Source organism: Lysobacter niastensis (assembly GCF_015453285.1).
GTDB lineage: Bacteria > Pseudomonadota > Gammaproteobacteria > Xanthomonadales > Xanthomonadaceae > Lysobacter_J > Lysobacter_J niastensis.
In genome coordinates, this window is record NZ_JADLZT010000002.1 from 398,054 (window position 1) to 454,234 (window position 56,181).

53 protein-coding genes, 1 tRNA gene and 1 pseudogene (2 of these 55 only partly in view) are annotated in these 56,181 nt (G+C 68.6%); 19 read left to right on the forward strand and 36 right to left on the reverse strand.

The genetic code is table 11. The annotated features are described in order from the left end of the window. Window positions 1-84: the start of a UPF0149 family protein gene (locus IU514_RS04535; protein WP_194929884.1), read on the reverse strand. 621 nt of this gene lie to the left of the window's left edge; the window shows 84 of its 705 coding nt (coding positions 1-84); its start codon is at window positions 82-84; the stop codon falls past the left edge of the window. Window positions 85-186: 102 nt separating this feature from the next. Between IU514_RS04535 and IU514_RS04540 the strand changes: the two genes are divergently transcribed. Next, window positions 187-570 (forward strand): YchJ family protein, encoded by a 384-nt coding sequence (locus IU514_RS04540; protein WP_194929885.1) that lies wholly within the window; start codon window positions 187-189, stop codon window positions 568-570. Between the two features lie 87 nt (window positions 571-657). On the opposite strand, the gene IU514_RS04545 is transcribed toward IU514_RS04540, so the two are convergent. The 5 genes from IU514_RS04545 to queF all read right to left on the reverse strand — a co-directional run bounded on the left by IU514_RS04545 (window position 658) and on the right by queF (window position 3,291). Then, window positions 658-1,146 (reverse strand): hypothetical protein, encoded by a 489-nt coding sequence (locus IU514_RS04545; protein WP_194929886.1) that lies wholly within the window; start codon window positions 1,144-1,146, stop codon window positions 658-660. A 70-nt stretch (window positions 1,147-1,216) separates the two neighbouring features. Then, entirely contained in the window at window positions 1,217-1,525 is a 309-nt protein-coding gene (locus tag IU514_RS04550; RefSeq protein ID WP_194929887.1) for a LysM peptidoglycan-binding domain-containing protein, read from the reverse strand. A 136-nt stretch (window positions 1,526-1,661) separates the two neighbouring features. Further along, window positions 1,662-2,018: a gamma-glutamylcyclotransferase family protein gene (locus tag IU514_RS04555; protein WP_194929888.1), complete on the reverse strand. Its 357-nt coding sequence runs from the start codon at window positions 2,016-2,018 to the stop codon at window positions 1,662-1,664. Window positions 2,019-2,023: 5 nt separating this feature from the next. Continuing rightward, window positions 2,024-2,440, reverse strand: a complete 417-nt coding sequence (locus IU514_RS04560; protein WP_194929889.1) for a hypothetical protein — start codon at window positions 2,438-2,440, stop codon at window positions 2,024-2,026. Window positions 2,441-2,466: 26 nt separating this feature from the next. Further along, entirely contained in the window at window positions 2,467-3,291 is an 825-nt protein-coding gene (gene queF / locus IU514_RS04565; protein ID WP_194929890.1) for an NADPH-dependent 7-cyano-7-deazaguanine reductase QueF, read from the reverse strand. A gap of 132 nt (window positions 3,292-3,423) precedes the next feature. On the opposite strand from queF, the gene IU514_RS04570 reads away from it, so the two are divergent. Further along, a complete protein-coding gene (locus tag IU514_RS04570) occupies window positions 3,424-4,065 on the forward strand; it encodes a glutathione S-transferase family protein (RefSeq protein WP_194929891.1) in 642 nt (213 codons plus the stop codon). Between the two features lie 33 nt (window positions 4,066-4,098). Here the strand turns inward: IU514_RS04570 and IU514_RS04575 are convergent, their stop codons facing one another. From IU514_RS04575 to IU514_RS04590, 4 genes are all read right to left on the reverse strand, one after another. Beyond that, window positions 4,099-4,458: a hypothetical protein gene (locus IU514_RS04575; protein ID WP_194929892.1), complete on the reverse strand. Its 360-nt coding sequence runs from the start codon at window positions 4,456-4,458 to the stop codon at window positions 4,099-4,101. 66 nt (window positions 4,459-4,524) lie between these two features. Next, window positions 4,525-5,847 (reverse strand): M20 family metallopeptidase, encoded by a 1,323-nt coding sequence (locus IU514_RS04580; protein ID WP_194929893.1) that lies wholly within the window; start codon window positions 5,845-5,847, stop codon window positions 4,525-4,527. Between the two features lie 103 nt (window positions 5,848-5,950). After that, the gene (locus tag IU514_RS04585) at window positions 5,951-6,310 is read right to left on the reverse strand and encodes an MmcQ/YjbR family DNA-binding protein (protein WP_194929894.1); all 360 of its coding nucleotides are present in this window, start codon (window positions 6,308-6,310) and stop codon (window positions 5,951-5,953) included. 31 nt (window positions 6,311-6,341) lie between these two features. Then, a complete protein-coding gene (locus IU514_RS04590) occupies window positions 6,342-6,788 on the reverse strand; it encodes a hypothetical protein (protein WP_194929895.1) in 447 nt (148 codons plus the stop codon). 148 nt (window positions 6,789-6,936) lie between these two features. On the opposite strand from IU514_RS04590, the gene IU514_RS04595 reads away from it, so the two are divergent. Further along, entirely contained in the window at window positions 6,937-8,280 is a 1,344-nt protein-coding gene (locus IU514_RS04595) for an APC family permease (RefSeq protein ID WP_194929896.1), read from the forward strand. 10 nt (window positions 8,281-8,290) lie between these two features. On the opposite strand, the gene IU514_RS04600 is transcribed toward IU514_RS04595, so the two are convergent. The 6 genes from IU514_RS04600 to IU514_RS04625 form a co-directional block, all read right to left on the reverse strand. Next, entirely contained in the window at window positions 8,291-8,803 is a 513-nt protein-coding gene (locus IU514_RS04600; RefSeq protein ID WP_194929897.1) for a DUF5625 family protein, read from the reverse strand. After that, window positions 8,800-9,888, reverse strand: coding sequence for a cell division protein ZapE (gene zapE / locus IU514_RS04605; protein ID WP_194930000.1), 1,089 nt, complete (start codon window positions 9,886-9,888; stop codon window positions 8,800-8,802). The genes IU514_RS04600 and zapE overlap by 4 nt, the downstream gene beginning before the upstream one ends. 32 nt (window positions 9,889-9,920) lie before the next feature. Then, window positions 9,921-10,619, reverse strand: a complete 699-nt coding sequence (locus IU514_RS04610; protein ID WP_194929898.1) for an alpha/beta hydrolase — start codon at window positions 10,617-10,619, stop codon at window positions 9,921-9,923. Between the two features lie 88 nt (window positions 10,620-10,707). Beyond that, window positions 10,708-12,408, reverse strand: coding sequence for an ExeM/NucH family extracellular endonuclease (locus IU514_RS04615; RefSeq protein ID WP_194929899.1), 1,701 nt, complete (start codon window positions 12,406-12,408; stop codon window positions 10,708-10,710). A 173-nt stretch (window positions 12,409-12,581) separates the two neighbouring features. Continuing rightward, the gene (locus tag IU514_RS04620) at window positions 12,582-13,097 is read right to left on the reverse strand and encodes a c-type cytochrome (RefSeq protein WP_194929900.1); all 516 of its coding nucleotides are present in this window, start codon (window positions 13,095-13,097) and stop codon (window positions 12,582-12,584) included. A 133-nt stretch (window positions 13,098-13,230) separates the two neighbouring features. Continuing rightward, window positions 13,231-13,307 (reverse strand) — tRNA-Arg (locus tag IU514_RS04625). Between the two features lie 124 nt (window positions 13,308-13,431). Between IU514_RS04625 and ubiA the strand changes: the two genes are divergently transcribed. After that, window positions 13,432-14,337, forward strand: a complete 906-nt coding sequence (gene ubiA / locus IU514_RS04630) for a 4-hydroxybenzoate octaprenyltransferase (protein ID WP_194929901.1) — start codon at window positions 13,432-13,434, stop codon at window positions 14,335-14,337. A 10-nt stretch (window positions 14,338-14,347) separates the two neighbouring features. On the opposite strand, the gene IU514_RS04635 is transcribed toward ubiA, so the two are convergent. Beyond that, the gene (locus tag IU514_RS04635; RefSeq protein ID WP_194929902.1) at window positions 14,348-14,899 is read right to left on the reverse strand and encodes an HdeD family acid-resistance protein; all 552 of its coding nucleotides are present in this window, start codon (window positions 14,897-14,899) and stop codon (window positions 14,348-14,350) included. A 170-nt stretch (window positions 14,900-15,069) separates the two neighbouring features. On the opposite strand from IU514_RS04635, the gene IU514_RS04640 reads away from it, so the two are divergent. Further along, complete coding sequence (locus IU514_RS04640) at window positions 15,070-15,579, forward strand: Rid family hydrolase (protein WP_194929903.1); 510 nt, start codon at window positions 15,070-15,072, stop codon at window positions 15,577-15,579. A gap of 2 nt (window positions 15,580-15,581) precedes the next feature. On the opposite strand, the gene IU514_RS04645 is transcribed toward IU514_RS04640, so the two are convergent. Continuing rightward, a complete protein-coding gene (locus tag IU514_RS04645) occupies window positions 15,582-16,310 on the reverse strand; it encodes a ComF family protein (RefSeq protein ID WP_228760475.1) in 729 nt (242 codons plus the stop codon). Between the two features lie 49 nt (window positions 16,311-16,359). On the opposite strand from IU514_RS04645, the gene bioB reads away from it, so the two are divergent. The 7 genes and pseudogenes from bioB (at window position 16,360) to IU514_RS04680 (ending at window position 22,602) form a co-directional block, all read left to right on the forward strand. Beyond that, on the forward strand, window positions 16,360-17,454 hold the full coding sequence (gene bioB, locus IU514_RS04650) for a biotin synthase BioB (RefSeq protein WP_194929904.1): 1,095 nt from the start codon (window positions 16,360-16,362) through the stop codon (window positions 17,452-17,454). 3 nt (window positions 17,455-17,457) lie between these two features. After that, window positions 17,458-18,705 carry an 8-amino-7-oxononanoate synthase gene (bioF, locus tag IU514_RS04655; RefSeq protein WP_194929905.1) on the forward strand — a complete coding sequence of 416 codons (1,248 nt, stop codon included), beginning with the start codon at window positions 17,458-17,460 and terminating at the stop codon, window positions 18,703-18,705. Then, window positions 18,702-19,112, forward strand: a complete 411-nt coding sequence (locus IU514_RS04660; protein ID WP_194929906.1) for an ACT domain-containing protein — start codon at window positions 18,702-18,704, stop codon at window positions 19,110-19,112. Before bioF ends, IU514_RS04660 begins: the two co-directional genes overlap by 4 nt. A 21-nt stretch (window positions 19,113-19,133) precedes the next feature. After that, window positions 19,134-19,910 (forward strand): annotated as a pseudogene (bioH, locus tag IU514_RS04665) (pimeloyl-ACP methyl ester esterase BioH); the annotation flags it as partial. A gap of 110 nt (window positions 19,911-20,020) precedes the next feature. After that, window positions 20,021-20,941: a malonyl-ACP O-methyltransferase BioC gene (bioC, locus tag IU514_RS04670; protein WP_194929908.1), complete on the forward strand. Its 921-nt coding sequence runs from the start codon at window positions 20,021-20,023 to the stop codon at window positions 20,939-20,941. Next, window positions 20,938-21,930 (forward strand): multidrug resistance efflux transporter family protein, encoded by a 993-nt coding sequence (locus tag IU514_RS04675; RefSeq protein WP_194929909.1) that lies wholly within the window; start codon window positions 20,938-20,940, stop codon window positions 21,928-21,930. The genes bioC and IU514_RS04675 overlap by 4 nt, the downstream gene beginning before the upstream one ends. 66 nt (window positions 21,931-21,996) lie before the next feature. Next, a complete protein-coding gene (locus tag IU514_RS04680; protein WP_194929910.1) occupies window positions 21,997-22,602 on the forward strand; it encodes a hypothetical protein in 606 nt (201 codons plus the stop codon). A 4-nt stretch (window positions 22,603-22,606) separates the two neighbouring features. Here IU514_RS04680 and IU514_RS04685 read toward each other — a convergent pair whose 3' ends face one another. The 5 genes from IU514_RS04685 to IU514_RS04705 form a co-directional block, all read right to left on the reverse strand. Continuing rightward, window positions 22,607-24,088 carry an ArnT family glycosyltransferase gene (locus tag IU514_RS04685; RefSeq protein WP_194929911.1) on the reverse strand — a complete coding sequence of 494 codons (1,482 nt, stop codon included), beginning with the start codon at window positions 24,086-24,088 and terminating at the stop codon, window positions 22,607-22,609. A 112-nt stretch (window positions 24,089-24,200) separates the two neighbouring features. Further along, window positions 24,201-24,626, reverse strand: a complete 426-nt coding sequence (locus IU514_RS04690; protein WP_194929912.1) for a ketosteroid isomerase-related protein — start codon at window positions 24,624-24,626, stop codon at window positions 24,201-24,203. A gap of 112 nt (window positions 24,627-24,738) precedes the next feature. After that, window positions 24,739-25,488: an MHYT domain-containing protein gene (locus IU514_RS04695; protein WP_194929913.1), complete on the reverse strand. Its 750-nt coding sequence runs from the start codon at window positions 25,486-25,488 to the stop codon at window positions 24,739-24,741. 42 nt (window positions 25,489-25,530) lie between these two features. Next, window positions 25,531-26,334: a hypothetical protein gene (locus IU514_RS04700; protein WP_194929914.1), complete on the reverse strand. Its 804-nt coding sequence runs from the start codon at window positions 26,332-26,334 to the stop codon at window positions 25,531-25,533. Window positions 26,335-26,440: 106 nt separating this feature from the next. Further along, a complete protein-coding gene (locus IU514_RS04705) occupies window positions 26,441-27,409 on the reverse strand; it encodes a pyridoxal-phosphate dependent enzyme (RefSeq protein WP_194930002.1) in 969 nt (322 codons plus the stop codon). Window positions 27,410-27,588: 179 nt separating this feature from the next. Here IU514_RS04705 and IU514_RS04710 point away from each other — a divergent pair, with 179 nt between their 5' ends. Beyond that, window positions 27,589-28,179, forward strand: coding sequence for a hypothetical protein (locus IU514_RS04710; RefSeq protein WP_194929915.1), 591 nt, complete (start codon window positions 27,589-27,591; stop codon window positions 28,177-28,179). Window positions 28,180-28,601: 422 nt separating this feature from the next. Here the strand turns inward: IU514_RS04710 and IU514_RS04715 are convergent, their stop codons facing one another. The 5 genes from IU514_RS04715 to IU514_RS04735 all read right to left on the reverse strand — a co-directional run bounded on the left by IU514_RS04715 (window position 28,602) and on the right by IU514_RS04735 (window position 33,713). Further along, complete coding sequence (locus tag IU514_RS04715) at window positions 28,602-29,555, reverse strand: Csu type fimbrial protein (RefSeq protein ID WP_194929916.1); 954 nt, start codon at window positions 29,553-29,555, stop codon at window positions 28,602-28,604. Continuing rightward, entirely contained in the window at window positions 29,552-31,903 is a 2,352-nt protein-coding gene (locus IU514_RS04720; RefSeq protein ID WP_194929917.1) for a fimbria/pilus outer membrane usher protein, read from the reverse strand. The genes IU514_RS04715 and IU514_RS04720 overlap by 4 nt, the downstream gene beginning before the upstream one ends. Then, complete coding sequence (locus tag IU514_RS04725; RefSeq protein WP_194929918.1) at window positions 31,887-32,609, reverse strand: fimbrial biogenesis chaperone; 723 nt, start codon at window positions 32,607-32,609, stop codon at window positions 31,887-31,889. The genes IU514_RS04720 and IU514_RS04725 overlap by 17 nt, the downstream gene beginning before the upstream one ends. A 1-nt stretch (window position 32,610) precedes the next feature. Beyond that, window positions 32,611-33,099 carry a Csu type fimbrial protein gene (locus IU514_RS04730; RefSeq protein WP_194929919.1) on the reverse strand — a complete coding sequence of 163 codons (489 nt, stop codon included), beginning with the start codon at window positions 33,097-33,099 and terminating at the stop codon, window positions 32,611-32,613. A 131-nt stretch (window positions 33,100-33,230) separates the two neighbouring features. After that, window positions 33,231-33,713: a spore coat protein U domain-containing protein gene (locus IU514_RS04735; RefSeq protein ID WP_194929920.1), complete on the reverse strand. Its 483-nt coding sequence runs from the start codon at window positions 33,711-33,713 to the stop codon at window positions 33,231-33,233. Window positions 33,714-34,094: 381 nt separating this feature from the next. On the opposite strand from IU514_RS04735, the gene mnmG reads away from it, so the two are divergent. The 3 genes from mnmG (at window position 34,095) to IU514_RS04750 (ending at window position 37,824) form a co-directional block, all read left to right on the forward strand. Then, window positions 34,095-35,999, forward strand: a complete 1,905-nt coding sequence (mnmG, locus tag IU514_RS04740; protein ID WP_194929921.1) for a tRNA uridine-5-carboxymethylaminomethyl(34) synthesis enzyme MnmG — start codon at window positions 34,095-34,097, stop codon at window positions 35,997-35,999. 104 nt (window positions 36,000-36,103) lie between these two features. Next, complete coding sequence (locus IU514_RS04745) at window positions 36,104-37,387, forward strand: sialidase family protein (protein ID WP_194929922.1); 1,284 nt, start codon at window positions 36,104-36,106, stop codon at window positions 37,385-37,387. Beyond that, window positions 37,384-37,824 (forward strand): GFA family protein, encoded by a 441-nt coding sequence (locus IU514_RS04750; RefSeq protein WP_194929923.1) that lies wholly within the window; start codon window positions 37,384-37,386, stop codon window positions 37,822-37,824. Before IU514_RS04745 ends, IU514_RS04750 begins: the two co-directional genes overlap by 4 nt. A gap of 4 nt (window positions 37,825-37,828) precedes the next feature. Here the strand turns inward: IU514_RS04750 and IU514_RS04755 are convergent, their stop codons facing one another. The 4 genes from IU514_RS04755 to IU514_RS04770 all read right to left on the reverse strand — a co-directional run bounded on the left by IU514_RS04755 (window position 37,829) and on the right by IU514_RS04770 (window position 44,847). Continuing rightward, on the reverse strand, window positions 37,829-38,347 hold the full coding sequence (locus tag IU514_RS04755) for a GNAT family N-acetyltransferase (protein ID WP_194929924.1): 519 nt from the start codon (window positions 38,345-38,347) through the stop codon (window positions 37,829-37,831). 98 nt (window positions 38,348-38,445) lie between these two features. After that, entirely contained in the window at window positions 38,446-39,192 is a 747-nt protein-coding gene (locus IU514_RS04760) for a VOC family protein (RefSeq protein WP_194929925.1), read from the reverse strand. A gap of 14 nt (window positions 39,193-39,206) precedes the next feature. Next, the gene (locus IU514_RS04765; RefSeq protein ID WP_194929926.1) at window positions 39,207-43,052 is read right to left on the reverse strand and encodes a translocation/assembly module TamB domain-containing protein; all 3,846 of its coding nucleotides are present in this window, start codon (window positions 43,050-43,052) and stop codon (window positions 39,207-39,209) included. 7 nt (window positions 43,053-43,059) lie between these two features. Then, a complete protein-coding gene (locus IU514_RS04770; protein WP_194930003.1) occupies window positions 43,060-44,847 on the reverse strand; it encodes an autotransporter assembly complex protein TamA in 1,788 nt (595 codons plus the stop codon). A 189-nt stretch (window positions 44,848-45,036) separates the two neighbouring features. Here IU514_RS04770 and IU514_RS04775 point away from each other — a divergent pair, with 189 nt between their 5' ends. Further along, a complete protein-coding gene (locus tag IU514_RS04775; protein ID WP_386760556.1) occupies window positions 45,037-47,781 on the forward strand; it encodes a TonB-dependent receptor plug domain-containing protein in 2,745 nt (914 codons plus the stop codon). Between the two features lie 97 nt (window positions 47,782-47,878). On the opposite strand, the gene IU514_RS04780 is transcribed toward IU514_RS04775, so the two are convergent. From IU514_RS04780 to glyQ, 3 genes are read right to left on the reverse strand one after another with little or no spacing between them, the layout of a single operon-like run. After that, entirely contained in the window at window positions 47,879-49,444 is a 1,566-nt protein-coding gene (locus IU514_RS04780; protein ID WP_194930004.1) for a tetratricopeptide repeat-containing sulfotransferase family protein, read from the reverse strand. Continuing rightward, a complete protein-coding gene (gene glyS, locus IU514_RS04785; protein WP_194930005.1) occupies window positions 49,441-51,537 on the reverse strand; it encodes a glycine--tRNA ligase subunit beta in 2,097 nt (698 codons plus the stop codon). The genes IU514_RS04780 and glyS overlap by 4 nt, the downstream gene beginning before the upstream one ends. A gap of 29 nt (window positions 51,538-51,566) precedes the next feature. Beyond that, the gene (gene glyQ, locus IU514_RS04790) at window positions 51,567-52,493 is read right to left on the reverse strand and encodes a glycine--tRNA ligase subunit alpha (protein WP_194929928.1); all 927 of its coding nucleotides are present in this window, start codon (window positions 52,491-52,493) and stop codon (window positions 51,567-51,569) included. A 106-nt stretch (window positions 52,494-52,599) separates the two neighbouring features. Here glyQ and IU514_RS04795 point away from each other — a divergent pair, with 106 nt between their 5' ends. Then, entirely contained in the window at window positions 52,600-53,355 is a 756-nt protein-coding gene (locus tag IU514_RS04795) for a glutamine amidotransferase (RefSeq protein ID WP_324187779.1), read from the forward strand. A 47-nt stretch (window positions 53,356-53,402) separates the two neighbouring features. Beyond that, window positions 53,403-54,251: a BPSS1780 family membrane protein gene (locus IU514_RS04800; protein WP_194929929.1), complete on the forward strand. Its 849-nt coding sequence runs from the start codon at window positions 53,403-53,405 to the stop codon at window positions 54,249-54,251. 349 nt (window positions 54,252-54,600) lie between these two features. On the opposite strand, the gene polA is transcribed toward IU514_RS04800, so the two are convergent. Then, on the reverse strand, window positions 54,601-56,181 hold the 3' portion of the coding sequence (gene polA / locus IU514_RS04805; protein ID WP_194929930.1) for a DNA polymerase I. The gene runs 1,209 nt beyond the window's last position; the window shows 1,581 of its 2,790 coding nt (coding positions 1,210-2,790); its start codon lies off the right edge, out of view; the stop codon is at window positions 54,601-54,603.

The following is a 56,181-nucleotide window of genomic DNA, read 5'->3' on the forward strand; positions in this document are numbered from 1 at the left end:
GCCCTTGAACGGCACCGCACGCTGTTCGAGCAGTTCGGCCAGTTGTTCGATCTGCTTGTCGTCGAGGTAGGCGGGGGCTTTCATGCGGGGGCAACCGGTATCGCGGGGGCGGACATGGTAGTCGCAGAGGCGTGCTCTCGCCGAGAATCCACCCCCGACCCCGGTTCATCCGACGCCCGCATCGCCATGCCCGCCTGTCCCTGCCGCCCCGATCGTCCCTACGCCGCGTGCTGCGGGCGACTGCATGCGGGAGCCCAGGCGGAGACCGCGGAAGCGCTGATGCGTTCGCGCTACAGCGCCTATGTGCTGGGCCATCGCGACTACCTGCTGGCCACCTGGCACCCGGACACGCGGCCGGCCGACCTTGACCTGGGCGATACCGCGGCTACGCGCTGGCTCGGGCTGGACGTGAAGCGGCACGCCGTCACTGGACCGGACAGCGCGATCGTCGAGTTCGTCGCGCGCTACCGCATCGGCGGCGCGCATGCCGTGCGCCTGCACGAGCTCAGCCGTTTCGTGCGCGAGGATGGCCGCTGGTACTACGTCGACGGCGATTTCCCGAAGCGCTGACGGTCCGCCAAAAAAAGGGCGCGGTCATGACCGCGCCCAGACTTGCCCGCCCCTGCGGCGGAGAGAGATCCGAATCGTGGGGAAGTATTACTTCACCTCGAACTCGGTGGTCTGTGCCGGCGTGCCGTTCAACGCGACTTCGGCCTTGTACTTGCCAGCCGGCCACGGGTTGGAGTTCGAGAACTCGATGTTGGTGGTCTCGGCACCGGTGGTATTGAGCATCTGCTTCTGCTCGCCGGCGGTCTGGCCGTCCTGGTAGGTCAGCCTGGCGGCGACCTCGACGTTGCTGGCGGTGCCGTCGGTGCCGATCGAGACGATGATCTTGTCGCTCGGCTTGAACATCGTCGTCGGCATCGCGATCTTCTTGTCGGCGCCGGCGGCCGTGCCGAGCGTGACCGAGCTGACGGTCGCCATCGCCGGAGCCGGAGCCGGCGGCATCGGAGCCGGTTCGACCGGCGCGGGCGCCGGGGCCGGCGTGATCGCTACGGGTTCTTCCTTCTTCTTGCAGCCCACCACCGCCAGCGAGGCGATCAGCGCCGTGGCCAGGGCGTAACGGGTACGGTTGCGAATCAACATGGGGATCTCTCCTTGAAACCTGTTGCAGTGTCAGGAACGTGCCGTGCCTGGAGGCCGCGTTGCGGCGAGGTCACGACTGGATGTTGGGAATCTTCAGGACCTGGCCCGGCTTGATCTTGTCCGGGTCGTCGAGCTGGTCGCGGTTGGCCTCGAAGATCGCGTTCCACTGGCTGGCCTTGCCATAGAACTGCTTGGCGATGTGCGACAGCGTGTCGCCCTTCTCCACGGTGTACGTCTGCTCGGCAGGCGCGACTTTCTCCGCGGTGGTGTCGACGCTCGCGGTAACGCCGGAGAAGTCGGCCTTCTCGACCTTTTCCGCGGTGGTGTCGACCTTGCTGGTTACGCCGGAAAAATCGGCTTTCTTGTCCGGTGTGGTCATGGGGTGGGTGCTCCTTGCCGTGATGGCGAGGGGCAACATGGCACGCTGGTTGTTAAGGAAGCATTGCGGCCGTGTGATTAATCACACAACCATTTCGCCGCGATTCAACGCACCGAAAGCAGCTTCCGTTTTGCGGTTACGCAGCGGGATCCGCGCCCCGATCTGCGCCGCTCAGACGATAGACATAAGCGTCCACCGTCGTGCCGTTGTTGCGCCTGGCAAGCGTCAGGACGCGCGTGTATCCCTCGCCTTCGAACTCGTCGATGCGGGCCCAGTAGTGGGACAGGCTGTCCGCGCTGAAGAGCAAGCCCGGTATCTCGTCGCCGTGCTCATCCAGGACGATGCCGGGATAGCCCATCACCGCACCCCAGCCCTCCTGGTACAACCGGCCCCTCACCGTCGCAGGCTCCCAGGTGCCCGGGATGTCGGCGAGAACATGTGCATTGGGCTGGCCGGGAGCCAGCGTTCCATAAACGAAGAGACGGTTCGTCATCGACGTCAGGCCGGGCCGCGAAGCGTCTTCGCGCTCCGGCGCCCAAGCAGAGCCGAGAGCACCGCCCAGGCCAGCACGACGAATACGCCCGCAACCACGCCAAGGCTGATCGCGAGCCAGACGGCGCCGCGATCGCCACCGAAGTTGAGCGCCAGGTTTCCCGCGAGGGCGATGGATACCGGAAGCCACGCGGCGGCGGCGAAGAGTGTCGCCAGCGAGACGGTGTGCAGCATCGTGCCTCGTGCGCTGAGTCCGAAGGCCGCTGCGGCCGCAGCGCACAGACCCAGCGCGGCCAGCGCGTTGCCGAGTGGAAGGCCGCCCGGCAGCAACGTCTCCAGGTAGGGCATGCCGGAGACCAGCGAAAGCATCGCCAGCGTGGCGATGGCCAGGAGCGCTGCGACGATCGTCTTCGGCAGGGTCACGGTGGCGACGACGTGGTGTGGCAGGGCTACTGGCGCTCGTCGCGACCGGCGACGGGCCTTGGCGTGCCCGGCGTCGCCCGCCACGGGTTGATGTCGAGGCCGCCACGCCGGGTGTAGCGCGCTTCCACCGACAGCTGCTGCGGGCGTGCGCGTTCCGCCAGGTCGTTGTAGATGCGTTCCACGCACTGCTCGTGGAACTCGGCGTGGTCGCGGAACGACACCAGGTAACGGAGCAGGCCGGCGCGGTCGAGCTTCGGGCCGCGGTAGGCGATAACGACGCGCGCCCAGTCGGGCTGGCCCGTGACCGGGCAGTTCGACTTCAGCAGCGCGCTGGTCAGCGTTTCGCTGACGATCTGGTCGCGGTTGGCAGCGATGTGTCCGGCGTTCGGCGGACCGTAGTCCTCGATGTCCACGTCGAGACTGTCGATGCAGTCCAGCACCGCATTGCCGTCCGCGCTTTCGTCGATCGGCGGCAGGCCGAACGCGACGTCCACTGCGGCTCCCGCTGCGCGCGTCAGGTCTTCGGCGATGCGCGAGCGCACCGCTTCCTCGCTGTCGAAGCGCGTGGCGTTGAACGAGTTGAGGTAGAGCTTCAGCGATTTCGACTCGACGAGGTTCGGCGAGGTCGCCGGCACCGACAGCGTCGCGGTCGCGGTGCGCGGCTTGCCGCGACCGTCGAGCCAGCTCAGTTCGTAGGCATGCCAGCGGTCGATGCCGGTGAAAGGCAGCGAGTCGTCGTCGACGCCGATGTGCGAGCGGCCGAGCGCGCGCGGGATCGGGAACAGCAGGGCGGCGTCGTACTCGCGCGGGTAGTCGACGTGGCGGCCGAGGGGGAGGTCCTGGTGGGTCATGCGGCGATTTTAACCGCCCCCGGCGTGCAGGCCGGGCATGCGCCGCCGGTCGCTGCCGCGCTGCAAGGATCGGATATCGCCACCACGCCCGCCACGGGACACTGGCGCCCGGCTTCCCGATCGCCCTCCCCCATGATCACCCTGTACGACTACCTGCCCTCGCAGAACGCCTGGAAAGTGCGCCAGCTGCTGCACCACCTGCAGATCCCGCACGACACCCGCTTCGTCAGCATCTTCGAAGGCGAGGGTCGCGCGCCGGCCTACCGCGCCATCAGCCCCACCGGCACGGTGCCGGCGATCGTGCTGGACGACGGCCGCGCGCTGTCCGAGTCGAACGCGATCCTGATGTACCTGGCCGACGGCACGCGCTACCTGCCCGCCGACGCCTACGGCCGCGCCAAGGTCTGGCAGTGGCTGTCGTTCGAGCAGGAGCGCATCGAAAGCCAGATCGGCGCACTGCGCCACTGGACACTGACCGGCAAGCTGCCGCGCCGCGCGCCCGTATTGGTCGAGGCCAAGCGCGCGGCCGGCTTGAACTCACTGGGGATTCTCGACGCCGAACTGTCGACGCGTGATTTCATCGCCGGCGATGAATACACCGTCGCCGACATCGCGGTGTTCGCCTACGCCAGCCTTGCCGGCGAGGCCGGCTTCGAACTGGCGCCTTATCCGAACTTCCGCGAATGGATCGATCGGGTGCGTGCGCAGCCCGGGTACCTGGCGCAGATGCACCCGTACTCGATCGATCCGCACTCGGTGAAGGAGCTGGGTTGAGGCCTGCAGGACGCCGCCCTCGAAAAAATCCGGTCAGGAAGTGCGTACCAGGATGCAAGCCGCGAGCAAGGCGAAACTGAGAAACAGGTAGCTGTAAACGGCGGGGTACTCACCCAGTCCCGGGACGTTATCCGACCAGCGTGCGTGCGGCGGTGCGGGATAGGCATCGAGAATCCGCCGGTTGACGACATAGATGGACACGCCGCACGCAGCAAGGAGCGACATGTAGAGCCAATTTGGAACGAACAAAGCCAGCCCTAGTGACAAGCTGAAGAGATTGAGCAACTCGAACATGGTGAGCGCGGCGCAGGCGCCCCATTGGTCCGATCCCTCGGGCGTCATGCGGCGATGCCAGCTGCGGAAAGACAGCGCGAACCTTGTGTAGATGTGCATGCTCACCGGCTCCACGGCAACGTTGCCGTCCGGGCAGGCTGCCAGCCTGCCCGGATCGCGAATACCTCAGCGCTGCGTCACCGCCGCCGCCGGCGCCCCGTGCAGGTAATCCAGCGTCACCTGCAACAGCGCTCGCAGGCCCACGTCGAGCGACGACTCGTCGAGCGCGAACTTCGGCGAGTGGTTGCTCGGCGCGGTGACCGGGTCGATGCCCGGCGCGGTGGCGCCGACGAAGAAGAACATCGACGGCACTTCCTTCGCGTAGAAGGAGAAGTCCTCCGCGCCCATCTGCAGCGGCGGCTCGATCACGTTGTCGGTGCCGACCACCGCCTGCAGGCTCGGCAGCATGCGCGCGGTCAGATCGGGATTGTTGTAGGTGACCGGATTGCCGTCGCGGTCGGGCACGCTGGCATCGGCGGTGGCGCCGTTGGCGAGGCTGACGTGCTCGGCGACGTTCTTCAGGTCGGCGAAGATCTTCTGCCGCATGCCTTCGTCGAAGGTGCGGATGGTACCGACCAGCTCGACCTCTTCGGGAATGATGTTGTAGCGGATGCCGCCCTTGATGGCGCCGAAGCTGACCACCGCCGGCAGCTTGGCGATGTCGGTGCGGCGGCTGACGATGTTCTGCGAGCTTTCGATCAGTTCCGCCGCGGTGACGATCGGATCGACACCGCCCCACGGACGCGAGCCGTGCGTCTGCCGGCCCTTCACCTTGATCGTGAACTTGTCGGAGGCCGCCATCAGCGGGCCCTGGCGCACGCCGATCTGGCCCGCCTGCAGCGTCGAGAACACGTGCAGGCCGAACACCGCGTCGGGCTTGAAGTCCTTGAACAGGCCCTGCTTCAACATCAGCGACGCGCCGCCTTCCTCGCCGTCGGGCGCGCCTTCTTCGGAAGGCTGGAACACCAGCATCACCGAGCCCGGCAGGTCGGCTTTCATCTTGACCAGCGCCTGGGCGATGCCGAGCAGGATGCCGGTGTGCGCGTCGTGGCCGCAGGCGTGCATGACACCGACGGTGTCGCCGCGGAACGTGGTGGTGACCTTGGACGCGAACGGCAGGTCGACCTGTTCGGTCACCGGCAGCGCATCCATGTCGGCGCGCAGCGCGACCTTCGGACCCGGCTTGCCACCCGGGATGATCGCGACCACGCCGTGGTTGGCGATGCCGGTGAGCGGCTTCAGGCCCATCGCACGCAGTTGCTTGGCCACTTCGGCAGCCGTGCGCGTCTCGCGGTTGGACAGTTCCGGATGCTCGTGGAAATCGCGCCGCCACTGCACGACGTTCTGCCTGACCGCGCTCGCGGCGGCGGCGACTTCGGGCCGCTCGCCCGCTTGGGCGCACGGCGCCAGCAGGGTGGCGATCAGGGCAGGCAGGATCAGACGGCGCATCGGCAATGAACTCCCCAGGTGATGGGGCGATGCTAAGGGCAAATGCCGAGTCGCGGTGCTGGCGCCAGATACCGCAAAGCGATGCCGCCATGCCAGGCGCTCGTCATTCCGCGCCGATCCTCGTCCGCATGGCCCGGCTCAGCTTGCCGAGCGCGTGCCGATACGACCAATCCACCAGTTCGCGCAGGTAGTCCTCGGGCACGCGGCGCACGTCCACCACCGTCACCCAGTGCCAGCGCCCCATCCAGCGCGCCGGCTTGATGCCGGGCTGGTCGGTCAGTTCGACAAAGCGCTCGGGCGTCACCCGGATGCTGAAGCGCCAGCGCTCCGGCTCGCTGGTCTTGAAGTAGGCGAAAGTCTTGCCGCCGACCTGGTACATCAGCACGTTCTGCGGCTCGCCCAGCTCGCGGCGAAGGGCGCCGCGGAAGCGGCTGCAGAACGTCTTGAGTTGCCTGGTGTCCATGCGTCAGTGCGGCCGTGGCCGGGCGCTGGCCCTACTTCCCCTCAAGGGCTGCATTCAGCGTGGTCTGGTCGAAATGCCTCGTCAGGCCCTCCAGGCCGGCCGCGACGGAGGGCGCGGCGAACATTTCCTGCGAAGCGACCTGGCCGAGCAGGTTGAATGCATTACCGATGGCGCCGGAGCCTTCGTACCTGTAGGCGTCGCGCAACTGGCTGCGGCACGACTCCGTCATCAACCGCATGTACAAGCCCGCGGTCTCCTTGCTCAGTGCCTCACGCTTCGAGGCCGGCATCGAGACGAACGGAGCGATGTCCTCGTTCAACGAAATCGCCGAGAAGATCCACTTCACCAGCAGGGCCTTGTCCTCTGGCGTAGTCGCGGCGACGAGGCATTTGCTGAGGTCATCGCCATAAGGTCCCGCGCTGGCGACTCCCGGAAGCAGCGCCAGCGACACCAGGCCTGCGGCCCATCCCTTCTTCATCCCCTGCTCCCGTCCCTTTTGCGAGTTCGAAGCGTAACGCGGCTACGCGACCATGTGGCCGCGGCATGTCGTGATGCCGCCCCGGACTTGGACACTGCCGTGCCAGCATGCGACCCTGCCCCGGCCCATTGCACGCGCCACGGAATCGATGAACGACGCCACCCCGCCCTCGCCCGCCCAGCCACTGCAGGGAGATGCCGCGCTGGTGCGCGCGCTGGGGCCGTTCCAGCTCGGCGCATCGATCATCAACATCATCGTCGGCGCCGGCATCTTCATGCTGCCGGCGCTGCTGTCCTCGCGCCTGGGCGCGGCCGCGCCGCTGGCCTTCGTCGCCGGTGCCATCGCGATCGTGCCGATCGCGTTGTGCTTCGCCGCGGTCGGTAGCCGAGCCGCCACCACCGGCGGCCCGTACACCTATGCGGCCGCCGCGTTCGGTCCGTTCGCGGGCTTCATCACCGGTGCGCTGATGTGGATCTGCAACGTCGCCTCCAGCGCCGGTGTCGCGGCGGCGCTGACCAGCCAGGTCGCGCATGCCTTTCCCGCGTTTGCAGAGCCGGTGCCGCGCAGCGCGCTGATCCTGGCGGTCTATGGCGCGCTGCTGGCGCTCAACGCGTTCGGCGTGAAGCTCGGCGCGCGCATGATCGTACTGCTGGCGACACTGAAGCTGACGCCGCTGTTTCTGCTCGCGTCGCTGGGCCTGTTCTTCGTCGACTGGTCACAGGTGAGCTTCGCGCTTGGCGGCATCCCGTCGTGGAGCGCGCTGGGCTCGTCGCTGGTGCTGGTGGTGTTCGCCTACTCCGGCATGGAGACCGCGCTGGTGCCCTCCGGCGAGGTGCGCGACCCGGCCAAGCATGTGCCGCGCGCGACCATGAGCGCGATCGTCATCGTCGTGCTGCTCTACATCGGCATCCAGGTGGTTTGCCAGGGCACGCTGGGCCAGGCGTTGCCCGGCAGCACCGCGCCGATCGCCGATGCCGCCGGTTCGCTGTGGACGCCGGGACGCACGCTGCTGCTGGTCACCGCCTGCGTGTCGATGCTGGGTTTCCTGATGGGCAACCTGTTCTCGTCCTCGCGCCTGCTGTTCGCACTCGGCCGCGACGGTTGCCTGCCGAGCGCGATCGGCCAGGTCGATGCGAAGCACCGCGTGCCGCGCCTGGGCCTGCTCGCGCACGCCGGCATCGCCGCCATCCTCGCGCTGGGCGGCAGCTTCGAAACGCTGGCGCTGATTTCCGGCGGCGCGATCTGCCTGGTGTTCGCCGCGGTGTCGCTGGCGGCGTGGCGTGCGCAGCGCCTGGACCTGCGCGGACACGGCGAGCCGCTGGTGTTGCCAGGCGGTCCGCTGGTGCCGGGGTTGGCGGCGCTGACGATGGCCGCGATCCTGACCACGCTGACGTCCAAGGAATGGCTGGCGATCGCGGTATCGCTGAGCGCGCTGGTGGTGATCTACGCGGTGCTCGCGGCCAGGCGCGGGCGCATCGCGCGCGCGTCGTGACGCAGACGCGCTACTTGCCTCTGTAAGCCTCGCGCACGATCACGCGCGCCGGAATCTCGCGCAGTTGCGGTGACGCGTCGAGCACGCGGATGTCGTAGGTGTACAGCCCCGGCGACAGCGGCAGGCGTGTCAGTTCGGCGTGAAGCGCACGCGCGCCCCACGAGGTCAGCACCGGACGCGGCACATCGCGATGGCGCAGCAGGCGCGAACCGTTCTCGCGGATCTCGTTGATCGTCACGCGTACGGTTGCTTCCGCGCCCGGCGATTTGCCGCCGCCGGCCAACGTCCAGGCCCGGCTGCGTTGTGCCTGGCCATCGAATGGATAGAGCAGCTCGATGGAGTAGATGTCCTGCTCGCGCACGGCGAAGCGGCCATGCGCGCGATGCCCCGGCTTGAGCTCGATGGGCTGCTCGAGTGGCGGCACCGGCGTACCGCTCGTGCATGCGCCGATGGCGACCAGACCCGCGATCGCCATCACGCGTGCTGCTCGCCCCATTGTCAGCGCGGGCCGCATCGGCTTCATCCGCGATGCTCCAGCGCCAGGTATTCGGCCGATTGCATTTCGATCAGGCGCGAGGCGGTGCGCTCGAATGCGTGTGCGAGTTTGTTGCCCGTGTACAGCGCCGGCGGCGCGGCCGCGGCGGTGCAGACCAGGTTGACGTGGCGGTCGTAGAGCTCGTCGATCAGGTGCACGAAGCGGCGTGCCGGATCGTCGTTGAGGCCGTCGAACAGCGGAATGCCGCCCACCAGCACGGTGTGGCACTCGGTGGCGATCTCGATGTAGTCGCTGGCCGCGCGCGGGCCTTCGCACAAAGCGGAGAAGTCGAACCAGGCATGGCCTTCGGCCAGCGCGCGCACCGGGATCTCGCGGCCGTCGATCACCAGCGGGCCCTGCTCGTGCGGACAGGTCGCGGTCAATCCGTGCCAGCGTTCGCCCAGCCATGCATCGGAGTTCGCATCGAGCGGCGTGCGGTAGACCGGCGAGCGCGTCAGCGCGCGCAACCGGTAATCCTGTGCGCTGTCGAGGTACAGCACGCGGCAATGCTTCTCGATCTGCGCGATCGCCGGGAGGAAGCGTTCGCGCTGCAGACCGTCCTTGTAGAGGTTCTTCGGCTCGGTGTTGGACGTCGTGACCAGCGCCACGCCCTCGGCGAACAGATGCTCGAGCAGGCGGCCGAGCAGCATCGCGTCGCCGATGTCGTTGACGAAGAACTCGTCCAGCACCAGCACGCGCAGCTTGCGGCCCCACTCGCGCGCGATCGTCACCAGCGGATCGCGCTCGCCGGCATGCATGCGCAGCTGCGCATGCACTTCGCGCATGAAACGGTGGAAGTGCGTGCGGCGCTTCTGCGCGAAGGGCAACGCGTCGTAGAACAGGTCGATCAGGAAGGTCTTGCCGCGCCCCACGCCGCCCCACAGGTACAGGCCGGGCGGTACCTCGTTCTTCTTGCCGAGCAGGCCGTCCAGCCAGCCGCGTCGCGGCGGCTCGAGCAAGGCTGCGTGGATGCGGTCGAGTTCGCGCAGAGCGGGATGCTGCGCGCGGTCGTCGTTCCAGTCGCCACTGGCGACGCCCGCGGCGTAGGCCGCAGACGGCGCCTGCTGGTTCAATGCAGGCTCGCGCAGCGCCGCGTTCGATGCGTTCATGCGGGATCGGTGGCTTGCGGAATGACCGGCGGCAGGTAATTGCGGACGCCGCATTTGATCGCGCCGCGCAGGTCGATCAGACGGCGATGGAAGAAATGGCTGGTGTCGGGCATGCGAACCAGCTCAGGCGGCTGGCGCCGCTGCTTGAGGCTGTCGATCCAGGCGTACACGGCCTGCGGATCAACGATCTCGTCGGCATCGCCCTGGATGATCAGCCACGGGCAATCCGGCGTGGCGAGCGTGCTGAAATCCCAGTTGCGGCCGGCGGCCGGCGGCGCGATCGAGATCAGCATGCCGGGCTTGAGCTCGGCCGCGCATTTGATGGTGATGTACGAGCCGAAACTGAAGCCGGCCAGCCACAGCTGCGCATCAGGACGTTGCTGGCGCACCCACGCCACGACGGCGCGCAGGTCGTCGGCCTCGCCTTCGCCATGATCGAAGCTGCCGCTCGATGCACCGGTGCCGCGGAAGTTGAAGCGCACCGTGGCGATGCCACTCTCTCGCAGCGCGCGCGCCGCCATCGTCACGACCTTGTTGTGCATCGTGCCGCCGTCGGTGGGCAACGGATGGCAGACGACGGCGACCACCGGGCGCGGCGGTGCTTCGGGCGCTTCGACGATCGCCTCCAGCGCGCCGGCCGGGCCGTCGAGCATCAGCGTCGTGGTGGCATCGGTCGGGAAGGCGGGTTGCATCATCGCGAACATGATACGGGCAGTCGCATTCAGGTCCCGTAATCCTGCGCTTCATCCAGCGCTTCAAATTGGGCTTTCAAAGAGTGTCACCTCAACGGTGCATGTCGAAGCCGAGCAGCAGCGGGTCGTGATCGGAACTGCGCCACGGGCCGTCGCCGCCGTCGCGGTAGCCCGAGGTCTCCGGTTCGTCGGCATTGCTGTGCCACTCCGCCGCGCCGCGCAGCCGGGCCGACAGCGACGGGCTGAGCAGGGCGTGGTCCAGGCGGCCGATCCGTCCGTCGTAGACATAGCTGTAGGGGGAGGCGACTCCCGCCACGGCGAAGGCGTCTCGCCAGCCGGCATCGGCCAGCGTGCGCACCGGCGATTCCTGTGCGTAGGCGTTCAGATCGCCGACGATGATCGCCAGATCGCTTCCGGATTTCGTCGGATCGCTCTTCAGCCAGGCATCCAGCCGGCGCGCCGATTCGGTGCGCGTGGCGTTCCAGCAGGCGGCGCCGTCGTGCTGGTCGCGGTCGGCCCCTTCGGCACCGCTGCATCCCTTGGACTTGAAGTGGTTGGCCGCCACGACGAAGGCCGGGCCAGAAGCGCGGCCGCGCTGCAGCGGCACGAACGCCTGCGCCATCGGCACCCGGCTGTGCGGACCGAACGGGCCGCCTTCCAGCGTGGCGGGCTTGCCCTGCGGCCGTACGCGGCCAGCGCGGTAGATCAGGCCGACACGGATCGGGTTGTCGCCCGGCCCCTGCCCGGCATTCACCGGGCGCCAGTCGCCGCCATCGGCGTTGAGCGCCGAGACCAGCGAGGCCAGGCTGGATTCGGGACCGTAACCGTCGTTCTCCAGCTCCATCAGTGCGACAACGTCGGCATCGAGTCCACGCAGCGTCGCGACATGCTTGGCCAGCTGCGCCGCCAACTCGGCCGGGCTGCGCGCGCCGCGCGGGGTCGGGAAGCCGCCGCCGTGACCATCGCCGTTGAACAGGTTTTCGAGATTGAGCGCGGCCACGCGCAGGTTGCCTTCGACCTGCGGAGGCTGCGGACGGCTTGCGGGCAGCAACTCCGGCGTGACGCTCAGATGCAGGCCGCGACCTGCGTCCGACTCGTCGAGCACGCCGGCCACGCGCTGCAACCGGCTGCCGGTGCGCGCATGGCTCATCGCGGCCGGCCAAACATCCGGAGTCGCCTGCAGCCACACCTGGCGTCGGCCGTTGTCGGACTCGACGGCGCGCCATTGGGCGCTGCCGGGTGCGGTGCGCTCGGACGCCTGCCACGGACGTTCCCCTAGGCTGGCGAGGACCCGGCCTCGGCGCTCGAGTTCATGGCTGCCGTCGAGGTTCAGCGGTTCGGTGAACCTCACCGACATGCCCTCGTAGCGTTCCCAGTCGGCGGGAGTGCCGGTCAGGTCGACGACCGCGGCCGTGCCCTGCCCCAGCTCGCGAACCTGCGGATGCAGCAGCGCGGTGCGCGTGCCGCCGCCTGCGGGTTGTTCGGCGACCTCGCCGCTGACCTGCACGCGATCGCCCGGAGTGACTGCCGACAACCCTTGCGGATCGTCTACCCACAGCGCGTCGGACGTGGCGTCATCGCCATCGCCCGCGTCCTGCAGGAACCAGCCCCCGCCCGCTTTCAATGTCACCACGCCTGCGACGGTGACGCGCTCGGCGACACGGGGGCTGGCCGCATCGCGGCCCTGCACCGTGCCGATGGCGACGACGCGGTTCGGCGACAGCGCGGCGGTGCTGCAGCCGATCAGCAGGCAGGAAGCGAGCGCGGCGGACAGCGGTCGGATGCGGGGCATGGCGGCGTGGCGAAGGGAAAGGCGCGCATTATCGCCACAGCCTGCGACGCCGGGTTGACCGTTCGCGGTGATGCGAGGCCGCGCCATCGCCAGAACGCGACCGTCAGAACACGATCGTCAGAAACCACAACGCCGCCCGGAGGCGGCGTTGGTATCGGCAAGCCCGAGAGGGCTTACTTCAGGTTTCCAATCATCCAGTCGACCGTGGCGATGACCTGCTCGTCGGTGAGGGCCGGGTTGCCGCCCTTCGCCGGCATCACGCCGGCCGAGCCGGTGAAACCTTCGATGGCGTGCTTGTGCAACGTGTCCGTGCCCTGGGCGATGCGCGCGGCCCAATGGGCCTTGTCCATCGTCGGAGCACCGCCGGCGCCGGAGGTGTGGCAGCCCGTGCACAGGTTGTTGAAGATCACCGAGCCATCCTTGGTGCCGCCGTAAGCGACCTGCGAGGCGGCCTTCGCGGCAGCGGCGGCAGCGGCGGCCTGCTGGGAGGCGGCACCGGTGGCGCCGGCATAGACCGCGCCAACCGGGGCGATGCGCTGCATCTGGCGCTTGGCGACGTCCGGGTTGATCTCGGCCGGCAGCTGGCCGTGGATGATCATCGCGCCGACGATGAGGCCGGCGGTGACGAGCACCAGGAAGCCGATCACCATCGAGAATTTCTTCAGGAATTCAAGGTCGTAATTGCGCACAAACCCACCTAGCTCACCAGTTGCGCATGCTCGAGCGGGCACGCGACGCCAAAATCAAGAGACCGCACGAGTGCGGCCGCGCGCCAGTATAAAGCCGCTCTCCGGCCCGGCACAGCAGGCCTGGACACAGGAGTGGCGCGCCCGGAGGGATTCGAACCCCCGACCAATGGCTTCGGAAGCCACTACTCTATCCGGCTGAGCTACGGGCGCCTGGCTGTTACCCGGCGACCTGGAACCAGCGCCACGCGGGGCTGGCATTCTAGCGGCAAAAGCACGCCCGCGTGCTGCTGCCGGCAGCCCGAGAGCCCATCCGCGTCCCCCAATCTGCTGAAACATGAGCTACGAACGCTTCGAAGTCCCGATCATCCCCGCATGGAAGACGCGACTGTCGCTGTACTGGCAACTGGTGCGCGGCGATCGCCCGATCGGCTGGCTGCTGTTGCTGTGGCCGACCTGGTGGGGCCTGTGGCTGGCCGCCGAGGGCATGCCGCCGTGGTGGACGCTGGTCGTGTTCACGCTGGGCGTATGGCTGACACGTTCGGCGGGCTGCGTGATCAACGACTACGCCGACCGCTGGCTGGACCCGCATGTCGAACGGACCAAGGGGCGTCCGCTGGCGACCGGTGCCGTGCGCGGCCGCGAGGCGCTGGCGGTGTTCGCGGTGCTGATGCTGGTCGCGTTCGGACTGGTGCTGACCCTCAATCGCCTGACCGTCTACCTGAGCTTCATCGGCGTGCTGCTGGCGGCCAGCTATCCCTACCTCAAGCGCCATACCTACCTGCCCCAGGTCTACCTCGGCCTGGCTTTCGGCTGGGGCATCCCGATGGCGTTCGCCGCCATCCGCGGCGAAGTGCCGCCGGTCGCGTGGCTGCTGTACGTGGCCAACATCCTGTGGTCGACGGCGTACGACACCTGGTACGCCATGGTCGACCGCGACGACGACCTGCGCATGGGCAGCAAGTCCACCGCGATCTTGTTCGGTGACCTCGACCTGGTCGCCATCGGCGTGCTGTACGGCCTGTTCTTCATCGCGCTGGCGCTGGTGGGCCAGCGGACAGGGCTCGGTACGTACTACTGGGCCGGACTGGCGGCAGCGGCGGTGCTGGTGGCCTACGAGTTCGTCATCGCCCGCAGCCGTCAGCGCGAGGCGTGCTTCCGCGCGTTCCTGCACAACCATTGGGTGGGTCTGGCGGTGTTCGCCGGTTTCGCTGCCGATCTGGCGTTGCGCCCCGCGGCGTGAGCACGCGCGGTCAGAACCGCTTCGTGAACCTGCGCAGGCGCCATCCCGCGACGATCTGCAGTGCGCCATAGATCAGCGCGGCCAAACCTATCCAGATCGTGACCAGGACCAGGCCCGCGCCCGGGTAGGCGATGAACACGATGCCCAGCACGATCGCGATCACGCCGCTGAAGGCCAGCATCCATTCGTTGTCGATCTCCTTGCGCACGCGGATGGCGAACACGATGCGGAAGATGCCGGCGATGATCAGCCACACCGCCAGGAACATCAGCAACACGCCGGCCGTCGCGACAGGATTGAGGATCGCCAGGCCGCCGAACAGGATCGACGTCAGCGCGTAGAGCGCCAGCCAGCCCTTCGGGATGGGCGTGTCCTTGCGGAACAGCGCGATCACGCTGATCACGCCCTCGGCCAGCGCCATCACGCCGAATGCCCACGCCAGCGATACCGCGGTGCGCGCCGGCCACGCGAACGCGGACAGCGCGAACAGCACCGCGATCACGCCGAACACGAGCAGCACCCACGCGCTGCGATTGATCCCCGTCAGCACACCGGTCTTCATGGCAGCCCCTCGACTGGTTGGCTGCGGCACGCGCCGCAGGCCGGGGCAGCGTGGCGGCAGCCCCGTTAAGGCGGAGCGATGAACGGGGGCAGGGTGGTGACTTCCGGCGCAGGTGCGGGCGCCGTGTCCGCGCTCCAATCCCGGTTCCAACCACCGCCACGGAGTCCGCCATGCGCCACGTCCGGCCGCTGCTCGTCCTTGGGTTTGCACTGCTGTCCTTGCCGGCAGCCGCGCAACAGGCGCCCGTTCGCGAACACCTGGCACCGTCAGGGTGGGAGGGCTCGTACCACGGGCTGCACTACACGCCGGTGGTACGCATCGGCGACCGCGTCATCGTGTCGGGCATTCCGGCCAGCGAAGGCGAGACCGACGAGGACAAAATCCGCTGGGCGTTCCAGCAGCTGGAAGCGCACCTGAAGACGGCCGGTGCCACGCTGGAGGATGTCGTGGAGCTGCAGAGCTTCCACGTCTCGACCGGCCACGAGGACTTCCGCCGCCGGGTCGAGCCGGTGCTCAAGGTGCATCGCGAGTTCTTCAAGGACCATTACCCGGCCTGGACGGCGGTCGGGACTACCGCGCTGTTCTCCAAAGGCGCGCCGATGGAGATCCGCGCCGAGGCGATCGTCGGTTCCGGCGCCCGCGCCCGCGCCGATATCCCCGAACCCAAGGCCAAGCGCTGACATCAGGGCACGCGTGCGCAGACCCACAGGTCCACGCGCGCAACGCCGGCACGGAGCAGGGCGGAAGCGGCCGCGTGCGCGGTGGCGCCGGTGGTCATGACATCGTCGACCAGCGCCACATGCGCCGGCAGCCCGCGACCTGCGTCGGCCGAGAAGGCGCCGCGCAGGTTGCGGCGGCGCTGCGATGCATTGAGACGGGACTGTGCGGCGGTGGCGCGGATCCGCCGCAGCAGGTCTGTGCGCAATGGCAGGTCGAGATGGCGTGCGAGCGGCCGGGCCAGCTCGAGTGCCTGGTCGTAGCCGCGTTCGCGTAGCCGGCCGGTGTGCAGCGGTACCGGCACCAGCGCCTGCGGCCGTTCGGCGGCAACCAGTTCCGAGGCCATCAACGCCGAAAGCAGCCGGGTGCTGGCCAGGTCGCCGTGGAACTTGGCGCGTGGCAGCAACCGGTCGAGCGGAAACCCGTAGACGAAGACGGCGCGGGCGGAGGCCTGCGGGGGCGGGCGTCGTAGGCAGGCGCCGCAGATCTCCGCACCGTCCGGCAGGGGGAGCCCGCATCGGCGGCAGGCGTTCCGGTTGAACGGCAGGGCGTCCCGGCAGTCCGCGCACAGGTCCAGGCCGTCCACGCCCGCGCATTCACAAAGCAGGCAACGCGGCGGCCACAGGGCCAAACCGAGCCGGGACAGCCAGCTGTAAACCTGGGCGCGCCCTGTTTGGTTGACAGTGGAGGGCATGCTTTCCAGACTGCCCGGCCTGTATTGCCGCCTCCGTCGGAAATCCCCCATGACAGCCGTCAGCGAAACCGCTTCCCCGTCCTCGATCCCGCGCCACGACTGGTCCCGCGCCGAAGTGCGCGCCCTGTTCGACCTGTCGTTCCCGGAGCTGCTGCACCGCGCCGCGAGCGTGCACCGCGCCAACTTCGATCCGGCCGAGGTCCAGGTCAGCACGCTGCTGTCGGTGAAGACCGGCGGCTGCCCGGAGGATTGCGGCTACTGCCCGCAGGCAGCGCGCTATCACACGGGCGTCGAGGCGACCAAGCTGATGTCGACCGAAGCCGTGGTCGAGAAGGCCAAGCAGGCCAAGGCCGCCGGCGCCTCGCGCTTCTGCATGGGCGCGGCCTGGCGTTCGCCGAAGGACCGCGACATCCCGAAGGTCGCCGCCATGATCTCCGAAGTGAAGGCGCTCGGCCTGGAGACCTGCGCCACGCTGGGCATGCTGTCTGGCGAGCAGGCCAAGGCGCTCCGCGAGGCGGGCCTGGACTACTACAACCATAACCTCGACACCGCGCCGGAGTTCTACAACCAGATCATCCATACGCGCGAGATGCAGGACCGCCTCGACACGCTGTCGCACGTGCGCGATGTCGGCATGAAGACCTGCTGCGGCGGCATCGTCGGCATGGGCGAGTCGCGCGAACAGCGCGCCGGCCTGCTGCAGACCCTGGCCAACCTGCCGGCGCATCCCGACTCGGTGCCGATCAACCGCCTGGTGCAGGTAGAAGGCACGCCGCTGGCCGGCACCGACCAGCTGGATCCGTTCGAATTTGTGCGTTCCATCGCAGTTGCGCGCATCCTGATGCCGCGTTCGATGGTGCGTCTGTCGGCGGGCCGCGAAACGATGAGCGACGAGCTGCAGGCCCTTTGCTTCCTGGCCGGCGCCAACTCGATCTTCTACGGCGAGAAATTGCTGACGACCGGTAACCCCGACACCGAGCGCGACATGGCATTGTTTGCGCGACTGGGCTTGAAGCCCATGGCACTGGTTGAACAGGGGAGCACCGTGCACGCCGACATCATCGAGACGCCTGTGGAAGCAGGCGCCGGCTCCATGAGCGCTGATTCCTGCAGCATTGCCTGCGCGCCGTCCTGCGCGGCCTGAGCCATGGCACGCGCGAACTGGCGTGAGCGGATCGAAGCGGCGCGCGTCCAGCGCGTGGCCGCGCAGCGCACGCGCGTGCGCCGCACGGTCACGCATCGCGACGGCGCGCGCGTGCAGGTGGACGGCCAGAACCTGCTGAACTTCTGCGGCAACGACTATCTCGGCCTGTCGCAGCACTTCGCCGTGATCGGCGCGCTGCAGGACACCGCCGCGCGCGAAGGCGCAGGCGGCGTCGCCTCGCACCTGGTCTGCGGCCACCATGCCGTGCACGAAGCGCTGGAGCGCGAGCTCGCCGAATGGATCGGCGCGCCGCGCGCGCTGCTGTTCGGCAGCGGCTACCTCGCCAACCTGGCGGTGGTGCAGGCGCTGCTCGACGACCAGTCGGTGTGCGTGCAGGACCGGCTCAACCACGCCAGCCTGATCGATGCCGCGCGCCTGACCGGTTGCCGGCTGCGCCGTTATCCGCACGGCGATCCCGAAGGCGCGATCCGCCAGCTGCGCAGCATGCCCGAGCAGATGGCGATGCTGGTCACCGATGGTGTCTTCAGCATGGACGGCGACGTCGCGCCGCTGCGCGAACTCGCGCTGGTCGCGCGCCTGCAGAAAGCGCTGCTCTATGTCGACGATGCGCACGGCGTCGGTGTGCTCGGCCCGGACGGTCGTGGCAGCGTCGCCGCCGCGCGGCTCGGCGTCGCCGAGGTGCCGCTGCAGCTGGCCACGCTCGGCAAGGCGCTCGGCGGCTACGGCGCCGCGGTGCTGGGCGAGGAGGACGTCATCGGCCACCTCGCCGAGACGGCGCGTCCCTACATCTACACCACGGCGATCCCGCCGGCGCAGGCGGCAGCCACGCTGGCTGCGGTGCGCCTGGCGCGCAGCGAACACTGGCGCCGCGACAAGCTGCGCGATCTCGTTGCCCGCTTCCGCGAACGTGCGCAGGGCCGCGGCCTGGAGTTGATGGAATCGAGCACGCCGATCCAGCCCGTGCTGTGCGGCGACGACGGCCGCGCGCTGGCTTTGGCGCAGGCGCTCGAACACGCCGGCTACTGGGTCGCGCCGATCCGCCCGCCGACGGTGCCGGAAGGCAAGGCGCGGCTGCGCGTGACGTTGTCGGCGCTGCACGGCATCGGCGATGTCGATGGCCTGGTCGACACGCTGGCCAAGGCGCGCGACCGCGCCGAGCTCGGCTTGCCGATCGTCGACGCGGCGCCGGCTGAGCCCGTGGCGGTGCGCCGCTTCGCGCCGGTGCGATGAGCGCCGAGCACGACCTCGCGCGGCTGCTCGCCGCGCTGCGGGTGTCGGCGCGCGAAGGCGAGTTCGTGTTCGTCAGCGTGCCGCACGGCGATACCGCACTGGCCGGCGCGGCTGAAGCCAGCCTGCGCGAGGAGGAAGGCATGACCTACGTCCTGCCGCGCGCACAGGCCGATGCGCGCGGACTGCAATACGGCTTCGTCGCGGCTTGGCTGACGCTCGGCGTCCATTCGGCGCTGGACGCGGTCGGCCTCACCGCGGCGGTGTCGTCGGCGCTGGCTCGACACGACATCCCATGCAACGTGCTTGCCGGCGTGTACCACGATCATCTGCTGGTCGCAGCCGACCGTCGCGACGACGCACTGGCCGCATTGGCGGCGTTGTCCGCGTCATCCCCCACGCATCTCTAGTTCCAAAGGCTGTACTCCCCCATGTACATCGAAACCCGCGGGCAGGGTCCCGCGATCGCGCTGATCCACGGCTGGGCCATGCATGGCGGCCTGTTCCAGCCACTCGTCGATCGCCTGTCCGACCGTTACACGCTGCACCTGGTCGACCTGCCCGGTCACGGCCATGCGCGCGACGACGCGCGTCCGCTCGATCCGTACGCGCTGGCGCCGGAACTGGTCGCGCGCGTGCCGGATGCGGTGTGGCTGGGGTGGTCGCTGGGTGGCCAGTTCGCGCTGCGCGCCGCGCTGGACCTGCCCGAACGCGTGCGCGGCCTGGTGATGATCGCCTCGTCGCCGCGCTTCGTCGCCGGCGAGGGCAGCGAGGCTGAAAGCTGGCCGCACGGCGTGTCGCCGCAACTGTTCCGCGATTTCGGCGACGCACTCGCGCGCGACTTCCGCGGCACGCTCGATGGTTTTCTCGCGCTCGAAGCCCTGGGCTCGACCAGCGCGCAGGAGGACCTGCGCTGCCTCAAGGCGCATTGCTTCGAGCGCGGCGAACCGGCCGAGCGTGCGCTGCAGGAGGGGCTGGTGCTGCTCGACCGCCTCGATGCACGCGCCGAGTTGCCGCACCTGAAAGTGCCGAGCCTGTGGATCTCCGGCCGTCGCGACCGGCTGGTGCCATCCGGTGCTATGCCCGCCGCCGCCGCACTCGCGCCCAACGCGCGCAGCGTGGTGATCGCCAGCGCCGGGCACGCGCCGTTCCTCGGCGCGACCGCGCAGGTCGCCGACGAGATCGATGCGTTCATGCAGCTCCTTCCCCCTCTCCCGCTCGCGGGAGAGGGCCGGGGTGAGGGCAGGCTCCGTGGCGGCGCGACGGTTTCGCCCCCATCCCAGCCTTCCCCCGCAAGCGGGGGAAGGAGCAGAACCGCATGAGCGACCTGTTCGACCACCGCCAGGTCCGCCGCGCGTTCTCGCGCGCCGCGCACGGTTACGACAACGCCGCCGCGCTGCAGCGTGAGGTGGCTTCGCGGCTGATGGAGCAGTTGGACTACCTCGACGATCCCGCGTTGAACCGCGCGCCGCCGCAGGTGGTGCTCGACGTCGGCTGCGGCCCCGGCCATGCCAGCGTCGCGATGCAGAAGCGCTGGCCGAAGGCGCAGGTGATCGCGCTCGACCTGGCGCTGCCGATGCTGCAGGAAACACGGCATAACGCTGGCGGCTGGCGGCCGTCGTTCCTGCCCGGCGTGTCGCGCCGTCCTGACGCGGTCTGCGCCGATGCGCGCGCGCTGCCGCTGCGCGACGGCAGCGTCGACATCCTGTTCTCGAACCTGTGCCTGCAGTGGGTCGAGGACCTGCCGGCGGTGTTCGCCGGGTTCCGACGCGTGCTCAAGCCCGATGGCCTGTTGCTGGTGTCCACGTTCGGGCCCGGCACGCTTTATGAACTGCGCGACGCGTTCGCGCAGGCCGACAACGTGCCGCACGTGAGTTCGTTTGCATCGATCGCGCAGTTCGGCGACGCACTGATCGCGTCTGGCTTCAAGAATCCGGTGCTCGATCGCGACGAGTTCGTGCTCGGTCATGCGGACCTCGGCAGTCTGATGCGCGAACTGCGAACGCTCGGTGCGACCAATGCCATGATCGAACGCCGCCGCAGCCTCACCGGACGCGCCCGTTTCGCGCGGGCCTCGCAGGCCTACGAGGCATGGCGCCGCGACGGCCGCCTGCCGGCGACCTGGGAAGTGATCTACGCCCACGCCTGGGGCCCGCAGCCGGGCACGCCGATCCGCGTCGGCGGTGTCGACGAGGTGCAGGTGCCGGTGAGCCGGATTCCGATCAGGAAGCGCCCATGAACCCGCGCCGCACTGCGCTGGCCGCGGTCGCCATCGCGCTCGCGTCGGCGTTCTTCTTCACCTGCACCTACGTGCTCAACCGCGCGGCCGCGGTCGACGGCGGGCACTGGGCCTGGACCGCGTCTCTGCGCTACCTGATCACGTTGCCGCTGCTGTTGCCGGTGATGCCGTGGCAGGGTGGGATCGCGCCGGTATGGCGCGCGATCCGCGCGCATCCAGGGCCGTGGCTGTGGTGGAGCGGCATCGGCTTCGTGCTGTTCTACCTGTGCCTGGCGTACGCGGCGTCGAGCGGGCCGTCGTGGCTGATCGCCGGTACGTTCCAGCTGACCGTGATCGCCGGCATGCTGTGCGCGCCGTTTCTCTACAAGGACCACCGCGCGCGGATTCCACTGCCGGCGCTGTTGTCCGGAATACTGGTCGTCGCGGGCGTGCTGACGCTGCAGTTCGGCCAGCGCGGCGGCGCGCTTGATGGTGATGCGTGGCTGGCACTCGTGCTGGTGGCGGTATCGGCGTTTGCCTATCCGCTCGGCAATCGTGGCCTGCTGCTGCACCTGGAGCGCGTCGGCGTCGAGCTCAACGCCACCCAGCGCGTGTTCGGCATGACGCTGGCGAGCCAGCCGCTGTGGTGGGCGATCGCGGCGTGGACGTTCTTCCACGCCGGTCCGCCGCCGCTGGGGCAGGTGACGTTCGCGGCCGGCGTCGCGCTGGGCGCGGGCGTGATCGCCACGGTGCTGTTCTTCCAGGCCACCGGCATGGTCCGCAACAATCCGACCGCGCTGGCGGCGGCGGAAGCGATGCAAGCCGCGGAGATCCTGTTCGCGACGCTGATCGGCGTGCTCTGGCTCGGCGAGTCGTGGCCGAGCGGCGACGCGCTGTTCGGCGCGGTGCTGGTGATCGCCGGCATCATCGTCTTCAGCCTGGTCGCGGCGCGTGCCGCCGCCGGCGACAAGCGCGCCACGCAGGAACTTCGCAGCGATCGCGGCGCCTGAGCGGCGCCGCGCGGGCATTCAGGCGGCGCCGTTTACAGTCGCATCGACTCCGTCCGGAACCTAGCCATGCCACGCAACGCGTTCATCATCGTCCGTCCGGTCGTACTCGCGCTGGGTCTGCTTGCCGGCACCCCGGCTCTGGCACAGGACTCCCTCGAATCGTGGGGTTTCGATCCGGCGGCGTTGCCGGCCACCGGGCAGGACCTGCTGACGCGTGCGCCGGATTCCGCGGTCGATGGCGTGTTCCAGGCGCTGCGCGAAACCTCGCGCCGGCCCGAGGACTCGCGTGCGTTGTGCGCGATGTTCGACCCGCAGGCGGACCGCGGCATCGACGGACTCAACACGCTCGCCTCGGAACTGGGCGAGGACAGTCGCGTGCGCTTCGCCGACGCGGTCACGCAGTTCGTCATCGCCGCCGCGCAGAATCCGCGGCAGCCGTACGACGCCGGCGCCGCGCGGCAGGCGTTGAAGGCTGCAGGCGTGCGCGCGGCGATTCTCGACGACGGCTTCGTCGCTGGCCTCAACGGCAACGACCATCCGGCCCGCTGCCGTTCGATCGGGCTGCTGCTCGATGCACTGCAGTCGCAACCGCTGGGCGAGCGCGCCGCGGTGACGAGGCTGATGCTGGAGGAAGGCCTGCAGCGCCTCACTTTGCAGGCGCCACTGCGTTGAGCCCTCAGGGCACCTTGTCGACGCGGAACATCACCCGCCCCTGGTACGGCGTGCCGAGTGCCGTGGCGCGATAGCCGCTCGAATCGATGCGCGCCTTCAGGCGCCGCCAGTAGTCTTCCTTGCAGATCCAGACCACGCCGGGCTCGTGCTCGGCCAGTTCGACCGCGAGCGGTTCGTCGTACTCCGGATTGAAGGGCGGCTCGTGCATCGGGTCCATCGAGATCTTCTCGATCTGCGTGCCGGTGCCCAGGTGCAGGTGCAGACCGTAACGGGCCATGTCCTCGACGAACACCACTTCGTAGACCGGCCCCGGGGCGCGCGCGAGGATCGCCTCGGCCCACTCATCCGCATTCTTGTGGGTCGGCCACCAAGCCGCCGCCAGTTTCATCGCCAGCACCAGCACGGCCCACGCCAGCAGCAGGGGCCAGCGGGGCAGGGCCCGGCCCTCGCGCTGGCGTTGCATCGCCGCGATCACCGCCATCGGCACGAACAGCGGCAGCAGGTAGAGCGGCATGCGCGAGCGTGCCAGGCAGAACAGCAGCAGCGGCGGCAGCACCCACAGCACCAGCAGCAGCCATGAAGCATCCTGGCCACGCCGCTGCGGATCGCGCCACCACGGCTTCACCTGCGCGGGCAGGCCGCGCAACCAGCGCCACAACGTCGGTGTCCAGGGCAGCGTGCCGACCAGCAGCGTGGGCACGTAGATCTCCAGCCAGCCATACCATTCGCCATGCCGGCCGAACTCGTTGGTGGTGACGCGGTTGATCACTTCGTCGCCGATGAAGTAGCGGAACAATCCCGGGTTGCCGTGTATCACGGCGACATACCAGGGCAGGGCGAGCACGGTGAACAACACGATGCCCGACCATTGCAGGGCCAGGGAACGGCGCTCGGGCATCAGGAAATCAAACGCCAGGATTACCAGCAGCGGCACGATGCCGGCCGGTCCCTTGGCCAGGAAGGCGAGGGCCAGGGCGATCCACATCAGCGCGATCCAGCCACGGACGTGTCGGCCGTAACCGAATCGTGCTTCGACGAACGCCCACATCGCCAGTGTCGCCGCGGCCGAGAGCAGGTAGTCGGTGGTGATCAGCTGTGACGCGCCGACGGTAAACAGCATCGTCGCGTAGACCACGGCGGCGGCGTGCTCGCTGCCAGGCGACAGGCGCCGCGCGATGCGCCAGGTGAGCCACACGCACAGCAGGTACGACAACGCCATCGGCAGGCGCGCGGCCCAGGGCTTGGCACCGAACACCGCCACGCTCGACGCGATCGCCCAATAGGTCAGCGGCGGCTTGGTCCAGTGGGCGACTTCGTGGTTGCGGCGCGGATTGAGCCAGTCGCCGCTGTCGAGCATGTTCAGCGCGACATTGGTGTAGCGGCCCTCGTCCGGGTCCCAGATGCTGCGGCTGCCGAGAAAGCCCAGGGCCAGGACCAGGGCCAGCACGGCGATCCAGAACGTGGGAGAGCGCACGATGCGCTGCATGGGGCCTCGCCGGCGGGGGGCCGCGGAAGACTAGTTCCGCGGCGGTCAAAGAACTGTCGGAGCGCTGGACACTTATCGAAGCGTAACGACCGTCCCGCAACGGCCATGGAGCTCAGCCGACCTGCGAGATCCACTCTTCCAGGTTGTAGTAGTTGGTGACCCGCTGGATGCGGCTGTTGCGGAGGGTGAAGAACGCGCCGCCGGGCAGCACGTACTTCTGGCCACGCGCCGGCGGCAGGCCGGCGTCGCTGCTGAGGTATTCGCCATGCACGACGTACTCGGCCGCCGCACGATGGCCGTCGGGCGATGCCATTACGACGATGTCGCGCAGCTGCTCGCGGTAGCTGGCGGCCATGCGCTGCAGGAACGCGGCGAACGCCTCGCGGCCGACCTCGCGCGGGCCCTGGTTGAGGTCGTGCACGACCTTCTCATCGAGCAGGGCGAGCATGCCGTCCCAGTCGCCGCGGTTGAAGGCGGCGTAATAGGCCAGCACTACTTCGGTGCTGCGATCATTGCTGCGGGTGCCGTCGATCTTCATCGTGCAATGCGGACCTGTGAAAACGGACAGGGATCATACCCCCGGTCAGGATGAAGGCCCGCGCATGCAGGCCTTCATGGATCTCGCGGATCGGGTCAGCTGCGCTGCACGATCAGATGCGCACCAGCGCGCGTTGCCGCTGGCGAACGATACTCAGCGCCAGCACGCCCGCCAGCAATGCGCTGCTGATCGCGAAGATGGTCATGCCGAGGCTGGCGCCGTCGAGGCCGCCCAGTTGCTGGGCTTCGTTTCCGTTGGGAAGGAAGCTCGCCGCCTGCATGCCGGTGTAGTGCATGCCGCACACCGCCACGCCCATCACCAGCGCACTGCCGAGCATCTGCATCCAGCCGCGCAGGTTGAAGGCGAGCCAGAGCGCCACTATCGAGGCGACGATCGCGATGGTCGCCGACGCCAGGACCAGCGTCTGGTCGTAATGGATGCTGGCCGGCATCAGCATCGCGGCCATGCCCGTGTAATGCATGCCGGTCACGCCCAGGCCCATGAACATGCCGGCGACGGTGAGCCTGGCCCAGCCGAACACGCCGGAGCCGGCGATGGCGAGGCCGACCATGCACGAGGCAATGGCAATCACCGCAGACAATGCCGTGATGGTCAGGTCGTACGACACCGGCAGATCCATCTTGCAGGCGAGCATGGCGATGAAGTGCATCGCCCAGATCGCGCCGCCACCCATCACCGCGCCGGCCATGAAGATGGCGCGCCAGCGTTGCGCCGTGCCGCGTGCGGCCGGGATGGCAATGGCCAGCTGCAGCGCCGTGAAGGAACCCAGGACAGACACCAGGTACGACAGGATCACCAGCATCGGATCGTGCAGGCACTGGACAGCGTGATCGTGCGGCATTGCTTCAACTCTCCCTGTAGGGTGCGGAACAAAAAGCGGCAATTACGCGATTTCGAAGCAGCAAGCTTCCGCGCCGGTGTTGCGGCACTGGCTTTCGACCACGTCCACGGTTTCCGCGCCATCAGGCCCTGCCAGCAGGCCGCCGAGCATGCCGCGAATGAAATGGCAGCAGGCGCCGTGCTCGCCGCGATCGACGAACGGGCTGTTCCTGATGCGGAACGTGTCTTCGTGCAGGTCGGCCTGGACGATCTGGCGCATTGCCGGCAAGGCGATATGGCGCACCGCATCGGCCAGCGACAGGCGGCTGCCGAGCGCGTAGTCGCGCCGGTACACCCAGTGGCCGACGCGATGGCCGATGTAGCGCAACGTCGATTCGCGCTGGGCCGGGGGCAGCTCGCTTTCCAGCGCCAGCAGGCGCACGAAGATGTCCGGATACTCGCGCGCGATCTGCGGCAGCAACGCTTCCACGCGCTGGGGATCGACCTCGCCGCGGGCCGGGGCGATCCGTGCTGCCGCCACGGCCACGTGCGTCGCGGTCACGCGCGAGTCGTGCAGGCTGTCGGGCGTGATGGCTTCGAAGCCGAGCACCAGGGGATGGGTGGCGAGCCGTTCTTCCAGCGGCATCAGGCCGTCCTTCGTCCCCCGCACCACCATCGTCAGGACCACGCCTTCGGCGGTGTTGAGCATGCGTTGCCGCAACAGCGTGTACCCGTTGGCGATGACGAGCTGACCGAGGGCGAGCAGCAGCCCGTCGCGCCGATCCGACAGAACGCGGAACTCGACATCCACCATCAGCCGCCCCCATGGCTCGATGCATTGGTCGCGTCCCGTCGCGGGGAGCTGCACCGGCTTTGCAGCGTGCCAGTTGCCCTGCGTCGAACAGAAGCAATGTCCAACGCGAAGGCGCCGAACGGCGCTTTCGCAAGCTTGAGCGGTTAGCGGCTACCGCTGCTCACGCGTGGGAGCGTGCGAAGAGGTCCGGCAACGCATCCAGATCCACGTTGCCGCCCGACAGCACCACGCCGACGCGCAGGCCTGCGAAGCGTTCGCGATGCGCAAGGACGGCGGCGAGCGCAACAGCGGACGACGGTTCGACCAGCTGCTTGGTGCGCTGCCAGATCAGCCGCATCGCGGCCACGGTCGCGCTGTCGTCGACGACCAGCGCTTCGGCGCGATGTTGCCGCAGCAGGGTGAAGTTGGGTGCGCCCAGCGTGCCGCGAAGACCGTCGCAGATCGTGTCCGGGACGAACTCGGTGACGCGCTCGCCGCGTTCGAGCGAGGCGGCCGTTTCCGCTGCGCCGGCGGGTTCGGCCAGGAACACGCGCGTCGACGGCGAGATCGCCGAGGTCGTGATCGCCGTGCCGGAGGCGAGGCCGCCGCCGCCGACCGGCACGACCAGTGCGTCCAGCGTGGCGATGGAGAGCAGCTCGAGCGCGGCGGTGCCCTGTCCGGCAATCACCCGCGCGTCGGTGTAGGGATGGACTAGCTCGGCACCGGTGTCGCGCTGCACCTGGGCGCAGGCGGCCTCGCGCGCGGCGATCGTCGGCGCGCAGTGGTGCAGGGTGGCGCCGTAGGCCTGGATCGCTGCCAGCTTGGCCGCGACCGCGCCTTCCGGGACGACGACATGGCACGCGATGCCGCGAGTACGGGCGGCCAGTGCCAGTGCCGCGCCGTGGTTGCCGGAGGAATGGGTGACCACGCCGCGGGCGGCGTCCTCGTCCGACAGCGACCACACCGCGTTGCAGGCTCCGCGGAACTTGAAGGCGCCAGCCCGTTGCAACTGCTCGGCCTTGAAGTGGAGCTCGCACCCGGCCAGCGCATCGAGCGTGTGCGAACGCAGCACCGGGGTGACATGGGCATGGGGGGCGATGCGCGCGGCGGCGGCGAGCACGGCGTCGAAATCGGGCAGGACGGAGGCCATCAGGTTCATGCCGAGATGCTAACGCGGCGCCGGACGCTTGCGCAGGCGCTCAAGCGCACAGTTTCACCGGCACGTGCGGACGCGCCGGGCCGGGGGCAGAATCTGGCGGAGGTGGCTGGATTAAGCACGAGTTCAATCCTCCAGCCTGAAGCTGGACACAACCCTGGGGGGTTCCGTCCATGAAACGCGCATTCCTGCTTCCTGTCATCGCCGCGAGCCTGCTGCTCGCCGGCTGTGTCTACGACTACACCTATCGCGGGGCCGGGCCCGGCGATTACTACTATGGCCGCCCGTCCGTCGACTACCGCTACTACGGCGGGTATGGCGGTTACGGCTATGGCGGCTATTACGGCGGTTACTACGGCGGGTTCTATCCCTACGGCTATTACCGCTACGGTTACCCGTATGGACGCTACGGATACGGCTACCCGTACTCGTATCCCTACGGCTATTACCCGCACCGGCCGTACTACCAGTACCCGAATCGCCATTACCGGCCTTACCAGCCGCCGGTGCACCACGATCGCGACCGCGACAACCAGCATCGCTCCGACCGCGCGCCGTGGCGCGACTTCGGCCGCTTCCCGCGCCAGCAGCCCGGGCAGGGGCCGTCGCCGAACATGGTCCAGTCCCCGAACGTCGCCCAGCCGCGGGCCGTGATGCCGCCGCGTCCGGCCACCGAAGCACGCCGCGAAGGCGGTGTGTCCGGGACGATGCGGCGGATGGTCGAACCCAGGCACAGCGAGGCCGTCCAGCAGCAAACCCCGTGACGCAGGTCGCTTGCACTGCACCGAAAGTGACAGCAAGCTACGGATAACTGACAAAGAGCGTCGCATTCCGACGCGTCCAGAGTTGCCGCCTTCCATGTCGGCGCCCGACGAGGTACCACGGATCCCCCCTGTTCCGTCCCCGTCGGGCGTCGGCGCCCATTCCGCAGCGCCCCTTCGAGCGGCCTGCGCGCAAGGCTCCGCCTGCCTCTCCGTCCGGACAGGCCTGACTGATCAGAAATAAAAAAAAGGGCCGAATGTCCCCCGACATTCGGCCCTTGGCTTCCCCGGCGGGCGCTTGGCCAGCCCCTGTTCCAATTCCGGCCGGCGCTGTGCGCCTGCCCCGCTGGGTGCTGTCGACTATGTCGCAGGAAGTGTGCCAATCCGGCCGCTTCGCGCGGGCGCGCCGGACGAACGGCGCGAAGTCAGTACTGGACGGTCGCCGTCACCGTGTCTTCGTAATCGCCCGCCAACGGCGTGGTCTGCACCGGCACCCTGCCGTACACCGTATAGACCTGCGCCGTGCCCGCACCCGTGCCGGCCACATCGTTGGCGGTGGTGTTGCCCCAGACATTGCTGCGGCCCGAGTTCGAATAGAGCTGGTACTGGATGACCCCGGGCGGCATGCCGTCCAGACCCATGCGCCGGTTGTTGACGTTGCCGGCGATGTCGCCGCCGTCGAGCATCAGCGTGTAGGGAGTGTTCAAGGTGCAGGTCACCGACAGCGTAGCGGTGGCATCGACCTGGCTGGTCAGCGCGGTCCGGGTGGGAAATGCCATGTCGGTGGTGGCGACGCTGCAGGCGCCGGCGACCGATGCGTTGGCGGTGAGCCGGAACGTGCGGCGGTTGCCGCTGATTGAACTGCACGGCAGTGTCGTCGCGTAGCTCGTGGTGACTTCCGAGCCGCTCATCCGGGAGCTGTAGGTGCCGGAGGGCAGGCCGTTCTGGCCGGAGAAGATCCGTCCGTAGAAGGGCACCGACAGGTTCAGGAAGCCGCTGGACGGAAAGGTCGCTGTGAACTCCAGCGCCTGGGCGCCGCCGGTGCCGGCGCGCGAGCCCCAGACCTGGCTGCGCGCGGCGTCGCGGTAGACCTGGTAGTCGATGCGCGCGCTGCCGCCGTTGCTCAGCTTGCGTGGAGAGAGCGCGTTGTCCTGGCCATTGGTAAGCCCGACGCAGACCTTGAAGGTCGTCGACGGCGTGCCGCTGCAGCTGAGGCTGAGGTTGGTCGTGCCATCGACCTGGCCGGTCGGGTTGACTGCGATGCTGCCGAAGCTGAGCGTCGGCTGGCCGCTGCGAGTGCAGCTCTGCGCGCGCGCCTCGGGAGCCATGAGCACGGCGATCAGCAGGGCACAGGCTGCAAGCGCGTGGCGGAGCGTCATTGCGATTCCTCTTTCGTGCATTCGGCCGGACCCAGTTGCGGCGACGATTCGACGCTGGCCAGCGGCGGCAGGTTCGTCGCGCAGGCGGTGCCGGCACGGGTCCAGCGTAGCGTTTCGCCGTCGACGTAGTGTTCCAGCCACAGGGCGCCGTCGTAGCCGACGATCACCACGCTGCCATCGGCGCGATGCACCCGCGTACCGGCGGCCACGGGTTTGCCGGAGCCGTCGCTCAGCGCCACGCTGGCGGTCCGCATCGCCACGAGCTCGTAGTTCACACGGACGCCGCCGTGGTCGGCCGGAGTCACCATGCGCTCGATCGCCGGCACTTCCAGGTTGGCGCCCAGGCCGTCCGGGTCGATCGCGATCCGGTTGCTCTGCCAGCCGCGCAGTTCCGGCAGCAGCAGGTAGCCGTCGCGGTTGGTGCGGCCGGCGACCCTGTTCTCGTACAGGATCGGCACGTCCGCGACGCCATTGGTGGACACCACCGCGAACGAATCGGTGATGCGGCGGCTGGCGAAGGCCTGGCCCCCCATCACCACCACGCTGCCATTGCCCTGCGCGAAGGCGCCGGTGTCGTCGTCGACGCGATCCATACCGAACCATGCCTCGGCGGCGCGGCCGCGCCAGGCTGCGGAAACCTGCCCATCGCCGCTGTCGCGGGCCTGGGCTTCCCAGCCCCAGCCGCCGGCATACGGCACGCTGCGACGCACGCCGGCGGCGTAGTCGGACTGGCCGCGGCTGTGGTCGTACGAAACCGAGGCGTCGAGCTCGCGCCCCAGCGGCATGCTCAGCGAGAGCGACACGCCATGGCCGGCGCGGTCGTCTTCGAATGCGCTGGCCGACAGCGACAGGCTGCGGCCAATGGTCTGGTTGAGGCCGATGCTCACCGTGCGGCTGGGCACGTCCTCGAGGTCGCGGTAGCGCAACCAGGTCATCGAGAACGAGCCGCGTGGAATGCCGAACCAGAGCGAGGCGCGGTCCTGCGAGCTCAACGGCGCACTGCCGCCATCGAGCGAACCCAGATCGCGGAATCCGCGGCTGGCACGCTGCGAATACAGGTCCAGGCCGGTACTGCGTCCGAACCACTGGTAGCCCAGCGCCTGTTGATCGCCGCTGCCCAGGCCGGAACTGCGTGCATAGGAGCCTGAAATCACGCCGAAGCGGCCGAGCGGTGACCAGGCCAGGCCCACGCCTCCGGTATGCAGGTCAGGTCCGGCTTCGCCATGGACCTCGACGGTGAACTCGTCGGTCATGCCGCGCCGCCAGCTGCCGCTGGCGACGGGGTCGTTGCCGTAATCGCCCGAATCGATACCGAATCCGGAGCGCAGCAGACCGGCCTCCAGCGAGAAGTCGCTCAGGCCGCGGGCGAGGCGCTGGTAGTCGACATACAGCGGCACGCTGGTCTGCGTGCTGCGCCCGAGTGCATCGGTCACCACGACCACGGCCTGGCCGGCGCCGATCACCCGTGGAAAATCGTTGAGCACGAACGGGCCGGGATCGACCTCGCCGCTGTACTGCCGCACGTTGTTGACGTAGAGCTCCACAGAGGAGGGCACGGTGGCATCGGCCGCGAACTGCGGCATCGGATAGACGATCAGGTCCGGGCGGACGCCGAAGTTGCGCCGCCACTGCACGCCGCCGAGGCGCACGGGACGTGTCCAGGCCAGGCCGCCGGAGACCAGGTCGCCCACCGTCCAGGTCCACATGCGCTGCGGATCGGAGTAGGTCCAGCGGCTGTCGAGGCGTTCGTAGGCGTCGTCGCCGCCGTCGCCGGCACGGCTGACGCCGGTCAGTTCGACGCTGCCGAAGCGGCCGAACCAGCGCAGGCCGGTGCCCACCGACAATGTCTGCGAGTCGCCGAGGCTGCGCGCATAGGCGTCGTAATCGAAGACCAGGCCATGGTCGCGGCGCACGTCACGTGCGCCGGGCGCGCTGTAACCCAGCTGGCGCACCGTGCGCAGGCTGCGCACCGGGTGCAGGTTCAGGCGCTGCATCGCCGGTTCGTACGCTGCCGACAGGCCGGGAATCGAATCCACCCAGACAAGCCCATCGTCGTCCACCGCCAGGTCTGCGGGCAGGTTGAGGCCGGCCGCCGCGAGTTCGGACGGCGCGACTCCCAGACGGCCATCGCGCAGCGTGAAAGGCACGAGCGGACGGGCGAGATGGCCGTCGATCATGACGTCGAGGTAAAGCGACTGCTCGCCCTGCGCGGTACCGGAAGGCAGCGCCTGATCGAGGGCGCCCTGGGAAACGCCGGTCGCGGCGGCATTGCCCGCGCCGATCGCGGTGATCGTGGCGGCCAGTGCCAGGGCGAGCGCGCGGCGGCGCGGTCTAGCGGGCGAGATCAAGCGTGACCGGCTCGCCGTTGAGCATGACCTGGAGCTTCAGCCCCGAGCCCAGCTGAGCGACTTTGTCCGACTCGAGCGGGAAGCGACGGGCGCTGTTGGCCAGCACATAGCCGAGCAGGCCCGACGTCACCTCGACCTTGTGTCCGGCGGCGTCCGTCATCGAGGTGGCGCCGAGCTGGGCGGCGCGGCCGCCCGTGTTGCGGCAGGCCAGGGCAGCGGCTTCGAGGCGGCACTCCAGCGCGATGGGCGCGGGATCGGTCGCACGCACGAACACAGGAATCAGGAAGCGCATCCGCACTGCGACGGCGGAGCCCTCGGTCGCGCCCGGATCACCTGGCAGTTCGTCGACGACCACGCGATACGCCTGCTCCCTGGCCACCGGGCCGTCGGCGGGGCGCACCAGCCGTACCAGCTGCTCGGCGTCGGCGGCGATCTCGACGATCGGCGGGCTGGCCATCAGGTCCGTGCTCGGGTTGAGCTGGTCCTCGTTGCCGTCCTGGGTCCAGGCGTAGACGCGGATCTGTGCAGCGAGCGGCGCATCGCCCGTATTCGCCAGCACCAGACGGCCCGCGCGCGTGCCCGCAGGCAGTTCGATGCCGGTCTGGCGCGTTTGCAGGTGCCCGCGCGCCTCGGCGGAGCCGATGGCGAGGACCAGTGAAAGGGCCGCAGCGATGGCGCCGGCGCTGTTCTTGAGGCGAGCGTGCATATCAGAACGTCAGTGTGGCGGTGACTACGTCAGCATAGGCGCCCACCGGCTTCACGCCCTGGCCGCCAAAGACGCGGCCGTAAATCGGGAAGACGTCGATGCCGCCGGAACTGGTGGCTGAGATGATGTTGCCGATGCTGCCATCGCCCAGGACGGTGCTGCGGCTGCTGTCGAGAAACAGCGAGTAACTGACGGTTTCAGCGCCAAAACTCAGCTTGCGGGCATCGACGGTCGCACCGTTGCCGGCGCCCATGTCGAAGGCGATCTGGATCGGGCCCCGACTGCTGCAGGCGACCGAAACGCTGCTCTCGGCATCCAGGTTGCGGCTGAGGTCCTGCGAGCGCCCGAACGACAGCGGCTGCGCGGTAATGCCGCAGCTGTTCTCGATGCTGAGCGTGACCTCCATGACCGCACTTTCGGCCGCGCAGGCAAGCGGGCTCGCGGCCAGCAGGGCCAGACCGAAGGCAGTGCAGTTCAGGCGCGTGGACATCGCGGATCACTCCGACGCGAACAGGTGGGCGTCAAACGCCCGGATCACGATTCGTGACTCGAACCCAGGGTGTGGCAACCGGCCGCACCCTCCCTAAGGAAGGATGCGGCTGGGCGTCCCTGGAGCGGGTCTCAGTACGAAACCGACGCGGTGATCGTGTCCGTGTAGTTGCCGCCCGGCTTGGCGCCCTGGACGGGCACGTAGCCGTGGACGGTGACGGTGTTGGTGCCGCCGCCGGTGCTGGTGCCGTTGAACACCGGCGAGGTGCCGGCGGTGCCGTCACCGAAGACCACGCCGCCGCCCGAGGTGGCCGAGCGCAGGGTGTAGTCGATCGAGTTGCCGCCCGAGGTCATCTGGTGGGTGCCGGCGGTGCCCTGCTCGAGCGTCACGACGACCGGGCCGCTGCCGGTGCAGCTCACGGAAACGCTGGCCGAGGCATTGCGGGCGGTGGCCACGTCGACGACGGTGCCGAAGCTCATGTCGGCGGCCGTGACGGTGCAGGTGTTCTGGATCGTCATCGACACGGTCATGTCGTCGGTGGCGGTGGCAGCCGAAGCCAGCGGGGCTACGGCGAGCAGGGCGACAGCCAGGGCGGTGCGGTGCAGCAGGGACATTGATCTCTCTCCGGGGACTGCAAGCAGGAAAATGAATGCGTGAGACGCGTCGCAGAATTGACGTGTGACCAAGAGTAGCAAAACGCGTGCCAAGAAACCGCCAGACGGGAAATTGGCGCCATTCGTCCGTACTTCTGGTGTCAACCTATTGACATAACTGAACCGTCGCCGGGTTTGGGGCGGTTTGGACGCACTGCGTCACTTTGTTAGGTGCGCGTATACGTCACCTCGCCAGTCAGCCCGGATCCAGCCTGCGAGCGGCCGGCAGGCGGCCATTGCCGTAGAATCCGCGGCGGTTTGGCCCGCCCGCCGGAGCGTGGGGCGGCACCTGCAGGCCCGCGACCGGGCCGACTTTCCGGACGACCGCTCTGCGGTGCCCTCATGAGCGACAACTTCTTCCAATACGACGTGATCGTGGTCGGTGGCGGCCATGCCGGTACCGAGGCTGCCCTGGCATCGGCGCGCGCTGGTGCGCGAACGCTGCTGCTCACGCATTCGGTGGAGACGGTCGGCGCGATGAGCTGCAACCCGGCCATCGGCGGCATCGGCAAGGGCCACCTGGTCAAGGAGATCGACGCCCTCGGCGGCGTGATGGCGCGTGCCGCCGACGCGGCCGGCATCCAGTGGCGCCGGCTCAACGCCAGCAAGGGCCCGGCCGTGCGCGCCACGCGCTGCCAGGCCGACCGATCGCTGTACCGGTCCTTCATCCGCCGCGTGGTCGAGAGCCAGCCCGGCCTGACCCTGTTCCAGGCCGCGGTCGACGACATTCTGTTTTCAAACAGCACGTCCGACGCCGGCCGCGTTACCGGCGTGGTCACCCAGACCGGCCTGCACTTCAGCGCGCCGGCCGTGGTGCTGACCGCCGGCACCTTCCTGGCCGGCAAGGTCCACGTCGGCCAGACCACCTACGCCGCCGGTCGCGCCGGCGACCCGCCCGCGGTCGCGCTGGCCGCCAAGCTGCGCGAAGGCCCGTTCGTGGTCGATCGCCTGAAGACCGGCACGCCGCCGCGCATCGATGGCCGCACGCTCGATTACTCGGTGATGGAGGAGCAGCCCGGCGACGATCCGCGCCCGGTCATGTCCTTCATCGGCAGTCGCGACGATCACCCGCGTCAGGTGTCGTGCTGGATCACCCACACCAGCGAGCAGACCCACGAAATCATCCGCGGCGCGCTCGACCGCTCGCCGCTGTACACCGGCCAGATCGAGGGCATCGGCCCGCGCTACTGCCCGTCGATCGAAGACAAGGTGGTGCGCTTCGCCGAAAAGGCCAGCCACCAGATCTTCGTCGAGCCCGAAGGCCTCGACGTCGCCGAGATCTATCCCAACGGCATCTCGACCTCGCTGCCGTTCGACGTGCAGCTGGCGCTGGTGCGCAGCATCCGCGGCTTCGAGCGCGCCCACATCACGCGCCCGGGCTACGCGATCGAGTACGACTTCTTCGATCCGCGCGGCCTGAAGACCACGCTGGAGACCAAGTCAGTCGAAGGCCTGTTCTTCGCCGGCCAGATCAACGGCACCACCGGTTACGAGGAGGCCGCCGCGCAGGGCCTGCTCGCCGGCGTCAACGCCGCCCGTTTCGTGAAGGGCGAGGCCGGCTGGAGCCCGCGCCGCGACGAGGCCTACCTGGGCGTGCTGGTCGACGACCTGATCACCCACGGCACGTCCGAGCCGTACCGCATGTTCACCAGCCGCGCCGAATACCGCCTGCAACTGCGCGAGGACAACGCCGATCTGCGCCTGACTCCGGTCGGCCGCGAACTCGGCCTGGTCGATGACGCGCGGTTCTCCCGCTTCGAGGCCAAGCGTGAGGCGATCGCCCGCGAGGGCGCCCGTCTTGGCGCGATCTGGGCCGCGCCGAACAACGCGCTGGGCCGCGAGGCCATGGACGTGCTCGGCATCGAAATCAGCCGCGAGACCAGTGCGCTGGACCTGCTCAAGCGCCCTGAACTGGACTACGCCAAGCTGGCCACCGTGCCGTCGCTGGGGCCCGGTGTCGCCGAGGCCGATGTCGCCGAACAGGTCGAGATCGGCGTGAAATACGCCGGCTACCTCGACCGCCAGCGCGAGGAGATCGCGCGCCAGCAGCGCCACGAGAACACCGTTATTCCGGACGCCTTCGACTACGCCGCCGTGCGTGGGCTCTCGGCCGAGGTGCAGCAGAAGCTCGAGCGCGTGCGCCCGCAGACGGTCGGCCAGGCGCAACGCATTCCCGGCATGACTCCGGCGGCGATTTCACTGCTGCTGGTACACCTGACCCGCTCGCGTCGCAGCCGGGTGGCCTAGTTCCCCGCGCGCTGCGGCGCGTTCAACATCCCATGACCGGTTCATCCCGGCGCGTGGACTTTCGCCGCATGACGGCGCCCGCAGACGGGCGTTAGTCTCGGCGCATGCGCCTGACGACGATCCTCCTGCTCACCCTGCTGACCGCGACCGCGTGCGACCGCTCACCGGAGCGTGCTCCCGGTGCGCAGGCCAGCCCGGCGACCGCGCGTGCGGCGATGTACACGCGCAGCGACTGGCCCTTGCCGGTGACCGCCACTGCCGCCCAGCCCGACCTGATACGGGCGCCCGATGGGACGCTGCTGCTGTCGTGGATCGAGCCGCAGGGCGAAGGCCACGCGCTCAGGTTCGCCCGTTACACCGGCCGCGCCTGGGGTGAAGTCCAGGAGATCGCGCGCGGCAGTGACTGGTTCGTCAACTGGGCCGACACGCCGCACCTGGTGGCGACCGCCGACGGCGCGCTGTGGGCGCATTGGCTGAAGAAGTCGGCGAACGCGCAGTATGCGTACGACGTGGCGCTGTCGCGTTCCGGCGACGGTGGCGTCACCTGGTCGGAGCCGATGCTGGTCAATGACGACGGCACGCCGACCGAGCATGGCTTCGTGTCGATGTGGCCGGCGGCGCGCGACCGCATCGGCATCGCCTGGCTCGACGGCCGCCGCAGCGGCGGCGAAGAAGCGGAGGGCCGCGGTGGCCATGCCGGCCATGAAGGGCCAAGCGCGATGACGCTGCGCGCGGCTACCTTCGACGCCGCGTTGCGCCGCGACGGCGATCGCGAGCTCGATGCGATGACCTGCGACTGCTGCCAGACCGACACGGCGCTGACCACGCGCGGGCCGCTGCTGGTGTACCGGGACCGCACTCCCGAAGAGATCCGCGATATCGCAGCCACGCGCTACGACGGGGCGACGTGGACACCGGCGCACGTCGTGCACGCCGACCGGTGGAAGATGCCGGCCTGCCCGGTCAATGGCCCGGCCGTCGCCGCCGAAGGCAACCAGGCCGTCGTCGCCTGGTACACCGTGGCCGCCGACCAGCCGACGCTGCGCATCGCGCGCAGCAACGATGCCGGCGACACGTTCGCGACGCCGATCACGCTGGACCAGGGTGCGCGCGTGCAGGGTCGTGTCGACGTCACCCTCGACGCCGACGATGCCTGGGTGCTGTGGACCCTCGAAGACGGCGGATCGCAGTCGCTGCAGTTCGCCCGCTACACGCCGGACCTGTCCCGCGAACTGCAGCGTGGCGAAGTCGCGCGCCTGCAGGGCCGCGGCCGCGCCACCGGATTCGCCCAGGTCGCCACCGGCAATGACGGCACGTACGTGGTCTGGACCGACGTCGTCGATGGCAAGCCGCGCCTGGCTGGCGCGCGCTACGGGGTCGCGCCGTGAGCGCCGTCGTGCTGCGGGGCGGTTGCCGCTGTGGCGCTCTGGCCATCGAAGTCACGCTGACGCGCGAGCCTGCGGACTACGTGCCGCGCGCCTGCGACTGCAGCTTCTGCCAGGAGCGCGATGCCGCGTGGCTGTCGGATCCGCAAGGCGTTCTCCGCCTGCAGCAGCGCCGCGAATCCGCATCGCTGCACCTGCGCCAGGGGTCCAACCAGGCCGACTTCGTCGCCTGCGCGCATTGCGGAACGCTCGTTATGGTGGCGTGCGAGATCGAAGGCCGGCTGTATGCCGCGGTCAACGCCCACGCATTGCGCGACGCGAGGTTCGCACCCGAACAACCCGCGTCACCGCAGCGCCTGGCGCCCGAAGACAAGCGCGCACGCTGGCGGCAGCTTTGGTTCGCCGAGGTGTGCATCGAAACCACGGCCGGCGCGGCCTGACGGTTCAGGCGTCGATCGCGTAGAGCTCCAGTTCCTCGTTGGCCTGCGGCAGTGTCACTTTTCCTTCGAAGCGCAGGCCGATGCGCTCGAGCACCTTCACCGACGCCTCGTTGCCGGGCGACACGATCGCCAGCAGGCGCGGCATCGCCAGCGTGCGCAGCGCGTGGTCGCGCACCGCTGCGCACGACTCGACGGCATAGCCGCGCGACCAGTGGCGCGGCAGGAACGCATAACCGATGTCCGTGTACGGCAGCGTGTCGCGATGCATCAATCCGCACACGCCCAGCGCTTCGCCGCTGGCTTTCAGTTCCACCAGCCATAGCCCGTAGCCATGGCGCGCATAGCTGTCGCCCGGGCCCTTGTGGATGTAGCCCACGGCATCGTCGAGCGTGCGCACGCCGCGGTCGCCGATGTTGTCGATGAACGACCGCTCGTTGAGCAGTTCGAAAATGAACGGAGCGTCGGCGTCGGTGAGTTCGCGCAGGCGCAGCCGTGGCGTCTGCAGGATTTCACGCGGCGTCATGTTCGTGTCCATCGAGCAATAGAGCCAGCGCCAGTGCACGCATGCGAAGTGATCCTCCCTGTGGGTGGCCGCAGGCTAGCACGCGGCGGCATGCGGCCTCAGTAGCGAAGCACCAGCGGAAGTTCCGGCCGCAGGTCCCTCTCGGCGCCTTGTTTTCCACCGTCGAAGGTGAGCTCCAGCATCCATTCCGGGCCGGGTTGTGTTTGCACCAGGCCCAGCGAGGTGTAATAGCGCATGGCATCGATCGGCACGTAGCCCGGCGGCGTGGTCACGCGCACCGAGGTCACCTTGCGCACGCCCAGTGGATGCCGCGGTACCGCGCGGCTCGCGTCCGCCGAGACGGCAAGGTACCCGGGAACGACGAACAACGATGGACTGACGCGATCGTCGCGCGGCGTGAGGATCTCGATCGCCGTGCCAGGGCGCAGCCAGGCCGGCGAGATCGTCCACCCCTGCAGCGGCAGCGCTTCCTGCGTGGTTCGCGCCGCGGCGACGCCGATCGGCGAACGCCCGCTGCTGCGCCACGCCATCCGCTCGCGCACTTTCTCCATGGCGCGCTCCGAACCGGGCGCCAGCGCCACGGAGGCATCCGGCCAGATCAGTTCCAGGTAGCCATTCTCGAACTCGAACGTGATGGAGGAAGTGCCCTGTCCGTCATGACGGTTGATCGCATCGGATACCTGCAGGCCGGCGCGTTCCAGTGCCGCGCGCTCGGGCGCACCGGGCGTGACCACCAGCCAGGCATGGTCGAAGCGCAGGGGCGTCTGCGGCGCGGGCGTCGAGACGCAGCCCGACGCGGTGCCGGTAACGGCAAGCAGCAACGAGAACAGGCTGGCTTTCGGCATCGTGTATCCCGCGGCTACTTTTCCTTGCGCCAGTTGATCGAGGCGCGGTTCTCGACCGTGCTCGACTCGATCTGGATGTCGAACCCCTTGCGCAGCAGGTACTTCAGCATCAGCACCTGGCCGGTGCCGAGCAGCGACACGCCGTAGCCGACATAAAGCCGCGGCGATATGTGTTTGCCGATGCCGAGCACACTGCCGCCGAGCGCGCGGCTGTCGCCGACGCCCGCTTCGTCGAGGCCGAGCTTGGCGCCGATCTGCGAGGCGATCATGCCGCCGCCGGCGGACAGCGCGGCGCTGGCGGCGTTGACCTGCTTGCTCTCGTCCGTGCTCGCGCTCGCCAGCGGCCGGCCCAGTGTCAGATACGCCAATGCTTCGGACTGCGAGCTGGCCGGGTCCGACCAGACTTCGGCGCGCGGTGCGCTGGCGCGGCCACGAATGTCGACGCCGGCGGTGACCTCACCCACCACGCGCTCGGCGCGAACGTTGAGGATCGGATCGGAGACCGGACTGTTGGCCCACGACAGCTCGCCGCGGGTGATCTCCAGCTTGCGTCCGTAGGCCTTGTACAGACCCTTCACGTCGAGGCGGCCGGTGCCGGTCATCTCGCGCCCCGGTCGCGCACGGACGCGCAGCTGACCGGTGAGGCCGCCATCGAGACCGAAGCCGTTGAGCCGGACGTCATCGCCAAGCACCAGCGCCAGGTCGAGATCGAGCGGCGCCGCTCCGGTTTCCTCGGGATCTTCCGGATCGAGGATCACCACGTCGGGCGACGCGGACACGCCCTGGTCCAGGCGTTCCAGGTCGATGCTCGCCGACGGCACCGTCACCGTGCCGGTGACCTGCAGCGGCTGGTTGGCGGCGTAGCGCACCTGTACGTCGGGGCTGGCCACCGCACGCAGGTCGCGCGTGTCGGAGACCAGCACGTTCTCGCCGCGCAGCGCCAGCGTCAGCGGCGCGTCGATGTTCTGCCAGTTGAGCGAGCCGTCGACGTTGAGCGTGCCCTTGCCGGAACGCACGTGGCCAGTGATGCGCGCGCTGCCATCGGCGAGTGCGTTGAGCTGTATCTGGCCGTCCTCGAGCACGATCGCCAGCGACGGCAGTTCGGTGCTGAACTGAGTCAGTTGCGCCTGGCCGCCAAGCTGCGGACGCGCGCGCGTTCCGGCAAGCGTGATGCGGCCGTCGAGCCGGCCCTTGGGCTCGACGATGTCAGGCGAGAACAGCTCCATCCACACCAGTTCATCGGTGTTGAACGCGACTTCGCCCGTGATCGGCGCGTAGTCGTCCCAGCCGGTGGCGATGCGTGCGTCGATGTGGCCACCGCTGTTGAAGGCCGTGGAGAGTTCGGCGTTGATGCGGCGCGGATCGAAGGTCACCGTCAGCTGCAGGTTGTCGTAGCTGAGCATTTCGCGGCGCGCGCGTTCGCTGTTCTTCATTCCACCGCCGGACGAGCGCAGCATGAGCTGGCCACGCCAGGCATTGCCGGCCGGACGCAGCTGTCCCTCCAATGCGATCTCGCCACGCAGCAGCCAGGGCCGCTGGTCCTCGCGCTCGGGCAGGTAGGGCACCAGCAGCGTCAGCGGCAGCGACTCGCCGCGCACATCGAGGCCGCGGCGCGGCCAGTCGGCGCTGGCGCACAGCGAACCGCCGCCGCTCGATGCCACGCAAGCGCTGCTCAGCGCGCCGTTGCGTCCATCCCAGCGGAAACGCGCAGGCTGCTGCAGCCGCCACGATGCGCCCTTGGCCGGTACGAGCTGCAGTGCAGCCAGCGCACCCTGCCAGGTGTTGCCCTGCTTGCTGGCATTGCCGGACAGCGACAGCACGCCGATATCGCCGCGTGCCTCGCCCTGGAGCTGCAGCGACTCCACCGCGCCGCGTGCGTCCAGCGTCAGCGACGACAACGGCAGGCCCACCTGGAGTCCACTGGCCCGAACAGCGATCGCGCCGTTGCCACGCTGCCACGGCAGCCGGCCCTTCGCCGTCATCGACGCCGCCTGGTAATCCCCGTACTTCAGGCCGCTGCCAGTGAGGTCGGCGGTGACGTCGGGCGCGGTGCGCGGACCGGTGAGGCGCAGCGTGCCGCGTAGCGTGCCGGCGCCGCCGGGCAACAGGTCGCTGAGCACCAGCGGAGTGAACTTCGCATCGACGTCGAGCGTGCGCGCGACCTTGCCCTTCGCGTCGATGCGACTGCCGCCGAGCGCGAGGGCGACATCGCCTTCGTAAGCGGTGTCGCCGCCTGCGTTGCCGGCGCCGTGCATCGCGAACTTGCCCCGTCCCTTCAGCGGGCGGTTGCGCAGCCGCCCGCCGAGGTTGCTGGCGTCCACGCTGACTTCGAGTCCGCCGTCGCTACGTGTACTGCCCCGGGTCGCGAGCTTGCCGTCCACCGCGCCGCGCCACTCCGGCGCGAAATAGCCGGGGTCGAATCCGGCGAGCGTGGCGTCGATGTTCCAGCCGAGCGAAGGCTGCCACGTCACCACGCCGCGGCCGTCGAGCGTGCCGCTGGGCATGCGCGCCTTCAGCGAACGCAGCGTCATGCGCGCGTCGTTGCCGCGGCCGTCGAACTCGACACGCGCGCGTTCGCCGTTGCGCACCAGGTCGGCGTGGCCGATCGCGGCCCAGGCCTTCAGCGTGCCGGCGAACCCGAGGTCGGCATCGGCGCCGATGGAGGGCGCTTCCGGGTCGGCCTCGGTGGCACCACCCCAGACCAGCCCGCGCGCATTGGCGGCGAGGCGGAAGCGCGCGTTCTGCGGGTCGTTGAAATCGGCGTGTCCGTTCAAGGTCACCCGACCGTCGAACACTTCCAGTACCAGGGGATGCAGGTCGAGCACCTGGTTCTCGACGCGCACGTCCGAGGGGAGCACCTTGGCGACGAAATCGCCCTGCGTGGCCTCGCCGCGCAGGCGCGCGTTGCCGCCACTGCCGTCGGCGTCGAAGCGCAACGCGATCGGTTTGTCCTCGTCGCTGGCGTCCTCGCCCATCAGCAGGCCCAGGTCGATGGCCTCCGCGTGCGTGCGCAGCTGCCACGCCGGCGTGTCGCGGCCGCGCAGCACCAGGCTGGCTTTCAGTTCGCCCGGAACGCGCCCGGCGAGGGCGACGTCCATGCGCGACAGGTCGCCGCGTGCGGCCAGGCCGACGCGTGCGGGCGTGCGACCGCTGGCGGCCGCGAGTTCGGCGCTGGCGGTGAGATCGATGCGGTAATCCTCACGCGGCGCATAGTCGCCACGCAGGTTGAGCCGGCCGCGGTCGCTGTCGACGAACAGCCGCTCGACGTGCAGCTTGCCCTGCTGCGCGTCCAGTCCGGCGCGCAGCGTACGGATGTCGATCAGCTTTTCGCCTTCCTGCGTCAGCAGGAAGCCGTCGACGCGGACGTCGTCGGCCTGCAGCTCCAGCGGCGGCGCGATCTCGGGCAGCACGTCCGGCCACTCGGGCAACTGGAACGGCTCCTTGCTCTCGGGCATCTCCAGCGTCGCCTGCTCGATCTGCAGCGCGTCCAGGCGCAGCCGTTTGCCCAGCAGCGGCCGGATTGCCGGATCGACGTGCACGCGCTCGGCGGTGAACACGATGCGGTCGTAGGTGAAGCGCACGTCGTGCAGCATCAGCGGACCCGACAGCGGGCCGTCGATCACGCGCCACGACAGCGTGGCGTTCTCCGGCAGGCGCGCGACGATCTGCGCCATCAGCAGGTCGCGGCCACCGATCGTGGTCAGCAGCCACCAGGCGAAGGAGGCCAGCAGCAGCGTCAGTACGCCGGCGAGCAGGCTGGCGCGTATCGCCAGCCAGCGCAGGCGCGCGCGGCGACGCTGGCGCAGCTCGGCGATGCGCTGCTCGTGCGGGTCGGAAGGCGTGGCGGTGGTTTCGCTCATGGCCTCCTCACCAGTCGGCGCCGATGTTGAGGTAGATCTCGTACTGCGAGTCCGGATCCTTCAGGCCGTGCGCGATATCCAGCCGCACCGGCCCCACCGGCGAGCGCCAGCGTACGCCGACGCCGACGCCGGTGTGGATGTCGGGCGTGTCGTCGAAGGCGTCGCCGGCATCGACGAAGGCCGCGCCGCCCCAGGTGTCGTTGATGTAGTGCTCGAACTCGACCGAGCCGGTCAGCACGTTCTTGGCACCGAGTGCGTACTTCTTGCCGTCCGAACCGATCGTGGTCGGGCCGACTTCGCGGAAGGCATAGCCGCGGATGCTGCGGTCGCCGCCGGCGAAGAAGCGCAGGCTCGGCGGCATGTCGACCAGCGCGTTGGTGAACGTGCCACCGGCCTCGGCGCGCAGGATCAGGCGATTGAAGGCGCCCAGGCCGCGGTACCAGCGGCCGATACCCCAGGCCTGGGCGAAGTTGGCGTCGGAGCCGACGCCTTCCAGGCCGCCGCGCACCTCGACCGTGATGCCCAGGCCGTTGCGCGGGAAGATGCGGTCGTCGGCATCGATGTACTCACCGCGCAGCGACGGGTACAGGAAGGTCGCGTAGCGGTATTGCACCGGTGTGGTTTCGTCGTTGTCGTCGTCGGCCACGTACGACCAGCGCTCGCGCAGCGCGTGCAGCGAAGCCACGGCGTTGAGGCGACGGTTGATCTGGCCGCTGCGGCTGCCGACGAACTCGACCTTTCGGATGTCGATGTAGTCGCTCTGCTCGTCGTAGTACTGGCCGCTGATCGTGAACCAGCCGTCCAGCCAGGCGAAGGCCGGGATGCGGTACTGCGCGGTCGCGGTCTTGCGCGTCTCGGCCCAGTCGATCTGCCCCAGCGCCTTGTGGCCGCGGTCGTTGACGTAGCGGCGCTCCATGCCCAGGCGCACGCCGGCGCCACTGTCGGTGCCGTAGCTGAGGCCGGCGGTGTAGACCGTGCGCTTGGCCGGCGTCAGCGTCACCGCGACCGGCACTTCGTTGTCGACGGCCGCCTCGGGCCTGGTCTCGATCTCGATGCTGGAGAAGTAATCCAGCCGCGTCAGCGACTCGCGGAAGCGGTCGAGCTTGCCCTGGTGGTAGTAGCTGCCCTGTTCCCAGTACACCAGCTTGTCGAGCAGGCTGTCGCGGATGATGTGCTTGGGCGTCTGCACGAAGGTAATCGGGCCCATGTCGTAGCGGCCGCCGCTGGACCAGACCAGGTCGATGTCGGCGGCGCGCTCGGCGCGGGTCACCTCGACCTGGCGCGAGGAGAAGTCGGCGTCGAAGTAGCCGCGCTCGGCCAGGCGCCGGGTGATGCGGGTCTTGCTGGCCTCGTAGGCGGCGTGGTCGAACACGTCGCCCTGCCGGGGCTTGAAGGCCGCAAGGTCCTCGTTGAGGTAACGGTCCTCGCTGCCTTCGCCGAGGATGGCGATGTCGGCCCGGCGCACCCGCACCGGCTCGCCCAGGGTCACCTTGATCGCCACCGTCAGCGCGTCGCTCTCGCCGATGCGCTCGACCTCGATCTGTGGCGAGTAGTAGCCGAACGGCTCCAGCGCCTCGCGGGTCTCGTCCTCGGCCTCCCGCAGCAGGTAGGCCAGGCGGCGCCCGGAAACCTCCTTGCCGATGGTGTCGACCAGCGACAGCGCGCCATGGACATTGAGGGTCTTGGTCTCGTCCAGCCCCTGGATCTGCACGCCCGTGACCTTGGCCGCCTGTGCCGCGCCGCTCGCAGACAGGATCAGGGCGGCAGCGAGCAAACGGCAGGGCGTGGGGGGCATCGCATCAGGATAACGGACCGTCATTGCCGTCGAGCTGTTTCCTGAACAGGGATGGGTATGACCTGAGTCAGTTGCGTCATTCGTTAAGAAGTCGTAAGCATGTGATTAAGGTCGCATTTGCTTCGGGGGGCGCGCGGCCGGAACGGAGCATCACTACTTCATAACGAGGGAAATCTTGTGAAGAAGAAACTGTTGTCAGCCGCCATCTGCACCGCCCTAGTCGCACCGTTCGCTGTCGGTGCCGCCCACGCCCAGGACTCGCAGCAAGCCACCGACATCGACAAGGTCGTCGTCACCGGTTCGCTGATCCCGCAGGTGGAAGTCGAGACCGCCACCCCGGTCCAGACCATCACCGCCGAGGACATCCAGCGCCAGGGTTTCCGTGACGTCTACGACGTGTTGCGCTCCCAGCCGCTCGCCACCGGCGCCGTACAGGACGCGCAGTTCAGCGGCTTCACGCCCAGCGCCGAGCCGATCAGCCTGCTGGGTCTCGATCCCGGCTTCACCCTGGTGCTGATCGACGGCCGTCCGATCGCAGACTACCCACTGCTCTACAACGGCCAGAGCAACTTCGTCGACCTCGCCAGCATCCCGACCTCGATGGTCGAACGCATCGACATCGCGCCCGGCAACCAGTCGGCGATCTACGGTTCCAGCGCGATCGCCGGCGTCGTCAACATCATCCTGAAGAAGCGCGTCGACGGCACCAGCCTCGGCCTGCGCATCGGCGGTTACGAGGAGGGCGGCGGCGGAAACGTGCGCTTCCAGCTGACCGGCGGCCACAGCGCCGGCAACTTCGACCTGGTCTACGGCCTGCAATACATCGACCAGGATGCGATCTACGGCTTCGATCGCAAGGACTTCGACTCCACCAACGACAATCCGGACCCGACCCTGCGTTTCGGCTCGCGCACGTTCCTGCGCAGCCTCGGCAACGGGCGCTACATCGATCCGGGTGCGGCGACCTGCGCCGGCCTGGGCAACCTGTACAACAGCACCACGATCTATGACACCCGCCCGGGCCGCGGCAACTACTGCGGCAGCCGCGCCGAGCCGGGCTTCAGTTCGATCCAGAACAAGGAAGAGGCGATCGCCGGTTACCTCAACGCCGGTTACGACCTGTCCGACAATGCCGAGCTGTACGGCATGCTGCTGGTCAACCGCGCCAAGACCGAGAACAACGGCGGCTCGCGCTTCTGGCAGCCGTCGATCGACACCGGCGGCTTCATCATCAACGACAACACCGGCCGCTTCGAGAGCTTCCAGCACATCTTCGCGCCGGAAGAAACCGGTGGCCTCGACACCAACAACGAGCGCATCACCAGCGATTCGTACAACTTCGCCGCCGGCGTGAAGGGCACGTTCGGTTCGTCGATGTGGGACTACGACGCCTATTACGCCCGCTCCGAGTACAAGGTGAAGAGCCGCCAGCTGTGGGCGCTGAAGGCCGAGATCGAGGACTTCTTCCGCGACCAGTTCCTCGGTCCGCAACTCGGCGAGTACTACGGCTATCCGATCTACGCGCCGAACGAAGCCGCGTTCTACCAGGCGCTGACGCCGGAGCAGTACCGCAGCTTCAACAGCGAGATCAAGTCGGACTCGGAAACCTGGACCCACAACCTCAACTTCCAGCTGACCAACACCGAGCTGTTCAACCTGCCGGCCGGCCCGGTGGGCTTCGCCGCGGTGCTGCAGGTGGGCGAGCAGTCGTGGGAAAACCCGACCGATCCGCGCGTGGTCAACGGCGAGTTCTGGGGCCTGACCGGCACGCAGGGTGCGGGTGAGCGCACCAACGAGGCCGTCGCGATGGAGTTCCGCGTGCCGATCTTCAGCATGCTGACGGCCAACGCCTCGGTCCGCTACGACCACTACAAGAACAAGGGCCTGAACTCGGACGACGACACCACGTACAAAGTGGGCCTGGAGTTCCGTCCGATCGAATCGCTGCTGTTCCGCGGCAACTACGCGACCGCGTTCAAGGCGCCGGACATGGCCTACGTGTTCGCCGGCGACAGCGGCTTCTTCACGTTCGTCACCGACTACTACCGCTGCGCCACCGAAGAGCCGGGCGTTCCGATCGACGAGTGCACTTTCAGCGGCAGCGAGCAGGTGTTCGGCAACCGGTCGGGCAGCCCGGACCTGCAGTCGATCACCGCCAAGTCGTGGGGCTACGGCGTGGTGTGGTCGCCGACGCCGAACTTCGACATCAGCGCCGATTACTACAACATCAAGATCGACAACAAGGTCTCCGACATGAGCCTGGACCAGCTCATGCAGACCGAAGCGGCCTGCCGCCTCGGTGACCTCGACCCCAGCTCGCCGACCTGCGTAGACGCGCTCGCGCGCGTCGGCCGTGCATCCGCCACGGCGCCGGAACCGTTCCAGGTGCAGAGCATCGAGACCAACCCGATCAACATCTCCAAGGAAGAGGTGTCGGGCATCCTCGCCAGCGCGAACTATCGCTGGAACACGGATGGCTGGGGCACGTTCAGCGTCGGCTTGCAGTACAACGTGACGCTCGACCACGAAAGCCAGCAGTTCCCGCAGGATCCGGTGATCGACCTGCTGAGCGAGCCGTTCTATTCGTCCGAGTTCCGCACCATCACCAGCCTGTCGCTGGGTTGGAACACGGACAAGTGGAACGCCACGCTGTACACGGTCCGCTACGGCCAGACGCCGAACTTCGAAGCGCAACTCCTCGAAGAAGGCTACGAGGGCAGTCTGGACGCCAAGCGCGTCGACGCCTACTACCGCGTCAACACCACGCTGGGCTACCAGTTCACCGAAAACGCGTCGCTGACGCTGACCGTGAACAACCTGCTCAACGAGGATCCGCCGGACGATCCGACCTGGACGACCTACCCGTACTACAACATCTTCAACTACAGCGGTTACGGCCGCTCGTACATGCTGGAGATGAACTGGCAGTTCTGATTTTCCTGCCAGGGATGTGGAAAGGCCGGCGCAAGCCGGCCTTTCTTTTTGGGGCACCGCAGGCGACGAGTCGAGGAGATGCGGTGTGTGCGGTGGCTCAGTCCGCCTGCAACGCCTGCAACAGCGGCTGCAGCTGGGCATCGTAGCGCTTCCACTCGGCAAGGCCGCGCTGGTGGATGCCCTCGCGCACCTGTGGGCTGCTCAGCGTCGCCACCGGCGCGGCATTGCGTGACAGATCGACGCAGTCGGGCTCGAACGCCAGGTCGCAGAACTCGAACACCTTGCGCGCCATCGCTTCCGGATCGGCCACCAGTGTCTGGTAGTCGACATCGAGGATTCGCCCCGGCATCGCCGCGTGCCAGTGATCGACCAGTCGCCGGTAGTTGCGATGGTGCTCGGCGAGCGTGTCGAGCGAATAGCTGTACGGATAGGCGTCGCCGAACAGCGCGCGGTAGTTCGAGAAGCACACATCCATCGGGTCGCGCGACAGGTGCAGGATCTTCGCCTGCGGCAGCGCCTTGGCGATCAGCCCGGCGGCCTGCAGGTTCGCCGGCAGTTTGTCGACGTAATAGCGGTGTCCGCCCGCGCGCCACTGCGTCTGCACGAGGTAGCGCCGGCCGATCTCGGCGAAGTCCAGTTCGCCCAGCCGCGACACCAGCGACTCGTCGAGCATGCTGCGGCCGGGCCGATCGGCGGCCCAGCGCAGTTGATGCGCGAAGTCGCTCAGTTCGCCCGCCGACACGACCTGCGAATGGTTGCCGAGGATGCGATCGAGCACGGTCGTGCCCGAGCGTGGCAGGCCGACGATGAAGATCGGCATCGGCCCTTCGTGCACGGCATCCATCGGACGCAGCATGTCGGCGTCGCAGGCGGCGATCAGCGCATCGTAGAGACGCGTCTCGCGAATCGGTTCGTGCTTCAGGCGTGCATGCATGATCGCGTTGGCACGCTGCAATGCCGGCCAGGCTGCGCCGAAATCGCCGAGGTCCTCGAGTTCCTTGTACAGGGCGAACTCGAACGCGGCATGGTCCTCGGTGCCGCGTGGAACCTTCGCCAGCTGCGCGCGGATCGTGTCGAGATGGTTGCGCTCCGGCGTCTGCCTGCGCAGGCGGGCGAGGGTGAGCGAAGCGCGTCCGTAGGTGGGGCCGAGCCGCAGGCAGCTCTCGAGCTCCTCCTCCGATTCCTGCATGCGCCCGTTGAACTGCAACTGGATGCTGCGGAAATACCGGAAGTCGGCGTTGTCAAAACCGCACTCGCGCGCCCGATCCATCATCGCCAGCGATTCGGGATGTTCGCCCAGCATCTGGTGCACGTGCGCCAGCGTCGCCAGGATCGAACCGTCGCGACAGCGCGCGACAGCGGGGTGGCGCAGGCAGTCGCGCGTCGCCAGCGATTCGCCGACACGCATCAGCGCCTGCGCGACGCGGCACACCGTGGCGGCGTCGTCCGGAAGATGCCGCGCCGCGTGCAGCAGGTGCGTGGCGGCGTCGCGCAAGCGGTCGCCGGCGAGGATCACGCCGGCCAGCAGCACCCGCGCCTGCACCTGGGCCGGATCCGCACGCAGCACCGACTCCAGCTCGCCCCGCGCCGCGACCATGTCGCGCCTGGCGATGGCGGCCTGGGCGCGCTGCCAGGCATCGGCGCCGGATGTCGGCAAGGTCAGCCTGACAGGTGCTCGATCGCGGCGACGCTGCCGAGGCGATCCGACAAGCGCTTTAGCAGTGCGAGGCGGTTGTTGCGCACGCGCAGGTCGTCGACGTTGACCATCACGCCGTCGAAGAACGCATCGACCTGCGGGCGCAGGCGCGCCAGCCGGCCGAGCGCGGCGACGTAGTCGCGGTTCTCCAGCAGCGGGTCGGTGTCGGCGATCGCGGCCTCGACCGCCTCGGCCAGTTCGCGCTCGGCGCCTTCGGCGAACAGCGCCGGTTCGACCGTGCCGGGCACGTCGCCTTCGGCCTTCTTCAGGATGTTGCGGATGCGCTTGTTCGCGGCGGCCAGTGCTTCAGCCTCCGGCAGCTTGGCGAACTCGCCGATCGCCTGCAGGCGGCGGTCGAAGTCGGGCAGCGATACGTCGGTGGCGAAGCCGCGCACCTTGCTCGCAGTCGCTTCGAACTGCAGCGCGGACACGCCGCGCTCGTCGAAGTAGGCGCGCAGGCGGTCCAGCACGAACTCGAAGATATCGTTGCGCGCGTTCTCCGACTTCATCGCGGCGCTCGGATGCACCGGCTGCAGCGCGACGGCCTCGTTGATCAGCTGGCGCAGGTCGAGGTCGAGCCTGCCTTCGATCAGCGTGCGTGCCAGGCCAAGCGCAGCGCGGCGCAGCGCGAACGGATCCTTGTTGCCGCTCGGCTTCATGCCCTGGTTGAAGCAGCCCGCCAGCGTGTCCAGGCGTTCGGCGATCGCCACCACCTGGCCGAGCTTCGAAGGGGCGATCGAGTCGCCGGCGAAGCGCGGCATGTAGGCTTCGTCGATCGCGTCGGCGATGGCCAGCGGCTCGTTCTCGACGGCGGCGTAGTAACGGCCGGCGATGCCCTGCAGCTCGGGGAACTCGCCGACCAGGCGCGACTGCAGGTCGGCCTTGGACAGCTCGGCTGCACGGCGTGCCTGTTCCGGATCGATGCCGAGTTCGGCGGCGATGGTTTCGGCCAGCGCGGCCACGCGCACGACCTTGTCCGCGATGGTGCCGAGCTTGTCCTGGTACTTCACCGTCGCCAGGCCCGCGCCTATCGAGGCCAGGCCCTGCTTCATGTCCTCGACGAAGAAGAACTTGGCGTCGGAGAAGCGCGGACGGATCACGCGCTCGTAGCCCTTGCGGACTTCGGCAGCGTCCTTCGATTCGATGTTGGCGATGCCGACGAAGTGCTCGCTGAGCTTGCCGGCGCCGTCGAGCACGGGGAAGAACTTCTGGTTGGTTTCCATCGTCGCGATGAGCGCTTCCTGCGGCACCGCGAGGAACTCCGGCTCGAAGCTGCACGCGACCGCGCGCGGCCACTCGGTCAGGCCGTTCACTTCCTCGAGGATGCCATCGTCGATGCGCGCGCTGCCGCCGGCGGCGCGGGCCGCGGCTTCGACTTCCTGCACGATGCGCTGGCGGCGTTCGTCAGGATCGACCAGCACCTTGGCGCCGCGCAGCGAATCGACGTAGTCCTGCGGCGTGCTGAACCACACGAGCTTGTCGTGCATGAAGCGGTGGCCGCGACTCATGCGGTCGCTGGTCACGCCGAAGAGTCCGGCCGGCACCACGTCGTTGCCCAGCAGCAGCACCAGCCAGTGCACCGGACGGGCAAAGCCGTAGTCGTGGTCGCCCCAGCGCATCGGCTTGGGGATCGGCATCGCCGCGATCGCCTCGCGGACGATCTCCGGCAGCAGCTCGGCCGTGCGCGCGCCCGGCTTGGTCGCGCGATGGACGAAGCGCTCGCCCTTGGCGTCGCTGGTCTTCTCGAGCTCGGTCCATTCGATGCCGGCCTTGGCCGCGAAACCCTGCAGCGCCTTGGTCGGCTGGCCGTCGGCGTCGAGCGCGATGTTGAGGTACGGGCCCAGCACTTCCGACTTCTGCTCGGGCTGCTCGGTGGCGACGCCGGGCAGGCGCACCGCCAGGCGTCGTGGCGTGTACAGCGGCTTGGCGCCTTCGCGGTCGAAGGCGATGCCACGTTTGGCGAGGCCGTCGATGACGCCATCGAAGAACGCCTGCGCCAGGCCCGGCAGCGCCTTGACCGGCAGCTCTTCGGTGCCGAGTTCGATCAGCAGCGGTTGCATCGCGCCGTTGGACATCGTGTTGCCCGACATCACGCGGCCTCCTGGCCGTGGGCCTTCTTCAATACGGGGAATCCGAGCTTCTCGCGCTGCGCGTGGTACGCCTCGGCGACGCCCTGGGCGATGCGGCGCACGCGCAGGATGTAGCGCTGGCGTTCGGTGACGCTGATCGCGCGGCGCGCGTCGAGCAGGTTGAAGCTGTGGCTGGCCTTGCACACCTGGTCGTACGCCGGCAGCGGCAGGCCCAGCTCGATCAGCTTCAGCGCCTCGGCTTCGCACGCGTCGAAGCGGTGGAACAGCTCGGCCACGTCGGCGTGCTCGAAGTTGTAGGCCGACTGCTCGACTTCGTTCTGGTGGTAGACGTCGCCGTAGGTGACCGGCGTGCCGTCAGGTCCATGGGTCCAGACCAGGTCGTAGACGTTGTCGACGTTCTGCAGGTACATGCACAGGCGTTCGAGACCGTAGGTGATCTCGCCCAGCACCGGCTTGCACTCCATGCCGCCGGCCTGCTGGAAGTAGGTGAACTGGGTGACTTCCATGCCGTTGAGCCAGACCTCCCAGCCCAGGCCCCAGGCGCCGAGCGTCGGCGATTCCCAGTTGTCCTCGACCAGGCGCAGGTCGTGCACCAGCGGATCGACGCCAAGCGCCTTGAGCGAGTCGAAGTACAGCTCGACGATGTTGTCGGGGCTGGGCTTCATCGCCACCTGGTACTGGTAGTAGCGCTGCAGGCGGTTCGGGTTCTCGCCGTAGCGGCCGTCGGTCGGACGGCGGCAGGGCTGGACGTAGGCGGCGTTCCACGGCTCCGGGCCGAGCGCGCGCAGGAAGGTCGCCGGATGGAAGGTGCCGGCGCCGACCTCGAGGTCGAGCGGCTGGATCAGCACGCAGCCCTGCTTCGCCCAGTAAGCGTTGAGGCGCTGGATCAGTTCCTGGAAAGTCGGGGCGGCGGACGCGCTGGACATGGTCTCGATGGGGGTGCTGCAAAGCGCGCTAGTATAGCGACGGGCCCTGCGATTCTCGGCCCGTACTGCCTTCAGCACGACCCCGCAACGCCCTGCCGACGCCGCCGTGAGCCATCCCCATAACCGGCCCTTTCTGATCCTCGAAACCGGCCAGCCGGTCGCCTCCATGCGCCGTCATCGCGGTTTCCCGCACTGGATCCGCGTCGCCGCCGGATTGGAGGCCGACGACGCCGTGGTGGTGAACGTGCAGGCCGGCGAGACGCTGCCGACGCGCGATGGCTTCGCCGGCACGATCATCACCGGTTCGGCGGCGATGGTGACCGAGCGCCACGACTGGAGCGAACGCAGCGCGGCCTGGCTGCGCGACGCCGCGCAGGCCGGCATGCCGCTGTTCGGCATCTGCTACGGCCACCAGCTGCTGGCGCACGCGCTCGGCGGCGAGGTCGGCGACAACCCGGCCGGGCGCGAGATGGGCACGATCGACCTGGAGCTGCATCCGCACGCCGGCCAGGACCCGCTGTTCGCCGGACTGCCGGAGCGCTTCCCGGCGCAGGCCACGCACCTGCAGACCGTGCTGCGCGTGCCCGAAGGCGCGACCGTGCTGGCGCGGTCCAGCCAGGATCACGTGCACGCCTTCCGCTGGGGCGATCGCGCCTGGGGCGTGCAGTTCCATCCCGAGTTCAGCGCCACGCACATGCGCGGCTACGTGAATGCCCGCCGCGATGCGCTCAGCCGCGAAGGCCGCTGCCCGAAGGGCGTCGCCCGCGGTGTCAGCGCCACGCCGCAGGCGCGCCATGTGCTGCGGCGTTTCGTCCGCCACGCGCGTGGCCTGGCGCATCACGCATCACGCGCGCACGACTGATTTCGCGCTTCCCCCATCGCCCCCATCAGGAAAGGAAAGGTCCCAGGATGACGCAGGTTCGCAAGGTGCCGCTCAATGCCGGCGCGGAATGGTTGCTGGGCGGCTTTTCGCTGTGGCGCCGCGCGCCGCTCGCGTTGGGATTGCTCGGCCTGATCTGGGGCGGCATTTCGGGCCTGGCATCGGTGACCGGACAGCTTTGGCTGAGCCTGCTGCTGGCCCTGCTGGGGCCGATCCTGTTCGCGGGCGTGGTCTACGCCGCGCGCGAAGTCGACCAGGGCCGCAAGGCCTCGCCGGCGCACCTGGTGCAAGGCCTGCGCGAGGGCAAGGGGCCGCGCCTGATGGCGATGCTGCTGCCGCAGCTGGTCGCGCTGCTGGTCGTCGCGCTGTTGCTGGTGGTGATGATCGGCGGCGAGCAGATGCAGCACATCGTCCAGGTCATGGAACAGATGCAGACCAACCCGGACCCGAAGCTGGCCGAGACGCTGCCGGCGGGGCGCATGTTCGCCTGGCTGCTGGCGGCGCTGGTCGTCGGCGTGGTCGCCGGCTTCTTCACTTTCGTCGCGATCCCCGACGTGATGTTCACCCAGCGCGGTGCCATCGAGGCGATGCGCCTGAGCCTGCGTGCGTGCCTGCGCAACCTGGGCGCGCTGGTGGTGATGTTCGTGCTGCTGCTGATCGCGATGGTGGCGATCAGCATCGCTGTCAACCTGCTGGTGGTGCTGCTGGCGTGGCTGGTCGGGCAGCCGACGGCCGTGTTCGTCGGCCAGTTGGTGCTGATGGCGGTGATCATCCCGGTCATGGCCGGACTCGTGTACTACGCGTGGCAGCAGATGCTGGGCGGCGACGTGCCGCCGCCGGTGCCAGCCACGCATGCCGCAGGCGGCATCGAAGTCTGACGGACCGCCCGACCGGGCCCGGAATCAAAAAGAGGCGCGCCACTGGCGCGCCTCTTTTCTTTGGGCAATAAAAAGCCCCGCGGGCAGGGGGGGCCGGCGGGGCTGCGGAACGGCACCTGGGGAGGGGTAACCGTTCCTGGGATCACTCCAGGGGAGGGAGAGATCGGCGACAGGCGTTGCACCTGTCGCGGTCTATATGACCATCCAGTACATGGATGGTTCGTGAAGATCCCCGTTAAGAAATTGTTGGATTCAGTAGTGATTCATTGACTGAAAACGTTTTATGTGCCGCGTTCCCCGTTCATTTGCTTCATACATGAAACGCGCCACCCGATAGGGTGAATGCCGCTCAATGCGCCTCGTCCCAGTTGGCGCCGATGCCGCTGTCGACCACCAGCGGGACCCGCAGCTGGGCGGCCGCTGACATCCTGGCCTTGGCCTCGGTGAGCAGGGTGTCGACGAAGGCCTCCTCGACCTCGAACACCAGTTCGTCGTGCACCTGCAGGACCATGCAGGCCTTCTGCGCATGATCGTGCAGCCAGCCGTCGATGGAGATCATCGCGCGCTTGATGATGTCGGCCGCGGTGCCCTGCATCGGCGCGTTGATCGCCGCACGTTCGGCTCCCGCGCGCAGGCCCTGGTTACGGGCCTGGATGTTTTCCAGGTACAGGCGGCGCCCGAAGACCGTCTCGACGTAGCCGGTCTCGCGCGCCTGCTGGCGGGTGCGCTCCATGAAATCGCGCACGCCGGGGTAACGGCTGAAATACAGGGCGATGTAGTCCTGCGCCTCGCCGCGGGCGATACCGAGCTGGCGTGCCAGGCCGAACGCGCCCATGCCGTACATCAGGCCGAAGTTGATCGCCTTTGCGGCACGGCGCTCGTTGCCGGATACCTCGTCGAGCGACGCCTTGCCGAACACTTCGGCGGCGGTGGCGCGGTGGATGTCGGCGCCCGATTCGAACGCGCGCAGCAGGCCGGCGTCTCCGGACAGGTGCGCCATGATGCGCAGCTCGATCTGCGAGTAGTCGCAGGCCACGATGCGGCGCCCCGGCGGCGCGACGAAGGCCTGGCGGATGCGGCGGCCGTCGTCGGTGCGGATCGGGATGTTCTGCAGGTTCGGGTCGCTCGATGCCAGGCGGCCTGTGGCTGCGCCGGCCTGGTGGTAGCTGGTGTGCACACGGCCGGTGTACGGATTGACCATCTCCGGCAGCTTGTCCGTATAGGTGCTGCGCAGCTTGGCCAGGCCGCGGTACTCGAGGATCACGCGCGGCAGTTCGTGCTGGTCGGCGATCGCCTCCAGCGCTTCCTCGTTCGTCGACGGCGCGCCGGACGGCGTCTTCACCAGTGCCGGCAGCTTCAGTTCGTCGAACAGCAATGCGCCGAGCTGCTTGGGCGAATCCAGGTTGAACGTGCGTCCCGCAAGCTCGGTGGCCTTCTGCTGCGCGGCGAGCATGCGCCGGCCGAGGTCGGCCGACTGCCGTTTCAGTTCCGCGGCGTCGATCATCACGCCATTGGCTTCGATCCTCGCGAGCACCGGCACCAGCGGCATCTCGATCTCGCGATAGACCTTCTCCAGCCCCGGCTCGGCCGCCAGCTTCGGCGCGAGCGCACGATGCAGGCGGTAGGTGACATCGGAGTCCTCGGCGGCGTAGCGCGTGGCATCGTCGAGCGCGACCTGCGAGAACGGAATCTGCTTCGCGCCCTTGCCCGCCACGTCCTCGTACTTGACGGTCTCGTAGCCGAGATAGCGCCTGGCGAGCGAGTCCATGTCGTGACGCGTGGCCGTCGCGTTGTAGACGAAGCTCTCGAGCATCGTGTCGTCGGCATAGCCTTCCACGTCGATGCCGTGGCGGCGCAGCACGTGCAGGTCGAACTTGCCGTGCTGGCCGAGCTTCTTCTTCGCCGGATCGGCGAACAGCGGACGCAGCGC

Bases quoted from the DNA above. Each gene is read 5' to 3' on its own strand.
- IU514_RS04580 (WP_194929893.1), bottom strand. From the start codon at position 5,847: ATGCGCCGTCTGATCCTGCCTGCCCTGATCGCCACCCTGCTGGCGCCG.
- IU514_RS04550 (WP_194929887.1), bottom strand. From the start codon at position 1,525: ATGACCACACCGGACAAGAAAGCCGATTTTTCCGGCGTAACCAGCAAG.
- IU514_RS04800 (WP_194929929.1), top strand. From the start codon at position 53,403: ATGACGCAGGTTCGCAAGGTGCCGCTCAATGCCGGCGCGGAATGGTTG.
- glyS (WP_194930005.1), bottom strand. From the start codon at position 51,537: ATGCAACCGCTGCTGATCGAACTCGGCACCGAAGAGCTGCCGGTCAAG.
- mnmG (WP_194929921.1), top strand. From the start codon at position 34,095: ATGAGCGACAACTTCTTCCAATACGACGTGATCGTGGTCGGTGGCGGC.
- IU514_RS04735 (WP_194929920.1), bottom strand. From the start codon at position 33,713: ATGTCCCTGCTGCACCGCACCGCCCTGGCTGTCGCCCTGCTCGCCGTA.
- ubiA (WP_194929901.1), top strand. From the start codon at position 13,432: ATGAGCTACGAACGCTTCGAAGTCCCGATCATCCCCGCATGGAAGACG.
- IU514_RS04685 (WP_194929911.1), bottom strand. From the start codon at position 24,088: ATGCAGCGCATCGTGCGCTCTCCCACGTTCTGGATCGCCGTGCTGGCC.
- bioF (WP_194929905.1), top strand. From the start codon at position 17,458: ATGGCACGCGCGAACTGGCGTGAGCGGATCGAAGCGGCGCGCGTCCAG.
- IU514_RS04540 (WP_194929885.1), top strand. From the start codon at position 187: ATGCCCGCCTGTCCCTGCCGCCCCGATCGTCCCTACGCCGCGTGCTGC.
- IU514_RS04725 (WP_194929918.1), bottom strand. From the start codon at position 32,609: ATGCACGCTCGCCTCAAGAACAGCGCCGGCGCCATCGCTGCGGCCCTT.
- IU514_RS04615 (WP_194929899.1), bottom strand. From the start codon at position 12,408: ATGCCCCGCATCCGACCGCTGTCCGCCGCGCTCGCTTCCTGCCTGCTG.
- IU514_RS04575 (WP_194929892.1), bottom strand. From the start codon at position 4,458: ATGCACATCTACACAAGGTTCGCGCTGTCTTTCCGCAGCTGGCATCGC.
- IU514_RS04610 (WP_194929898.1), bottom strand. From the start codon at position 10,619: ATGATGCAACCCGCCTTCCCGACCGATGCCACCACGACGCTGATGCTC.
- IU514_RS04690 (WP_194929912.1), bottom strand. From the start codon at position 24,626: ATGAAGATCGACGGCACCCGCAGCAATGATCGCAGCACCGAAGTAGTG.
- IU514_RS04600 (WP_194929897.1), bottom strand. From the start codon at position 8,803: ATGAAGCCGATGCGGCCCGCGCTGACAATGGGGCGAGCAGCACGCGTG.
- glyQ (WP_194929928.1), bottom strand. From the start codon at position 52,493: ATGTCCAGCGCGTCCGCCGCCCCGACTTTCCAGGAACTGATCCAGCGC.
- bioC (WP_194929908.1), top strand. From the start codon at position 20,021: ATGAGCGACCTGTTCGACCACCGCCAGGTCCGCCGCGCGTTCTCGCGC.
- IU514_RS04770 (WP_194930003.1), bottom strand. From the start codon at position 44,847: ATGCCCCCCACGCCCTGCCGTTTGCTCGCTGCCGCCCTGATCCTGTCT.
- IU514_RS04645 (WP_228760475.1), bottom strand. From the start codon at position 16,310: ATGCCCTCCACTGTCAACCAAACAGGGCGCGCCCAGGTTTACAGCTGG.
- IU514_RS04705 (WP_194930002.1), bottom strand. From the start codon at position 27,409: ATGGCCTCCGTCCTGCCCGATTTCGACGCCGTGCTCGCCGCCGCCGCG.
- IU514_RS04640 (WP_194929903.1), top strand. From the start codon at position 15,070: ATGCGCCACGTCCGGCCGCTGCTCGTCCTTGGGTTTGCACTGCTGTCC.
- IU514_RS04680 (WP_194929910.1), top strand. From the start codon at position 21,997: ATGCCACGCAACGCGTTCATCATCGTCCGTCCGGTCGTACTCGCGCTG.
- IU514_RS04675 (WP_194929909.1), top strand. From the start codon at position 20,938: ATGAACCCGCGCCGCACTGCGCTGGCCGCGGTCGCCATCGCGCTCGCG.
- IU514_RS04570 (WP_194929891.1), top strand. From the start codon at position 3,424: ATGATCACCCTGTACGACTACCTGCCCTCGCAGAACGCCTGGAAAGTG.
- IU514_RS04710 (WP_194929915.1), top strand. From the start codon at position 27,589: ATGAAACGCGCATTCCTGCTTCCTGTCATCGCCGCGAGCCTGCTGCTC.
- queF (WP_194929890.1), bottom strand. From the start codon at position 3,291: ATGACCCACCAGGACCTCCCCCTCGGCCGCCACGTCGACTACCCGCGC.
- IU514_RS04635 (WP_194929902.1), bottom strand. From the start codon at position 14,899: ATGAAGACCGGTGTGCTGACGGGGATCAATCGCAGCGCGTGGGTGCTG.
- IU514_RS04765 (WP_194929926.1), bottom strand. From the start codon at position 43,052: ATGAGCGAAACCACCGCCACGCCTTCCGACCCGCACGAGCAGCGCATC.
- IU514_RS04555 (WP_194929888.1), bottom strand. From the start codon at position 2,018: ATGACGAACCGTCTCTTCGTTTATGGAACGCTGGCTCCCGGCCAGCCC.
- IU514_RS04590 (WP_194929895.1), bottom strand. From the start codon at position 6,788: ATGAAGAAGGGATGGGCCGCAGGCCTGGTGTCGCTGGCGCTGCTTCCG.
- IU514_RS04695 (WP_194929913.1), bottom strand. From the start codon at position 25,488: ATGCCGCACGATCACGCTGTCCAGTGCCTGCACGATCCGATGCTGGTG.
- bioB (WP_194929904.1), top strand. From the start codon at position 16,360: ATGACAGCCGTCAGCGAAACCGCTTCCCCGTCCTCGATCCCGCGCCAC.
- IU514_RS04760 (WP_194929925.1), bottom strand. From the start codon at position 39,192: ATGCCGAAAGCCAGCCTGTTCTCGTTGCTGCTTGCCGTTACCGGCACC.
- IU514_RS04730 (WP_194929919.1), bottom strand. From the start codon at position 33,099: ATGTCCACGCGCCTGAACTGCACTGCCTTCGGTCTGGCCCTGCTGGCC.
- IU514_RS04595 (WP_194929896.1), top strand. From the start codon at position 6,937: ATGAACGACGCCACCCCGCCCTCGCCCGCCCAGCCACTGCAGGGAGAT.
- IU514_RS04585 (WP_194929894.1), bottom strand. From the start codon at position 6,310: ATGGACACCAGGCAACTCAAGACGTTCTGCAGCCGCTTCCGCGGCGCC.
- IU514_RS04660 (WP_194929906.1), top strand. From the start codon at position 18,702: ATGAGCGCCGAGCACGACCTCGCGCGGCTGCTCGCCGCGCTGCGGGTG.
- IU514_RS04545 (WP_194929886.1), bottom strand. From the start codon at position 1,146: ATGTTGATTCGCAACCGTACCCGTTACGCCCTGGCCACGGCGCTGATC.
- IU514_RS04745 (WP_194929922.1), top strand. From the start codon at position 36,104: ATGCGCCTGACGACGATCCTCCTGCTCACCCTGCTGACCGCGACCGCG.
- IU514_RS04715 (WP_194929916.1), bottom strand. From the start codon at position 29,555: ATGACGCTCCGCCACGCGCTTGCAGCCTGTGCCCTGCTGATCGCCGTG.
- IU514_RS04755 (WP_194929924.1), bottom strand. From the start codon at position 38,347: ATGACGCCGCGTGAAATCCTGCAGACGCCACGGCTGCGCCTGCGCGAA.